Raw genomic sequence first — 57,671 nt, 5'->3', positions numbered from 1 at the left:
ACACCCAGGGTAACGAGGGCGCCAGCCAAGCCATCACCAGCCCGGCTACCAGCAAAGCCATCGCCAGCCCGGCCCGAACAGGCATTGGTAAGGAAAGGCGGTCGCGGAACCTGAGCAAAATCAGATCCCCCAGGCAAGCAATCACCACCACACCCAGCATGACCAGCACTGGCGTTATCCAGCCCTGCCCCTGCCCGGCATACAGGGGTATATCGAACAGCCCATCCAGCGCCTTCCCGAACCCGCCCCCTAATCCTGCCGCCAGCCATCGGCCCAGCCAGACCCCGGGCACAACACACACCAGCGCCAGCACAAGAATCTCCAGCACCAGCCAACGTTGAACCTGCCCCGGCGACACACCAAACCGGTGCAGCAGGGCAAAGCTGTCCCGGCGCTGTGCCAGCCCCAACAGGTATACGCTGCGCAACAACAAAGCGGTGATCAGCAGCACCAACACGCCCAGAGCCTCCAGGTTGAGCAGAAAGCTGTCTCCGAGTTCGCCGGTGTCTGGGCTGGTTGAAAAGGTTTTCAGATGGTAACCACCCGGCAGGTCAGTGGCCTGGGTAGTTTCTGGTGCCAGCAAATACAAACGACTCTCGCGAGCACTGATGCCGGCTGCGGCGTGCATATCCACAAAAGGTTTGCCATCCAGAGGCTGATCCAGCACCTGAGATGCGCCGGTTCCGGCACCGAAGCAATGGGCGGCCAGTGGATCAATCCCCACAAGGCGACTTCCGGTTTCAGGAGTAGCCTCAAGCCAAGGCATAACGCACACACCGGCAAGCCGAAGTGCCACAAAGTCTTCGATCACCAAGGTCTGGCCATCGCTCCGAACCACCTGCTGGCGCTCTGTCACCGCCCGTTCGCTCTGACCCAGGCTAGCTCTGGCCTGGCTGGTAAGATGATTCACACCCGTCCACAGCATGGTGGCAAGAACAATCATCACAGCCAGAGCCACCAACTGCAGCGGATGACGACGATAATGGCTGAGCAGAGCTCTCATAAGGCGCTCAGGTGGCCGAGATCCAGGTGCTGTTGGCAACCGGCGGCAAGTTCGGCATCGTGAGTAGCCAGGATCAGGCTGCAACCGTAACGGGCCTGAAGCTCAAACAATGCTTGGATGACCTCATCAGCGGTATGGCGATCAAGGCTTCCCGTTGGCTCGTCCGCCAGAATCAGCGCAGGCTCCATGGCAAACACCATGGCCAACGCGGCACGTTGGCGCTGGCCACCGGATACCTGGTCCGGGTAACGCCGGGCCAATTCGCCGATACCCAGGCGGGTCAGCCAGTCTTCACTGTTTGCAGCATCACGGCCGGCAAGCTGGGCACGAAATCGCACGTTCTCCAGTAACGACAAGGCAGGCATCAGATTGGCTTCCTGGAACACCACGCCAATATGCTGCCGGCGCAACGTGGCCCAAGCCGCTGCCTTTTGCCGGGTCGCTGCACCGCCAGCCTCAAAAACCTGACCATGCATTACGATGGTGCCGGCATTTGGCAGCTCCAGGCCACACAGCAAATTCAGCACAGTGCTTTTGCCAGAGCCGGAGCGGCCAGTCAGCGCCAGCGACTGGCCCTGCCCCAGCGTGAACGATAATTTGTCGATAACCGGGACGGTTTCGTTACCGCTGACGAAATGCTTGGTCAACCCGCGAACAGCCAGCAGAGATTCAGTCATTTATGTACCCCGCCATTCCCGAAACTGCTCCAGCCAAGATAGCAGGGCAGGAATAATTAGCAGCACCAGAAAGGTTGAAAGCCCCAGGCCGAAGGCGATGGAGGTGGCCATAGGAATCAGGAACTGCGCTTGCAGGGAGGTTTCAAACAGCAGAGGCAACAACCCGCCAATGGTGGTCAGCGAAGTCAGCAACACGGCCCGTACTCGCTGCACGGCCGCTTCGTTCAGCGCCTCATTAATGCCCAGCCCCTTCTCACGCTGTTGATTGTAGAAGGACACCAAAATGATCGCGTTGTTCACCACAATGCCGGCCAGACCAAACAACCCGAACAGCGATAAAACCGTGAGCTGCAGCCCCATCACCCAGTGGCCCAGCAGGGCACCCACCAAGGCAAACGGGATAATCGCCATCACGATCAGCGGCAAACTCCAGGAGGCGAACACCCAAACCAGAATCACGTACATCAAGGCGATACCAACCACCAGGCCGGTTTTCATATCCGCAATGGTTTCCCGCTGATCCGCCGAGCGGCCTTCAAAGCTGTAGCGCACGTTGTAGCGGCTGGCAATATCTGGCAAAGCACCCCCCTGCAGGCTCTCGATAATCTGGTCGGTGGTACTTACACGGGTGTTCAGGGCGGAAGTCACTTCCACAGCCAGCTTGCCGTCAGCATGGCGCAGAGCCTCAAAACCCTGGCGATGATCCAGGTTCATAACCTGCCCCAGGGGTACAAAACGGCCATCGGGAATACGTACGGTTACCCGAGACAACGTAGACAACCGCTCACGCTGATCCCGGGGCAGTTGCACCCGCACTTCCATCTCATCGCGCCCGTCCTGATAAATCTGGGCGACCCGTCCATCGAACGCGGCCCGCAACTGGCTGCCCAAATCGGTGGTGGTTAGGCCCAGCGCCTCGCCATAAGCACTGGCCTGATAAATCAGCTGTTCCCGGCCCCAGGCATGTCATCTTCCACATCCAGCACACCGGCAGTGTCGATAACGCCTGTGCAAGTTCTTCTGCAGCAAACTTCAGGCTTTCCGAGTTATCACCGGTCAGTCGCACATTCACATCACGGCCAGGAGGCCCGGCCTGGCGCTCGGAAATGGCCAGGTTATCCAGCCCGGCAGGCAGGGTCAGACGGCTGCGCCATTCGGTAATAAATTCCGGATTGCGCACCTGGCGCTTATCCGAGGGCGTCAGCTCAATCATTATAGAGCCCAGCTCATCGCCGGTTCGGGAACTGCCGCCCCCGCCCAACGTGGCGCCCTCCGTGGTAACCGCGTGCAGAATCAAGTTGCCACCCAGTGCCGATTCCGTGTCATTCAATGCCTTCTGCATATCGACCATAAATCGGTCAACGGTCTTACTGTCTGTGCCCGCAACAAAGCTGGCATTGGCATAGAGCACCGAGGGTTCCGGCGTCGGGAAAAAGTTGAACCCGAGGCGGCCGCCGGCAAGCAGCCCTACGGTAACCAATGCCAAGGCCAGAACACAGGCCATGGTAATACCCCGGTGCTCCAAACTGCGTTGGGAAAACCGGCGAAAAGAGCCTTCGCGGAAGCGATCAAACCGGCGCTCAAAACCCGCACGAAAGCGTGCAACAGGATTACGGCTGGGTTTCGCCGGTTCTGACGCACCTTTACCTGTGTGCCGGGGGCTGAAGGCATGCCGCAAATGGGCCGGCAGCACAATAAAGCACTCCAACAGCGAGGCGATAAGCACACAGATCATAACCACCGGTATATCGCCGAGAATATTGCCGATTACGCCACCCACAACCAACAGTGGCATAAAGGCCGCAACAGTGGTCAGCGACGAAGCCAGTACCGGCCACACCATGCGCTTGGCCGCGCCTTCCGAGGCATAAATGGAGGCCTCACCCATGCGGGCGTGGGCATCTGCATCTTCCCCCACCACAATGGCATCATCCACAATAACCCCCAGCGCCATGATCAGCGCAAACAGGGAGATCATATTAATGGACCCTCCAATCAGCCAAAGCACGCCGAGGGCCGCCAAAAAGGCCGTTGGTATTCCCACAGCCACCCAGAATGCCACGCGCCCGGGCAGAAACAGGTACAGCAGGCCCACCACCAGAAGCAGGCCGCTGAGGCCATTGCTGGTCAAAAGAGAAATACGGTCGTTCAGCAGTTGCCAGGTCTCATCGTAAACCTCCAACTGTACTGAAGGCGGCAGCGTAGCCCGGGTCTCGTCGAGCCATTGCTGCAGTACCTTTGCCGCTGCCAGGGAGTTACCGTTTTCCGAACGCTGAAGCTGCAGCTCTATGGCTGGAAAGCCGTTGCGGGTGAGAGAAACCTGGCTGTCCCGATCCTCCTGGCGAACCGTGGCGATATCGCCAAGCCGCAAATGGGTGCGCTCACCACTCAGCACGGGCACCGACTCGAACGCCTGCGGGCTGCGCCGCTGCTCTACTGATCGCAATTCCCGGGCCGCATCCTGCTGTGCCATGATTCCGGCGGGCAAATCCCGTGATACTGATGCAACCCGTTCGGCAATTTGTCCGAGCGTCAGCCCCAGCGCCTCCAGCGTTTCCACCGGAACATCGATGCTGATCTGCTGTTCGGGCAAGCCTCTGAACGACACCCGGTCGATGCCCTGCTGCAGGAGCTCGTCTTCATAACGGTAGGCCAAAGCGCGCAACTCGTTGCGATCAACGTCCCCGAAGACCAACATTCGGGCAACCGGCTCATAGCGCTCGATGCGGGCGACCCGGGGCTTCTCAGCGTCTGTCGGCAGGTTGTTAAACTCATCCACTTGCTGGCGCACATCATCCAGTGCAGTGATCGCGTTGGTGCCTTCCTGAAATTCCAGGGTGATAGAAGCAACGCTTTGGGCCGAGGTGGAGGTCATCTTCTTGAGGCCGTCTACGCTGCGCAGGCGCTGCTCCAGCGGGTTGGTAATACCCTGCTCCACATCTTCTGCCGAGGCGCCACTCCAGATCACTCGCACGCTGACCACGTCAAGCGCAAAGGTTGGGAAAAACTGAACGTTCATACGAGTAAGGGCCAGCGCACCGGCAAGCAACATCACCAGCATCACCAGGTTGCCCGCAACCTTATGATGTACAAAAAAACCGATGACGCCTTTTTTACGCCTCATTGTGCCGGGCTCTCATCGCCGGCTACGTCCACTTTCAAGCCAGTGAGGGCGTTGGGCAAATGGGTCACGATCAAACGCGCACCAGGCGTCAGCGCCTTGCCCGCAATCAAAAGACGCCGTTCGTCGTTGGTAGAGCGGGCTTCACCAATCCGCTCAACGGTAACGCGCCGCATGCGGCCGTCGTCTGCAATCAGGTACACGCTATCTGCGCCGTACAAGGCACTGAATGGAATGGCCACCGTTTCGCTGCGCTCTGGTCGTTCTAGGCTGACCGGCAACAGAGCACCCGGGCGCAAGCCAGCTGCGTCTCCGGCCAACGCAAGGATCGCTTCGGCTCCTGCGGGGTCGCTAGTGCCGGCAAAGCGCTCAAACCGAAAACGAATCTCTTGCTTATCGCTGTAGGCATAGAGGTTCTTGCCTTGAGCCAACGCTCCGAGAAGCTCGGACCGATACCTGTCGGGCACCCTGGCCCGGAGTTCCAGACCCTTTATGGCGTATACCGAGAGCAGCTTCTGGTTTCTTGATACCTGATCGCCCACGGCCACCTGAACATCTGTTACAACACCGTCAAACGGGGCAACAACCCGGGAGCGTTCGGCATCCCGCTGCGTTGTCGCAAGCGTTGCCTCGGCTTGGGCCAGCCTGGCCTCCAGGCTTTGCAGCCGCGCAGGGTGTTCGTCAATGGCGCGCCGCCGGATGCTTGAGGTTAGCTCGGCTCTGGCCGCGCCGTCGGTTACGCTTTCCAGGTTCTCACGGGAAGCAAGGTTGCGGTCCACCAGCGAGCGGGTGCGCTCCAGCTGCCGGCGGGCATTGGCCAGAATGGCCTGCTCGCTTTTCAGAGCGGCCTGATCATTGCGATAGCGCACCTGCTCCGAGCGAATCTGCGCCTCCAGATCGGCCACCTGAGCCTTTCCCTGAGCCAATACCGGCTCAATATCTTGAGGGTCCAGCGCTACCAGTAGATCACCAGCGCTCACCCGCTGCCCCTCAGCCACGGGCCGCTCCCCGATTCGCCCAGCCAGAGTGCCAACTACAGAAACCTGCTCCGGCGCAACCACTTCGCCGTAAAGCGGCAGTACCGGCGTATGAGCTCCCGGCTCAACGACCTGAACCTGCACCCGCCAGCTGCGCTCTGTAGCATTCACTTGCGCAGGCTCAGGCGGGTCATTTTCAGAAAAAGGAAGCCCAGAACACCAGCTGCCAGAATAATTATGGGTAGGAGTCGTTTGGTCATAGCGTGCGTGGGCCGGCTAAGGTAAGTAAAGCTCCGTCACAAGACGGGTGCTATTATCAAGGTGTCCCTGAAAGACGTCTCAGACGTACTATTCAGAAATTCTGTCTGGAGTACTATACGTTTGTTCGCAGAAGATCATGCCAGTTTGCTCAACGCAACTGCCATCAATTCCGCTTAGTCGTTGCCGCCCTTGGTGTAGGGCTCTCTTGCCAAACCGCGCAAAATATGGTCAAATCACCGCCCCATTTTTATCACCCATTATTTTCACTTTCCTGCAATAAGCAAGAACCGAAACAAGGAACACGCTATGACAGCCCGACTTGATGAAAAACTGGAACTGATTTACGAAGATGTTCTGCACCGCAACCCGGGTGAAAACGAGTTCCACCAGGCTGTGCACGAAGTTCTTGAAACGCTTGGGCCCGTTCTGGTGAAGTATCCAGAATTCGCCGAAAAGAAAATCATTCAACGAATTTGTGAGCCCGAGCGCCAGATTATTTTCCGGGTGCCCTGGCAGGACGATAGCGGCGAAATCCATATCAACCGTGCCTTCCGTGTGGAATTCAACAGCGCCCTGGGGCCCTATAAAGGCGGCATGCGTTTCCACCCGTCTGTATATCTGGGCATCATCAAATTCCTGGGCTTCGAGCAGATTTTCAAGAACGCCCTGACCGGCCTGCCCATCGGTGGCGGTAAAGGTGGCAGCGACTTTGATCCCAAAGGCCGCTCAGACGACGAAATCATGCGTTTTTGCCAGAGCCTGATGACCGAACTGTATCGCCACATCGGTGAATACACAGACGTTCCAGCCGGCGACATTGGCGTAGGCGGCCGCGAAATCGGCTACCTGTTCGGCCAGTACAAGCGCATCACCAACCGCTACGAATCCGGCGTGCTTACCGGCAAAGGCCTCGACTGGGGTGGTAGCCGTGCACGCACCGAGGCAACCGGCTACGGCACCGTGTTCTTTACCAATGAAATGCTGAAAGCTCGTGGCGACTCGATTGAAGGCAAAAAGATTGTCGTTTCCGGCTCAGGTAACGTAGCCATCTATGCCATTGCCAAGGCCCATGAGCTGGGCGCCACGGTTATTGCCTGCTCCGACTCCAGCGGATTTATCGTGGACGAAAAGGGCATCGATCTGGCCGCGATCAAGCGCATCAAGGAAGTTGAGCGCCGTCGTATCAGCGCTTACACAGAGTTCCACAAAGATGCAAAATACGTCGAAGGCGGGAGCATCTGGTCCATTCCATGTGATATTGCACTGCCATGTGCTACCCAGAATGAACTGAACGCCAACGACGCCAAGACCCTGGTTGAGAACGGCTGTATCTCCGTTGCTGAAGGCGCCAACATGCCCACAACTCCAGAAGGTATCGCCATCTTCCAGGATGCCAAGGTAATGTATGGCCCAGGCAAGGCTGCCAACGCCGGTGGCGTGGCAACCTCTGCTCTTGAAATGCAGCAAAATGCCAGCCGTGATTCCTGGACTTTCGACTACACTCAAAAGCGCCTTGAGGACATCATGATCCAGATCCACAAGAACTGTTATGAAACAGCCGCTGAGTTCGGCGCCGAAGGCAACTATGTACTGGGCGCCAACGTTACCGGCTTCATCAAGGTAGCCCGCGCCATGCAGTCTATGGGCGTTATCTGACCGCGGAGCAGTAGCTCATGACCGGGAACGGCGGAAACTCACAGGACAACAACCGGGTTTCCACCGGCCTCCCGGGGCTGGACGATGTTCTTGATGGCCTGAGAATCGGTGATAACGTCGTCTGGAGAGTTAGCGACCTGGACGATTACCGCCGATTCGTTACACCGTTTATTGAGTCTGCGGCGTCTGCTGGGCGCCGTATTATTTACCTCCGTTTTGGCCAGCACCCCCCGCTGGTAACCGCGAAAGCCAACATTCATATCGAAAACGTCGATGCTCTGGGAGGTTTTGAAGCCTTCACCGGCAGAGTTTGGCGCCTGATTGAAGAGCATGGCCGCGGCGCATTCTACGTGTGTGATTGCTTGAGCGATTTACTCAATGCCTGGGCCACCGATGTCATGGTCGGCAATTTTTTCCAGGTGGTTTGCCCCTTCCTGTTTGAACTGGATACTGTCGCCTGGTTTGCCCTCTACCCCGATAGGCACTCCCGCACTACGCTGGACCGCATCCGGCAAACAACCCAAGTGATGGTGGATGTTCACCGCCTGGGAGAAGATGTTCAGATCCAGCCGATCAAGGCCTGGCGCCGGCAGTCCCCTACCATGTTTCTCCCGCACCGGGAGCGCAATGGCCGGTTTTTCCCGGTAGACGACAGTAGTGATGCAACCCGGCTCCAGGCTGGCCTGGAACAGGCTCAGCTGCATCGCCAACCGCTACTGGACTACTGGGACCGGTTGTTTATTCAGGTTGCAGACGCCCTTGAAAGTGGTGATCAAGAGCAAATTTCAGATATTCAGGATCGCGTACTGAACGTTCTGATCAGTCGGGATCCACGCATGTTGGATTTGGCCAGAAACTATCTTGGCCTTGAGGATCTGCTTGCCATTCGCGCCAGAATGATCGGTAGCGGTTACATTGGCGGTAAAGCCGCCGGCATGCTGATAGCGCGCAGTATCCTGCTCACCAATCAGTCCGACATATGGCAGGAGGCACTAGAGCCTCACGACTCCAGCTATCTTGGCTCTGATGCCTATTACGCCTTTCTCGTTCACAACGGTCTTTGGCCGGCGATCATGCGCCAGCGCTCTGCCGACGGCTACTTCAATGAAGCTGCTGAACTGCGCAGGAACTTGCTGGCAGGTAGGTTCCCACCAGAAATCCGTTCCGAGCTGGAGCGGCTGCTGGATCATTATGGTCAATATCCAATTCTGGTGCGCTCAAGCAGTCTCCAGGAAGATGGGTTCGGCAATGCGTTCGCTGGTAAGTACGACAGCGTTTTTCTGGTAAACCAGGGGGCACCAGAGCAGCGCCTTGCGGAGCTTGAGGACGCTATTCGCCAGGTCTATGCCTCTACCATGAGTAACGATGCCCTGGTTTACCGAAAACAGCGCGGTCTGGACCAGAAAGAAGAACCCATGGCTCTGCTGATCCAGCGGGTCAATGGCCGCTTCCACGGGCGCTACTACTTGCCGGATGCCGCCGGCGTTGGCGTTTCCCGCAATACCTTTGCCTGGGATACCGACATGAACCCCGCCGCCGGCATGGTTCGCCTGGTCATGGGGCTGGGCACCCGTGCCGTTGATCGAATTGAAGGCGACCACGCCTGCGTGATGGCCCTGGACTACCCGCGCCGGCAGCCCTTCCGTAATCAGGATGAAAGCTACAGGTTCTCCCAGCACCTTTTGGATGTTCTGGACCTGAGGGAAGGAAAGCTAACCACTCGCCCATTAAGCCAACTCACACAAGAGATTGCGGACCTGCCGCTCAACCACCTTGGTGAAGTAGACCAACCCGCCAGCCGGCGGGCTAGAGAACTGAACCTGCCAACACCGGTATGGCGGCTAACGTTCAAGCCCCTGGTGCACAGTGGCCATTTCGTTGCCCGCCTCTCCAGCTTGCTGAAAACCCTCGAAGCAGGCTATAGCCACCCGGTGGATGTGGAATTTACCTTGCACCTGAACCATGCGGGTGAACCGGCTTTTAACCTGGTGCAATGCCGGCCGCTGGCGACCATCGGTGAAACCATGGCGGTAGAAATACCCGCAGACATACCCGAACAACAACTTTTGTTCCGGACACGCGGTCACTTCATGGGCGGCAATATAAACCTTGGCATTCAGCGTGTTATCCGAGTGGATGCGGGGGTTTACAGCCGGTTAACGGTGAGCCAGCGGTACGAGGTTGCCCGGCTTGTGGGCGAGCAGGTGCGCATGGATACCGGAAAAACCATGCTGATTGGCCCCGGGCGCTGGGGAACCAGCAGCCCGGAGTTGGGCGTGCCAGTTCGTTTTGCTGACATCGCCGGGGTTGCCGTGCTGGTTGAAGTGGCGGAAATGGAAGGTGACATGGTGCCGGATCTTTCTTACGGCTCGCATTTTTTTCAGGACCTGGTAGAAACAGGTATCGCTTACGTGGCACTGTTCCCCAAGGGTCGGCACTGCGTTTACCAGCCAGAACGGCTACACGGCACAAGCGCTCCCATACAGGACATCTCTCCTGAAGCGGCCGTACAAAGCTTTGACCTTCGCGCAACACCGCTACAACTGACGGGTGACGTGGTCAGCCAAAATCTGGCCTGCTATTTTCCGGATTGATACCGGCGTGTAAAGAGCGCTCACTGAAACTCGAACCCGACTGCATGATAACGGTGTTAACGGGGCTCAGAACAGGTTCACCGGTACTTTCAGGTAAACCTGGCCGTTGGCCTCTGGGGGCGGCAGCTCTCCCGCCCGCATGTTGACCTGCACCGACGGCAGAATCAGCTGGGGCATGCCGAGCGTTGCATCGCGCTCAGTGCGCATCTTTACAAATTCGTCTTCGCCGATACCATCGTGCACGTGAATATTGGCCGCGCGCTGCTCCGCCACACTTGTCTGGTGTACGTACTCGTCCCGGCCCGGGGCTTTGTAGTCGTGACACAGGAAAATACGGGTTTGCGAAGGTAGCGATAGCACCTTGCGGATTGATTGGTAAAGCACACGGGCATCACCACCCGGGAAATCACAACGTGCAGTTCCATAATCCGGCATGAACAGGGTGTCGCCCACAAACGCCGCGTCACCCGTTACGTAGGTCAGGCACGCTGGGGTGTGGCCTGGCGTGTGCATCACGTGACATTCAAGGCCGCCAATGGCAAAGGTATCGCCATCCCGGAAAAGACGATCGAACTGACTGCCATCGCGGGCAAACTCTGAACCTGCATTGAACGCCTTACCAAAAATCTCCTGAACATCTCGTATGTGTGTGCCAATTCCGGTTTTACCACCGAGTTTTTCGTGGAGATAGGGCGCAGCGGAGAGGTGATCCGCATGAACGTGAGTTTCCAGTATCCACTCCACCTGCAGATCATTGGAGCGTACATATTCGATTATCTCGTCTGCAGAGCACACACCGGTAGTACCTGATGCGTAGTCAAAATCAAGTACCGAATCGAGAATAGCGCAGGCCTGACTGACAGGGTCACGAACCACATAACTGAACGTATTGGTGGGCTCATCAAAAAAAGGTTTAACGATCGGGTTGCTCACGACATTCACCTCCGCAGGGGCGGCCTACTGAAATTTAATTCTAAAAATATACTAAAACGGAATATAAGATAAAATTCTCTTTTCTTATATGCGCGACACCCCTGATGCATCAACCAGGCAATCCCGCCCGGCCTGCTTTGCGGCATAAAGCCTGTCGTCTGCCAGCCGGATAAGCGGGTCAGGCGAGGCAGGAACAACATCCAGCTCGCCGATGTCAGCAACGCCCGCGCTGACCGTTAACGGCACAACTTGATCTTCAAAAACGAAATCATGATTGCGCACTGCACAAATAATACGGTTTACCGTGAGGCGAATATCCGCCGGGCTTACATTGCTGAACGCAACCACAAATTCCTCTCCACCAAATCGCGCCACCACATCGGCTTCTCGGGTCTGCTCCAGAAGTATCTCGGCAAACGTGCGCAGGCAGAGATCCCCTCCAAGGTGACCGATGGAATCGTTTATCCGCTTGAACCGGTCCAAATCGAACATAGCCAGTGCAAAGTGTTCCCCGTAACGGGTGGAGCGGCTCAGCATTTCGTGAAGCCTTGGCATCAGATAACGACGATTATGCAGGGCAGTTAAGGGGTCACGAATGGATTGGTTAAGGAGCTCACTCTCAAGTCGATTACGCTCAAGCGCCCCGGAGAGCAGGCCAGATACGATAATCAGAAGATCTGCCTGATCTTCGCGCCATGCGCGTTTACGCATGGAATCCACACCAAAAAAGCCGGTAACCAGGCCTCGGACGCGCACCGGCACGCAGAACATTGAACACACACCCTGTTGTTCCAGCATGGTGCGCTCGGGGCCGGCAGGTATCTGCTCAATCTCTTCAACAAAAATAACCCGGTTGCCACTAAGCATCTCATTGACCTTGCACTGCCACCACTCAAAGCCGTCAGTGGGCACATTGCGCTGACTGTCGATGAGAGCTGGCACGCCGGCAGAGCACCATTCGTGGGTGTTATCCATAACATTATAGTCCGGCGAGAACTCATACAAGTAAGCGCGGTCCACCTCAAAAAAACCACCTATAGCGCGCAGCAAATCAGTAATGCGCTGATCAATGGCGCCAAAGCCAAGATTGATAAAGTTGGTCGACAGGTTGGCAATCAGCCTCTGAAAATCAGCTTGAAAGGCAGACTCAGTCTCACGCTCCCTGAGCGTGTGCTCGAGATCTTTGTAGCGCTGTATGCTGTGGAACTGGCCATACCAGACAGTGCTTCCGTCTGCCTGGCGTTCGGGCATTGAGTTGATCTCAAACCAATCGTAGTGCCCGGCCTTCATTTTCAGTCGTACCTGGCGACGCCATGGGCTAAGAGCGAAAGCAGACTCTGCAACGCTGGCCTTCAAACCAGGTACATCCTCCGGATGCACTGCAGAAAACATAGCTTCCGCGTTTTCCCGAAGTACCTCCGGAGCAATGCCTAGAACGCTTTGCACATGCTCGCTGATAAACACAAACCGGTGAGACTCCCCATCAGCGCTTAGCCAGTAGGTACTAAGCATGTCGGGAATAGCCGAAACCAGTTTCCGAAGCAAAGAGTCAGTATCGGTGCGCCACTGTCGCTGATCAGACTGTCCTGTCATGGGCCTCTCATCTGCTAACCGCGAATCCGCGTTATTTCAAAAAGTGTAGTTCACCGGGTCATGTAGGGCTATTTCTAAACGGAAGCATTCGATCAGGAAAAAAACTCAAAGCCATGGTACCTTTCTGACTCTCCCAATCGCCGGCGGTTCACCGCCCGAGGGAACACCCTCTGCTGAACCGAGTAGCACATGCCCCCCGAAAAAAAACCAATATCACATGAATGGCAGGCCTTCTGGTTAGCCATTGGGTTTCTCACGCGAATTCCCATGCTAGTGCGCATAGATTACTCCCAGAAACTCATGAACCAGTGCAGCATGTACTTTCCACTGGTAGGCCTGTTACTGGGAGCACTGTACGCCGGATTGTTCGCACTGCTCAACCTGGCGTGGAGCCCGCTGATCTGTGTGCTGCTGGTACTGTGCTTCCACTTGTTTATTACCGGTGCCTTCCATGAAGACGGCCTTGCAGACAGCGTGGATGCCCTGGGCGGCGGCTATACCGTTGAGAAACGCCTGGAAATCATGAAAGACAGCCGCATTGGCACCTACGGCACCGTGGCACTGGTGATGGCTCTTGGCCTGAAGGCTGCGCTTCTGGTGGATACCCAAAGCATCTGGCTAGCGCTATTGGTAACGCCTGCGATAAGCAGGTTGGCGCCCTTGTTGCTGATGATCCTCCTGCCCTATGTAACCGACCCGGATAAAAGCAAAAGCAAACCGGTAGCGGAAGGTTTTTCACGCAAGCGTTTGCTGGTTAGCTGCCTGTTTACCGCCTTGGTCGCTCTCATTTTCAGCCTGTGGTTGCCAGGTCTATGGTTGGCCGCACTTACTGCAATCATTACCATCGTGTTGCTGTGGGGCGGGTATCTGCAGCGGCAGCTAGGCGGCTACACTGGCGACGCGCTCGGGGCCAGCGTGGTGTTCTGTGAGTTAGTGCTTTTATTGGGGATATAAGTCCGACACAAGTGAGGCAAAACATGACCTTTAAACGCTGGAAACTGATTATTTCGGGGCGTGTTCAGGGCGTATACTACCGCGCCTCTGCGCAGGCTCAGGCAAACGAACTCGGCATTGTGGGGTACACCCGAAACCTTGCTGATGGCAATGTAGAGATTGTTGCTGAAGGCAACGAGAACCAGCTCAAAAAGCTCGAATCCTGGTGCCGAGAAGGCCCGCCAGCGGCTTCCGTAAACTCAGTAGAGGTCGAAAAACAGGACGTGACTGGTGAGTTTGCCAGTTTCGGAATCCGACGCTGACTAGCGTTCAACCCTCCACCGAGCACGACAAAATGCGCGATAACTGGCTGTATGGCAGGCCGGTTTCGTGATGCCAGCCAGTAAAAGCCGCCTGCGCTTGTTGCAGCCCTTTTTTACTCGTTGGCGAGGCATCCAGAAGACCGGCAAGGCGCAAGCCTGCAACCACATCGTGGGACAAAACAAAGCCATCCCAGCCTACGTAGCGCAGAAAATACTGGGCACTGTTACCACCAAGGCGGGAACCGTGACGCTTGAACCACAACAATAAACCAGCTTGATCTTCTGACGGCCACTGGCTCAGAAAAGCACCAAAGCTTCCGTGCTCGTGTACCGCATCCATAATCATGCGGGCGTTTTCCGGCACGGTACGGATTTTTTGCATATTGCGCACAATGCGCTCATCCCGGGCCAGGTCCTCCAAAACGTCTGGCGGGACTTGCTGCCAGTACGCAGGCACAAACCCCTGAAAGGCCGCCTCAAAGCCCGGCCATTTGTTGTCGATTACCCGCCACACGAAACCGGCTTTAAACACACAGCGGGTGATTTCTGCAAGATAGCGATCATCCGTTCGCGCCTTCAACTCGGCGGCAGGTGGTAACTGCGGTAGTAACGCGTTCAGTTGTGCCACACCGCCTTTGCGGGCGATGGCGCGTTCGTGGATATCTGAAAAGCGCATAGTGTCTCGTCTTTGAAGTTTTGGTGAGCTTACTAATAATAAATGTCGTATTTAGATTAATAGTGACTTATATCAATTCAAGCCAGTGCCTTCTCGTCCATCCTGATAACTGACGATTCGGAAATCGTGCTCCCCTCTGGCTAAATAAAAGCAATAGCGTTCACAGCCGGGATCGGGATCGGGATCTGCCACAGTAGTCGGTGTAGATTAAGGAGAAGTGCTGTGAATGAGAATAACCACTCCCCAGAAAACTCTTCAGATACCCCTTTAGATAACTCTTCAGGAAGTCCGCCAAACGACCCAGAACAGGATTTGGCAACGCGATTCCCCACCGCCTATACCATTCTTTTCCTACTAATTATCTTGGTTGCAGCCCTGACCTGGATTATACCTGCCGGTCAATATGACCGGGCAATGAACGAGGAAGTTGGGCGTGAAGTGGCCGTGCCTGGCACCTACCAGACGGTCGATCCCAGCCCTCAGGGTTTTATGGAGGTCATGCTCGCCCCCACGGCCGGGTTTTATGATCCGGACAGTTATGTGGCCAACGCCATTGATGTTGCCCTGTTCGTTCTTTTCCTGGGCGGTTTCCTCGGCGTAATGAATGCTACGGGGGCCATTGATACCGGCATACGCAGCGCCATGCGACATCTCAAGGGCCATGAAATCTGGATGATCCCGATATTGATGACCCTGTTTGCCATTGGAGGCACAACCTATGGCATGGCCGAGGAGACCCTGGCTTTCTATGCCATTTTAATCCCAGTGATGATGGCCGCAGGATACGACGCCGTAACCGGGGTGGCTATCATCATGGTGGGTGCCGGCATCGGCGTGCTGGGCTCCACAATCAACCCATTTGCCACGGTTATCGCGGCCAACGCGGCTCAAATTCCGTTTACTGACGGCATTATCGTGCGCTTCATCCTGCTCATTGGCGGCCTGTTAATTTGCTCTGCCTACGTTATGCGTTACGCCGTTCGTGTAAAAGCAGATCCATCCCGTTCTGTAGTCTCCAAACAGTGGGATGCGCACCGCAGGCTTTTCCTGGGCAAACATGCCGATGAAGTCCAGGCTTCCACGCTCACCAGAACACAGATTGTTGCGCTTCTGATCTTCGCCGTAACCTTTGTTGTCATGATCTGGGGCGTATCGTCTCAGGGCTGGTGGATGGCCCGTATGGGTGCGCTGTTTTTTGGTTCCGCCATTGTGATCGGCATCATTGCCCGCCTTGGTGAGAAAAAACTCACTGGCAGCTTTGTTGACGGCGCGCGTGATCTTCTGGGCGTTGCTCTTGTAGTAGGACTTGCACGAGGCATCGTGGTGATCATGGATCAGGGCATGATTGCCGACACTATTCTGCACAGTGCAGAAACCTCCCTCGGCGGGCTGCCCGAACTGGCATTTATCAACCTGATGTTCTGGATTGAAGTAGGCATGAGCTTCTTTGTGCCGTCCTCGTCCGGGCTGGCGGTTCTCTCTATGCCAATTCTGGCGCCGCTTGCTGATTTCGCCAACGTGGGGCGCGACCTTGTGGTAACTGCGTTTCAGTCTGCCAACGGTCTGGTAAACCTGATCAACCCAACCTTTGCCGTAGTGGTCGGTGGTCTGGCGATTGGCCGCGTGTCCTACGACCGCTGGATCGCGTTTATCTGGCCTTTGCTTTTAATTCTTACCATTTTCATTTCGGTGGTTATCAGTGCAGCTGCACTCATTTAATGGAGGATTGAACCATGTCTGAACAGAAGCTTGGCGTACATTCGGAAACCGGAAAACTGCGGCAGGTCATTGTCTGCCGCCCAGGCCTTGCTCACCGGAGGTTAACTCCGTCCAACTGTGACGCTCTGTTGTTTGACGACGTATTCTGGGTAAAACAGGCCCAGAAAGACCACGATGTGTTTGTCAGCGTGATGCGAGATCGGGGTGTCGAAGTGCTGGATGTCAACGAGCTGTTGGCCGAAACCCTGGACATTTCGGAAGCCCGAAAATGGATTCTGGATCACCGCATTACCTGGAACCAGGTAGGCGTCGGGATGATTTCCGATTTGCGCGCTTGGATGGATGAGCTCGCGGGCAGCAAGTTGTCGGAATATCTGATTGGAGGCCTTGAGGTGGGCGATTTGCCATTTGATCCGACCGGACTTTTCGGCAACCACCTGGGGCACTACGGGTTTGTGCTGCCGCCGCTACCCAACTACCTCTTTACCCGGGACAACAGTTCCTGGGTTTACGGTGGTGTCACTCTTAACCCCATGTACTGGGCTGCACGCCAACCCGAAACACTGTTGATGGCCGGCGTGTATCGCTACCACCCAAAATTTGCCGGCAAGGTGGATGTGCTCTGGGGCGACCCAACGAAAGACCATGGCCTTGCCACACTTGAAGGCGGTGATGTGATGCCTGTGGGCAACGGCACGGTGCTTGTGGGAATGGGCGAGCGCTCATCGCCGCAGGCCGTCGGGCAGTTGGCTAACGCCCTGTTCGAAAAAGGCACCGCAGAGCGGGTAATTGCCTGTCAGATCCCGAAATCCCGCACCGCCATGCATCTGGACACCATCTTTACCTTCTGCGGCGGCAATGTTGTCACCGCGTTCAAAGAGGTTGCGGACGAAGTGGTCTGCTATGACTTGCGCCCCGGTGAAGGCGAAAAGCACCTTTCTTTCCGCCAGGATCCGCGGCCCTTGTTTGATGTGGTGGCTGACGTTCTTGGCTATAGCTCACTTGAGGTTGTCCCGACCGGCGGTGATAACCCGGCCGAGCGTGAACGGGAGCAGTGGAACGATGGCAACAACGTGCTGGCGCTGAGCCCAGGCGTAGTTGTCGGCTACGACCGCAACGATGACACCAACGCGGCACTGGAAGCAGCAGGCATTGAAGTGCTGGCCATTCCGGGCGCCGAACTGGGCCGTGGCCGCGGCGGCGGGCGTTGCATGAGCTGCCCCACAATGCGTGACCCCATTTGACCGGAGAGGATAAAGACCATGGCTTTTAATCTGAAAAATCGTCACTTCCTCACCTTGCGGGATTTTTCCCCGCAAGAGATCAGTTTTCTACTGCAACTGGCAAAAGATCTGAAGGCTGCCAAATACGCTGGCACCGAGGTTCCCCAACTTAACGGCAAGGAGCTCGCTCTTATCTTTGAAAAGAACTCCACCCGAACGCGGGTGGGGTTCGAGGTGGCCGCTTACGATCAAGGTGCCAGAGTGACCTACCTCGGACCTACTGGCACCCACATAGGCCATAAGGAATCGGTGAAAGATACCGCCCGGGTGTTAGGCCGTGTTTATGACGGCATCGAGTACCGGGGTTTTGGCCAGAAAATTGTTGAGGAGCTGGCAAAGCACGCTGGTGTGCCAGTTTTTAACGGTCTGACGGATGAGTTTCACCCAACCCAGATTCTGGCCGATTTTTTAACCATGCAGGAGCACGTTGAAAAGCCGTTGCATGAGGTGGCTTATGTCTTTATAGGCGACGCTGCTAACAACATGGGCGACAGCCTATTGATTGGCGGTGCCAAGATGGGCATGGATGTGCGTTTGTGCGCCCCGAAAGTTTGCTGGCCAGACCAGGAAATACAAGACGAAGCCCAGGCCATTGCCCTGGAAACCGGCGCCCGCATTACCATTACAGAAGACATCGACGCCGCCGTGGCCGGGGTCGACTTTGTGTACACCGATGTGTGGGTGTCCATGGGCGAACCAAAAGAGAAGTGGGGCGAACGCATCAAGCTGTTAATGCCTTACCAGGTGAACGCCGCACTGATGGAAAAAACCGGCAACCCGCGAGCCCGTTTTATGCATTGCTTGCCCGCTTTTCACAACACCGAAACAACGGTGGGCAAGGAAATAGAGGCAGAGTTCGACATTACCGCCATGGAGGTGACGGACGACGTTTTCGAAAGCCCCGCATCCATCGTGTTTGATCAGGCGGAAAACCGCATGCACACCATCAAGGCAGTGCTGGTAGCCACACTCGGGGCCTGATGCTGGCTCGAATTACTGATAAAGGATACACAGTATGCTGATTGTTGCAGCTCTGGGCGGGAACGCCCTGTTGAAACGCGGCGAGCCACTAACAGCAGAAGCCCAACGCACCAACGTGCGGACCGCCGCAAAGTCACTGGCCAAGCTGGTGCGCGCCGGGCATCAGTTGGTTATTACCCATGGCAACGGCCCTCAGGTTGGCTTGCTGGCTCTGCAAGGCGCCGCTTACAAGCCAGAGGAAGCCTATCCGCTGGATGTATTGGGCGCAGAAACCGGCGGCATGATCGGTTACATGATTGAGCAAGAGATGGAGAATGCCCTTGGCCACGACCGCCCAGTGGCAACCCTGCTCACACAGGTGGTTGTCGACCGAGCCGACCCTGCTTTTAAAAATCCGACCAAATTTATCGGCCCGGTTTACGAAAAAGCGGAAGCGGAATCCCGGGCAGCGGCCGCCGGCTGGCACATTGCAGCCGACGGCGACAAATGGCGCAGAGTAGTCCCTTCGCCGGCACCCAAAGAAATCCCTGACATGCGAGTGCTGAAGTTACTGCTGAATCAGGGCGTAGTTGTTATCTGCACCGGAGGCGGTGGCATTCCCGTGCTACGCCGTAACGACGGCAGCATGACCGGTGTAGAAGCAGTGATCGACAAAGATGCCGCCAGTGCTTTATTGGCACACGAGCTGAAAGCCGATGCTTTGCTGCTGTTAACCGACGTGGATGCGGTCTATCGTGACTTTGGCACGCCTACTGCCGCACCCGTTCGAAAAGTAACCCCAGCTCAGGCCAGAACACTGGATGTACCCGCCGGTTCCATGGGGCCGAAGGTGATGGCCGCCTGTGATTTTGCGGACTCCGGAGGCATCAGCGGCATTGGCCGGCTGGAAGATGCACTCGATATTCTGAATGGCCACGCAGGTACACTCATCACCAAAGACGCCACCAAAAACGCGTAATGACTCGGGCTCGTTATTCATGTCGAATCAGATCATTGATGTTGGGCAAATAGTGGGAATTCGCGGCGGTGTTGTCGATGTGAAGTTTCCGGGAACCTCGCCCCGTATTCAGGATCTGGTTCACGCTGGCAATCTGGCCATGGAGGTCACCTCACTCCTTGAGAATGGCGCCGTGCGCTGCATGGCGCTGGCACCGGTGCGTGGGCTGGGCTTGGGAATGCCAGTAAAGGCGACCGGGGCCCCCATTCAGGTTCCGGTGGGCGATACGGTGCTGGGACGCATGCTCAACGTATTCGGCGAGCCCATTGATGGCAAGCCTGCTCCTGCCGCCACAGTGCAACGCTCCATTCACCAACCGCCTCCGGCGCTGGAAGACCGTGTAATACACAGCGATATTCTCGAAACTGGCATCAAAGCCATCGATCTGCTCTCCCCCATTGAGCGTGGCGGCAAGACCGGACTGTTCGGCGGTGCCGGTGTGGGTAAAACCGTGCTGATCACCGAACTGATCAACAACACAGTTCAACATTATCAGGGCGTAAGCCTGTTCTGCGGTATTGGCGAACGCTCGCGGGAAGCGGAAGAGCTCTACCGCGAGATGGGTGACGCCGGTGTGCGGGACAAAACCGTGATGCTGTTCGGGCAAATGAACGAAGCTCCCGGTGTAAGGTTTCTGGTGGGCAAAACCGCACTCACTATGGCGGAGTATTTCCGTGACGTGCAGAAGCAAGATGTGTTGCTGCTCATCGACAATATTTTCCGCTTTGTGCAGGCGGGCTCGGAAGTCTCCGGGCTGATGGGCCGTATGCCGTCCCGGGTTGGTTACCAGCCAACGCTGGCCACCGAACTGGCCACATTACAGGAGCGCATCACCTCTACCCGCAACGGAGCCATCACCTCCATTCAGGCGGTGTACGTGCCGGCAGATGATTTCACCGACCCGGCGGCGGCGCACATTTTCTCGCACCTTTCTGCCTCTGTGGTGCTGTCGCGCAAGCGTGCCAGTGAGGGCCTGTACCCGGCCGTTGACCCCCTTGGCTCTGCCTCCGTAATGCTAACGCCCGCCATTGTTGGCCAGCGCCATTACGACATTGCCCGGGCCGTAAGGCGTACCCTTGCCGAGTACGAAGACCTGCGCGACATTATTGCCATGTTGGGTATGGAAGAACTCTCAGCCGCAGACCGGGCCACCGTGGCGCGGGCGCGACGGCTTGAACGCTTTCTCACGCAACCTTTTTTCACCGTCGGCGCGCTGACCGGCGACAGCGGCAGGCGCGTGTCCATCAAGGACACGTTGGACGGCTGCGAAACCATCCTGAGCCAGACCGAATTTCACGATAACGAAACTGACTACTACATGATTGGCTCCCTGAAGGATCTGGAGAAAAAATCATGAACCTTGCCGAATCCATGCAGGTAACGCTGCGCCTGCCAACCCGAACACTGTTCGAAGGCAGTGTGCAGCGGCTATTCGCTACCGCGCAAAACGGTGCTTTCGGCATGCTTCCGAACCATACGGATTTTGTTACGGCGCTGGTGCCTCAGTACTGATTCTCACCTCGGCCGACGGTACCGAAGCCTTCTTTGGCGTGGACGAAGGCGTGCTGATGAAAAAAGGCCATCAGGTGGACATCGCCATACGCCGTGGCGTTCAAGGCAAGGATCTCGAATCCCTGAACGAAACCATACAAGCCGCGTTTATCGAAGTGGATGAAGAAGAACGGGTGGCACGCTCAGCCCTGTCCCGGCTGGAAGCAGGCATAGTGCGGCGTTTCGGCGACTTACGGAAACCCACGGTATGAGCACAAAAAACGATCGCTCTGCAGAAGACATACGGCGCAGTGCTGAGCGCATGAAACGCGCACGGGATGAGCCGGGGTCAGCCCTCTGCGCGGGCTGGGGGCGTTCGGAATCATCGGCTGGTCAATCGCGGTGCCCACCGTGGGCGGCGCTTTTCTGGGATTGTGGCTGAACAAAGTGGCGCCACAGAACTTTTCCTGGCCCATTGCCCTGATTCTCGGCGGCGTGGTTGTCGGAGGCATAATTGCCTGGGGCTGGATCGAACGGGAAGGGCCGGATCAGAAGGGAGGCAAACGGTGATAACAGTAGACTGGCCAGCAGTACTGCTGGGCTTTTCATTGGGTTTACCCGTCAGCGCATTATTCTTCGCAGGGCTGGCATGGGGTATGCGACGTGCCTTGGGCTCTGACCGACCCGGACTCTGGCTTATGGCCAGCTCGTTCTGCCGCATTGCGGTGCTGCTTGGCGTTGGTTTTCTGGTAACCGCTTACGGTGGCAGCAACTGGGCCATCGCCGGTTACGGTCTTGCGTTTTTCCTGGCGCGGCTGGTTGCCGTGCTCTGGGCCAGAATCAGCAAGGCACCCATCACAGCCACACAGGAGGGCGCGTAATGCAGCTTACCCCCGATGACGTTGTTGTTTTTACCTTGGCCGGCTGGGAAGTTAACGCCACCATCGTCAACACCTGGATTGTCATGGCCTTATTGGTGGGTATTTCGATGCTGATTACCCGCAATCTTCGGCCGGATGTACCGCCCAATCGCTGGCGTACGTCGCTGGAAGTGATCGTAAAGCTGATTCAGGGACAGATCGAAGAAGTTACTCGGAACTCGGCGCGCCACGTGATGTACTTTGCCGGCACTCTGTTCCTGTTCATCGCCTTATCCAATCTGATGCTGGTAATACCGGGGTTTTCGCCGCCTACGTCTTCATTATCAACCACAGCGGCACTGGCCTTGTCTGTGCTGGCGGCTGTCCCGGTATTCGGCATTGCCAGTGGAGGTGTCGGGCATTACCTCAAAACGTTTATTGAGCCCTCGGTCATCATGTTGCCGTTCAATATTATCGGTGAGTTCTCCAAGGGCATATCTCTGGCCATTCGTCTTTACGGCAACGTGATGAGCGGCGCGGTTATTGCGGCCATCCTGCTGACCGTCGCGCCATTTTTCTTCCCGGTAGTTATGGACATGCTCGGATTATTAACCGGCATCATTCAAGCCTATATTTTCGCCATTCTCGCCACTGTTTACATCTCATCGGCCACGGCCGAGCCAGACTCTTCAGCTGTTCAGACACAGAGTTCACCCCCTGAATCAAAACGATCGACCCACCAGGAAGAAAAATCATGACGGATCTCGCAATTATTGCAGTCATCTCGATATTTACGGCTGGCATGACAGTGTCTTTTGGCGCCTTGGGCCCGGCACTTGGAGAAGGGCGGGCAGCCGCCGCCGCGATTGCCGCCATCGCACAGCAACCCGATGCAGCCCCCACTCTGTCACGAACCCTGTTTGTGAGCCTGGCGATGATTGAATCCACCGCCATTTACTGTTTTGTGGTGGCCATGATTCTGATTTTTGCCAACCCGTTCTGGGATGCCATGCAGGTTGCCGCAGGGGCTAGAGCCGATCATGTCCATTGACTGGATTACCGTTATCGCGCAGATCGCCAACTTTCTGGTGTTGGTCTGGTTGCTGAAGCGCTTTCTCTATCGCCCGATTCTTGACGGCATTGACGCCCGTGAGGCCGAAATAACCCGCCGCATGGCTGAAGCAGGAGAAGCCGAGAAAAAAGCACAGGCAGCCGAAGCGACATTTCGCCAGCAGCAAAAACAGCTGTTGTCTGACCAGGATGCCGTGGTCAAACAGGCCTTGCGGGAATCGGAAAATCAGCGCGATAGCCTCTTGGCTGAGGCCCACGCCAAGCTTGAACAGGAACAGACAGACTGGCACAAGCACCTTGAGCGTGAACGCCAGAAGTTCACCGCACAACTGCAGCGGGCCGGAGAAGAAACCCTGCTGGAGCTCACCCGCAAAGCACTGCGGGATCTTGCGGATGAATCCCTGGAAGAGGCCATCGTTCGCCACGTCAGCGCGCGGTTACGGCCGATTGCCAGTGAACTCGCGGACGCTGCGGGCGACCGCAAGGAAGCGGTCGCAACCACTCGCGACACCTTGCCCGAGGCGGCACAGGCGCTGCTGCAGACTGATGTGAAAAGCCTGCTTCCGGGCATCAACCTGCGCTTTGAAACGGCTCCACAACAGGCGCCAGGATTGGTTCTGAGGGTTGGCGGTGCCAGATTGCCTGGACGGTCGACAGCTACACCGAAGAATTCGACGCGCTGCTAAACGAGCGCATGGCAGCTGATGCTTCCGGACGGGATCAGCCCACGGGTGCATAAACCCGGTTATGCATAATGAGGATAGACACAACGCTATGGCCGACATAGATCACAGTGCTCCGGAAACCCGTTCCGAACTTCACTCACCTGAGAAGTTCGATGCGTGGCGGGAATCCCTGTTGGCAACACCTGCGCCAGCTCCGGTCATAACCGAAGTCGGCAAGGTAACCGAGGTGGGCGATGGTGTTGCGATCGTTACCGGCCTTGCCCGTGCGTTGGCCGATGAATTACTGGTGTTTGAATGCGGTGTGCGCGGCATAGTGCTGGATCTGGAACCAGGCCGGCTCGGTGTGATTCTGTTGGGGCCTTCCGAGCTCATCACCATGGGCGAGGATGTACGACGCACACGCAAGGTGGTGAGCGTGCCAGTTGGTTCCGCATTGCTGGGGCGCGTGGTTGACGCCATGGGCCGCCCCAAAGACGGGCTGGGCGCCATCGCGGCAGTGGCCGAGCATCCGATTGAAGCGGAAGCACCGGGCATTCTCAGCCGCTCGGCTATTTCCCGACCTCTGGCAACCGGCATCAAAGCCATCGATGCGGCGGTACCTGTGGGCCTGGGCCAGCGCGAGCTGATCATCGGTGATCGCCAAACTGGCAAAACCTCCATCGCCATAGACACCATACTCAATCAGGCGCGCTCAGACGTTACCTGTATATATTGCGCCATTGGCCAGCGCGGTGATGCCGTATCAAGGGTTATAGCTGCCCTGAAAAAAGGCAACATGTTGCGCCGCAGTGTGGTCATGTCCGCCGGTGATGAAGAAGCACCGGGACTGTCTTATATTGCGCCCTATGCCGCTATGGCTATGGCCGAGTACTTTTCCGATCAAGGCCGGGATGTGCTGGTTATTTTTGATGACCTGACTCACCACGCCCGCTCCTACCGTGAACTGTCGCTGCTGTTGCGCCGGCCACCGGGGCGTGAAGCCTTCCCCGGGGATATTTTCTACGTTCATGCCCGCCTTCTGGAACGGGCCGGCCAGTTTACCCAGGACGCGGGCGGCGGCTCGATTACCGCCTTGCCGGTGGTGGAGACCCAGGCGGAGAATCTGTCGGCTTACATTCCCACCAACCTGATCTCCATAACCGACGGGCAGATCTACCTGTCGCCACGGCTGGTGCGCAAAAACCAGTTTCCTGCCGTGGATCTGGGCCTGTCGGTTTCCCGCGTGGGTGGTAAAGCACAAAGCCGTGCCCTGCGCGAAGTGGCTGGCAACTTGCGGGTTACCCTGTCGCAGTTCGAAGAACTGGAAGACTTCGCCCGCTTTGGCACCCGGCTGGACGACACCACTCGCGCCCGCCTCACACGTGGCGCAGCGGTTCGCACGGCGTTGCGTCAGGCCGAGCGTGATCCCATGCCCGCAGCCGAGCAACTGGCGGTTTTGATTGCAGCAATGGAAGGGCTTTTCGATGCCTTACCTGAAGAACAACTAAGCGATGCCATGGGCCGCATCCGTGCCGCTGCCCGGAAACACTTCCAGTTCATCGACGAACGCATCAGCGAAAACAAAGGGTTGAGCGAAGAAGACCGCGAACGAATTATCACAACCGCTCGCGCCGCACTGTCTGTAAACCGCAGCGATCAGACGCCAAGCGCAGACGAGGTCAGCCATGGCCCAGACGCTTGAGACGCTGACCCGGCACAGCGACACCCTGACCAGCATTCGCGGCATCGTTCACACCATGAAAACCCTGTCTGCGATTAACGCGGCACCCTATGAGCACGCGGCCCGTTCAATTGAGGCCTATCACCAGACCATACTGCAGGGCTTTGCGGCCTTCGCTCATCGAACTGGCGGTATCAACCTGCGACAGGAAGATGCAGTGGAGCATCTGGTCATCGTGTTCGGCTCCGACCACGGCCTCTGCGGCAACTACAATGAGGTACTCGCAGGCGTGGTGCAGGTGCATTGCCAAAGCCAAACGATCGGCAAGCAACACCTGCTCTGCATTGGCGCGCAAATGAACGATGCCCTGGATGATCAGGGCCTACTGCCAGAGGCTGTTTTGCTGCCACCGGCTTCTGCTGATGGCATAGGTCGCCTCGCCGGCGATATTGTTACCCGCATAGACCGCTTTAACCGGGGCCAGCCGCTACATCATCTGGCCGTCACTCTAGCGTTTACCCAGCGCGGTGAGCACGGCACGCGGGAGCCGACAATACAGAACCTTCTTCCGCTGGCGCCCTCACTGCTACAGTGTGAAAAACGCTGGGATTCACGCTCGCTTCCGGATTACACCATGGAGGCGGATGCACTGCTGTCTTCCCTGATTCGCAGCCACATCTTCGCCAGCGTTTTCCGCGCCTCCGCAGAAGCCATGGTAACCGAAAACTCCGCGCGGCTGGCTCTTATGCAACAGGCGGAGCAGTCAGTGGATGAGCGTATTGAGGTGGTGGAGGGGGAGTTGCGATCAGTTCGGCAAACGGAAATCACCAACGAGCTGATGGATGTGATTATTGGTTTTGAGGCGTTGAAGAAGCCGAAGAAGCGGGTGATTTCTGACAACGCCATAACCACCCTCGGCAAAGCCCACATTGGGCCCTAAGATCCCCAAGTTGAGACCTTTAAGGTGAGGCCGGCTTTGCCAGGAAGCTAGCACCAATCACGCGCCTGAAGCTCAGGTCTTCGCCTCCTTTAACTGCTCCGTCAAGCCAACCTGCTCTATCGGCTTCCCCCAGCCATTTCCGTGCACCAACTCCTCCAACGGCAAGCGTTTCCGCCAGCCTTTCGCCTGCAATTCCGGCTGATCCAAAAACTCGCTAACATAGCCCAGACACAAATACGCCAAGGGGTAGACATGGTCAGGTAATTCAAGAATATCCGACAACCGATCCTGATCCAAAATACTGACCCACCCCACACCAATGCCTTCCGCCCGCGCCGCCAGCCACAAATTCTGCACGGCCAGGCAGGTACTGAACAGGTCCATTTCAACAACCGAATTACGGCCCAATACGTGGCTGCCACCCCGGGTACGGTTGCAGGTGATGCACAGGTTCATCGGGCTTTCGGTAATGGCCTGCAGTTTAAGGTTGCGATAGGCTTGCTGGCGCTCACCTGAGTAGTTCTCCGCGGCTTTGGCGTTTTCTTCATTAAAACTTGCCAATACCTGCTCGCGAACTTCCACGCTGTCGATCAGTATAAAATCCCAGGGCTGCATAAACCCTACCGAAGGCGCGTGATGTGCTGCTTTCAGAAGGCGAGCCAGGACTGGCTGGGGGATTGGGTCTGGCAGGAACTGTGAGCGCACATCGCGGCGCTCGTATATAGCGCGGTAGAGGCCCGCGCGCTCGTCTTCACTGAACGCATGATCAGAGTCACTCATTGTGCTAGATGCCCCCAGGTTAGCCGCAGATGGTTTCAGGTTCAGCAGTTCACGCAGCCAGTCGGTATCCAGACACTTCTCAACCTGATCTGCCAGCCGGTCAAGCTGTTCAAGCCGGTGCTGCTGGTAATCCACCGCAGCACCACTCACGCCAAGGCCGGCCCACTGTAACAGGGCATCGCAAGCGGCTGGTTGATCAAAAACACCATGCACATAAGTGCCGGCAACCAGGTCATCAGCGCTGACAGCCCCTTCATTATGGCCGTTGATCCGGGCCAGTGGCGTTAGCAGTGCTGCCCCCTCACTCACACCATTGTGCATTTCGTAACCACTGAAGGCGGCACCTTCTGCCTGGTCACCGGCAGGCAGATTCAGGGTTCCGTGCACCTCTTTCAGCTGTTTACCCGCAACCATGGTGGTGGTCATTTCCAGCAAGCCCAAGCCGTTTGTAGTGCCAGCACTGCCTTCCAGCCCGCTTGGGTCATTCACTTGTTCGCCCAGCATCTGAAAGCCGCCACAAATACCGAATACCTTGCCGCCGTACCGCAAGTGCTTGCGGATCGCTTGCGCCCAGCCCTGGGATTGCAGCCAGGCCAGATCGGTGCGGGTGCTTTTGCTGCCGGGAAGGATAATCAAATCTGCCGGCGGGATGGCCTGATCCGGGCCGATAAATTGAAGGTTTACTCCAGGGTGCAGGCGCAATGGGTCAAAATCATTGTGGTTACTGATGCGCGGCAAGACGGGCACGATCACATTAAGAGCCCCAGCCTCACTGGTGCCTGACGTGCCTATGCTGTCTTCAGAATCCACAATCAGGCCGTGAAGATACGGTAGCACCCCAATGACTGGTTTGCCCGTGCGGTCGACCAGCCAGTCCAGGCCAGGTTCCAGCAAACTGATATCGCCACGAAAGCGGTTGATGATGAAGCCTTTCGTGCGCTGCTGCTCGCTGCTGGAGATCAGCTCCAGAGTGCCTACAAGTTGGGCAAACACGCCGCCGCGATCGATATCGCCCACCAACAACACCGGGCAATCTGCCGCTTCTGCAAAGCCCATGTTGGCAATGTCGTTCGCCCGTAAATTGACCTCCGCCGGGCTGCCGGCACCCTCTGCAATAATCACGTCATAACGATCGCTGAGCGAGCGCCAAGCGTCCATCACCGCCTCCATGGCTTCGGCTTTGTAGGCGTGATAATCCAGCGCGTCCATATTGCCGTGCACCTGCCCACGCAGAATCACCTGAGCGCCGCAATCGCTTTGCGGCTTAAGCAATACCGGGTTCATGTCGCTGTGGGGCTCCACCCCACAGGCCAACGCCTGCAGCGCCGTGGAGCGGCCGATTTCACCGCCATCAACGGTTACCGCACTGTTCAGAGCCATATTCTGCGGCTTGAACGGTGCCACTGACACGCCTTGGCGAGCCAACCAGCGGCAAAGAGCAGCGACAACGGTGGTTTTGCCGGCGTCGGAGGTGGTGCCCTGGATCATGAGGGTAGTCATATTTTAAAGCTCAACGCCCTTCTGAGCCTTGATGCCCTGATCCTTAAAGGCGTGTTTCACCACGCCCATTTCTGTAACCGTATCCGCGATATCAATCAGTTCCTGCGGCGCATTACGACCAGTGACAACCACGTGCTGCATCTCTGGCCGGGCCTGCAGATCATCCAGAACACGATCCAGGTCAATGTAGTCATACTTCAATGCGATGTTGAGCTCATCCAGCAAAATCAGGTCATAACTGCCATCTTGCAACATGCCCGCGACGATATCCCAGGCGGAATTCGCCGCCTCAACATCCTGCTCCCGATTTTGGGTCTCCCAGGTGTAGCCCTGGCCCATCACGTGGTAATCCACATTCGGCAGGTCCCGAAAGAACGCCTCTTCACCGGTACTGAATGCACCTTTAATAAACTGCACGATGCCGACTTTCATACCATGGCCAAGGGCCCGGGCGACCATGCCAAAACCGGAGCTGCTTTTGCCTTTGCCTGGGCCGGTTAGCACCAGCAATATGCCCTGTTCTTTCTGGGCGTTAGCAATCCGTTCGTGCATGATTCTCTGTTTGGCCGCCATGCGCTTGGCGTGGCGTTCCGGGTCTGTTGCGCGTTCACGCATGGGTATTCTCCTTGTCATTGCAGTAGGTCAGCGGCTGGCCCTTGAAGATTGCTGCGATAACTTCAGGCGCTGATGGGAAGTAGCTGTAAAACAAGCTGGCGATCAAGCCTTTATGGCTGAACACAGCCTCGCTACCTGTGCCTGCTTGTTTTTCGGTGTGCGCTAAAGGCTGCCAAGAGGTGTTCAGTGTGAAGCGATGAAACGTATGCCCACGTAGTTCGCCTTGTTTCGTATTCAAACTGTGCATACCTAAGCCTTGAAGGCGCTTGGCAATGGCAGCCTGGCCTGGCACAAATCCCAACAGTGAGTGCACACCGCCCTCTTTATCTGAAAACTCTTCCATGCAGGCTACCAAACCGCCGCATTCCGCAAGTATCGGCTTGCCGGCATGATAGAAAGCGCTGATGGCCTGGCGCATAGGCAGGTTGTTTTCCAGGGTGCTGCCATGAAGGTCGGGGTAGCCGCCTGGAAGCCAAAGGGCATCAACTGGCGGCAGCTCGGAGTCCGCCAGCGGCGAGAAATAATGCAGCTCGGCACCCATAGCGACCAGTAACTCTGTGTTTGCACGGTAAATAAAACTGAAGGCAATATCCTGGGCAATCGCAATGCGCACCCCAGCCAGCAAAGCTTTCGGCTTGACCGGCTCAGCCGCTGCGATAGGCACCGCCTTTGGTAACTCATCAAGGCCCGCCGCCTTGAGCACTTCGGCAGCCTGATCCAGCTGCTGATCGAGGTTGTCCAGCTCTGTTGGCTGCACAAGGCCCAAATGCCGATCTGGAATATGCATGGCCTCATTGCGGGGAATGGCGCCCAGCAGGCTGATGCCTTTGGGCAACCCTTCCCGCAGCATATCGCCATGGCGCGGGCTGCCAATTTTATTCGCAATAACCTGATATACGGAGAGTTCGGGATCAAAACTGGCCAGGCCCAGGGCAATGGCTCCAAAGGTTTGCGCCATGCCCCCGGCATCAATCACCGGCAACGCCGGAATGCCCATTAGTTTGGCCAGGTCAGCACTTGATGGGTCGCCATCGAACAGCCCCATAGCACCTTCAATCAGGATAAGGTCAGCTGTTTTCGCGGCTTCCGCCAATCGCCACCGGCATTCATCTTCGCCGGTCATCCAGGGGTGAAGTTGATAAACAGGGTTTCCTGACGCAACTTCCAGCACCATCGGGTCCAGATAGTCCGGGCCGTGTTTGAACACCCGCACCTCGCGCCCGGCATTGCGGTGCAGGCGTGCCAGCGCAGCTGTCACCATAGATTTACCCTGCCCGGAGGCGGGAGCGGTAATCATCACTGCCGGTACGGCTTTACTCATTGGCTTACCATTTCAATAAAGTGAGTTAAGAGGACACTGGCACGAACACGGGGGCGCCATCAGCTTCTACCGTGATCAATTTCTGGTTATACAGTTTCTCAAGTGCCGATGATTTAAGCATGGAATCAGCGGGGCCCCAGCACGCGTCGCCGTTGGTATATAACAACAAAACATGGCTACACCAACGTGCCGCCAGATTTAGATCGTGCAGGCACATAAAAATGGTTTTGCCATTGTTCGCTTGCTTTCGAAGCAAGCGCATTACTCTGACTTGATGGTGCAGATCCAAATGATTGGTGGGCTCATCGAGCAGCCAGGCACTGGGGTTTTGAGTCATCAGTGTGGCGATAGCAACCCGCTGACGCTCACCGCCAGACAGCGTGTTCAGCAAGCGGTTAGATAAGTGGTCAACATCCAACAAGGCCAGTGCTTGCTGCGCGCGCCCCTGATCGTCAGCTTGCTCACTTTCCCAAGGCGACAACCAGGGGTGCCGGCCTATCAGAGCGGTTTCCATAACCGTCGCCGGAAAACTGTCCTGCCGCTCCTGAAACACCAGGCCAACCTGGCGGGCAATATCACGGCGCTTTAGTTGTGCTAGCGGCGTGTCATTCAGCATTACCCGGCCACTGCGGGCAGGAAGTAAGCCTGCGAGTGTGTGAAGCAAAGTGGTTTTACCCGCACCGTTAGGGCCAAGCACACCCCAAGTCTGGCCGGGCTCGATATCCATGTTCAAAGCATAGCCATCAGGCCTTCCCGGTACATTGATGACCAAATCACGAGTGCGCAGCTTACTCATCAGCGACTCCGGTGTAGCAGGTACAAGAAGGTAGGCACCCCCAGCAAGGCGGTAATCACGCCGACGGGTAACTGTTCGGGCGCAATCACCGTCCGTGCCAACGTGTCCGCCAGCACTAACAAGGTGCCGCCCGCCAGGGCACAGGCTGGCAGAATAATGCGCTGATCATTGCCCAGTACCAGCCGGAGCATGTGAGGCACAATCAGGCCGACAAAGCCGATACTGCCAGCCGTTGTAACTGCAGTCGCTGTCAGCAGGCTTGCGAGAATATAAATTGTCCACTCCAGCGGCCGTACAGATACACCAAGCGCTGCTGCCTGCATGGGGCCTCGCGCCAGCACATTCAAATTACGGGCAAGGGGTAGAACCAGCACAATGGATAAAGCCAGTACGATCAACGGTGGCCAAGGTGTGCGGGCATAGGAAACATCACCCATCAACCAATACAGCATGCCGGGAAGCTTGTAAGAAGGGGTAATGGCCAACATAAGAGTAATCACAGCACCCCAGCCTGCTGCAACCACTACGCCTGTTAGCAAAAGACGTGAGGGAGTCCAGCTGCCGGTGCCGTGGGCAAGACCGAACACCAACACTGTGGCCAGCATAGCGCCCGCGAAGGCCGAACCCGATATCAACAGCGTGCCCATGCCTGCCAGCATAGCCAGCAACGCCCCTACTGCAGCACCACCCGACAACCCCAGTACATACGGGTCAGCCAGTGGGTTACGGAGTAATACCTGCATAAGAGCCCCTGCCACGGCAAGCAGACCACCGGTCGCAAATGCAGCAAGCGTGCGTGGCAAACGCAGATCCCACAACAGCGTCCGATGCAGCGCTGTGCCTTCGCCCTGAATGACGTCCAAAAGACCAAGGGGAGGGATAGTCACACTACCCAAAGCCAGGGCCAGCAACACGGCCGCCAAAGCCGCCACACCAAGGCAAAGCAGAGAGCGGATCATCGATTGCGAACCCGCAAGTTCTCATTCATATCATCAACGTTCACGGGCAATATCCAGCTTTTGACAAATTAACTGGCTGGCTTCAAGAAGCCTGGGAGTAGGCCTCGAAATGGGGGAGGCAGGGACAAAGAACAAGTTGCCCCGAGCCACTGCGCTCATTCCGGAATAGTCTTTCCAGTGATCGAGCTCGTCATCACTGGCGCCCTCTACACTTCCGGTCAGGATGACATGAGGGTCGGCCTGCAACACGACTTCTGCGCTGATTCTGGGAACCAGGCGTGGCATATCACCAAACACATTAACACCACCACACAACTGCAACACTTTGCCAATCAAGTGATCGTTACTGATTGTCATCAAAGGCGTTTCCCATACCTGATAAAAAACAGGTATGGGTTCAGCGCTAAGATATTTCTCAGAAACCTCTGCAATACCTTTGCGGAAGCGTTCAGCTTCCGCAAACCCTTCTTTTTCCGTTCCGGCCAATACAGAGAGCCGTTCAATAACGCTGGAGACCTCCTCAAAGGTGCGCGGTTCAATGGCAAATGTGGGTAGGCCGAGCTCCTTCAACATTTCCATCTGTGCGGGCGGATTGCCCGTGACCCAAGTAATCACCAAATCTGGCTCTAGTGCCAACAGCGCTTCAAGGTCTATTCGGGTGTGGTTGCCAACCAGCGGTATCTTCAGCGCTGCTGGTGGGTAGTCACTATGATTTACAACGGCAACCACTTTTTCGCCAGCACCCGCTGCAAACATAAGCTCAGTTGCCCCTGGCGACAGCGTGGCTATGCGCTTGGCCGGTTCAGGCAAGCACACTTGTGTTTCCTGCCCATCTTCAGCGCACACCTCTGCCCATGCCGTTGGCGAGAGAACCAAAAGTATGCAAAGCAATGCTCTAACCGGCCAGTAACTCATTGTTTAGCTCTCACTCAGCGGAATTCGTACCGCACGGTAAGCATGCCTGTGCGACCCGCAGCAATGTATTTTACACCGTCAAAGCGCTCTGCCGTTGAGTACTCTTTGTCCAGGGCGTTTACCAGAGTCAGGCGGGTGTTCCAGTCCGGCGCAAAGTTCCAGCCTGCGCGCAAATCCAGGGTCGCAAAGCCGGCCAGGCGATTGTTATTCGCCGCGTCGTCGTAACGATCACCTTCTGCAACCACGGAGCCACCAAATGTAAAGTCACTGACAGTCTTGTCCAGGTCAATTCGGGCTGTGCGACGGGTGATGCGCCTTAGCTGGTTGCCGGTTTCCCGATCCTCCGGGATCAGGTAGGTCAGGGCAACAGCGGTACGCCAGCCGTTGTACTCATAACCGGCGGAGGCTTCTGCACCCTGAATTCGCGCTTTATCAACGTTGACGCGCGTATCGACACCGCCAATCTGGCCAGAGCCAATCAGGTTATCAACATCCATCTGATATACAGCCAAATCCCAGAACCATCTCGCGTAGGCACCGCTGGCACCCACTTCATAGTTTTTTGACGTCTCGGGGTCCAGGTTCGGGTTACCTTGGTAGTTAAATGCCAGTGGCCAGTAAAGGTCATTAAATGTGGGGGCCCTGAAAGCGGTGCCATAGCTGGCACGAACACGATGAGAGCGATCAAAGCTGTAGCCCAGCGCCACGCCGCCAGTTTCCTTGGTTCCGTAGGCTTCGTTGTCATCACTACGCAGGCTTAGCTGCGCATCAACCGGGCCAAAATTCAGCCGCAGCTGGCTGAACACGGCGGTATTGGTGCGGCTGGTTTCGGTATAATCCTGGGTGCTGCTGACCTCATCCTGTTGCAACTCCGCGCCAACTACCAGTTCGTGGACACTGTAGGTAAAGGTGTTTTCCCATCTGGCCTGTCGCAGTCGCGAGTTATATGTGGAGTCACCAAAGCTGGCAAACGTATCTGATTCATCCCTGGATTCTGAAAACTGAATCGCCGTTTTCCAGTTATCATTCAAGGGTGTCATAAGGCCAAGGCCCAAGGTACGGATCATATAATCAATATTACCGCCCTCGTACTCAGTGTTCCCTTCGGATTGCATCAGCATAACGCTGGCTTCACCGCCGTTATCCAGAGCGTGCACAACCCGGCCAAGCCCTGCGGTATTGCGGAAGCCTTTGTCATCGCCGTTTTCAATTATGGCCGTACCATCGGTTTCCTTGTGCAGGCCACTTAAACTGAACCGTGTATTACCCGCTGAACCTGAGACGCCTGCGCTAACCTTTTGAGTGTCAAAATTACCTGCTCCGGCCTCGACCCAGCCTTTCTGGCCGTACTTCGGGTCAAGCGTAAAGGCCTGCACTACACCTCCCATGGCATCGGCACCATAAAGCGAGCTACGAGGCCCCCTCACTATTTCAACACGCTCAATGAGATCTGTCGGAAAGTACTGCCAGGAAGCGCCACCGCTCGTTGCTGAGCGCAGCTTTACACCGTCAACTAGAAATACGGTTCCCGCATTCTGGACACCACGAGTATACACGCTCGTTGCTTTGCCAAATGAGCCGTTTCCAGTCACGTTAATTCCTGGCTGACCGCGCAAAAGATCAGAGAAATCAGTCGGTGCCTTGGAGCGAATTTCTTCTTCATCAATAACAGTAACGGACGCAAGACTCTCACCGACAGTTTTTGGGCCCAGTGTTGCGGTGACAACAATCGGGTCTAGTTGCGAGGTTTCGGCCTCCTGAGCGACGGCAATTGAGAGGGGACTAAATGCAAAAGGCAGTACCAGGCACCGGTAATAGATCGGGAAACGTTCATTTAATACACTCGCAGACACACCACGCGCACCCGCATGGCTGATTATTAAGTGCTGCAAAGGGAAGCGAAGCCTGTTAAAAAAAGGCTGGAGTATTGCAATGGGTGGGGAAATTCCGTGAGACAGGCCGGTGTTTACCCACCGCAACTGCCCTCCGCAGCGTTCGGTGTGTTTGCAGGCCGGTCTCCGGACTTGTGAGTTGTAATACTGACCAGCGTAAGCCTTCCCATGCTTGTGCACAGTGGCATCTCTCTTCGCCAATCACTCACTTACCGTTGCGGGGGCAGTGCCGGACTTTAACCGGCTTCCCGTTTCACTGTTGTAACGACGATGATTGCGTCACAACAGCACCTACAAACGCGGGGCAAGGCTAACAATGCGTTAATATTTGGTCAATGACTAATCACAAGTCTTTCCGGCCAGAGCCATCTCCAGCCTACGCCATTGCCCCTCGTTTGCCGCCAAACCAAACCTCAGCATTCCCGGATGCTCAAAGGCTCTGACCAACACCCCTTGCGCAGCCAGCTGATCCGCCAGCGACTGTGGGCTATCACTAGGAACTGTCTGAAATAGCGCGCTGCCACCTGCCACAGCATGCCCGGCTGACTGCAATACCTTCCGCAACCTACCAGCACTGTGGTGCAGGCGAGTGCGAGCTTGTCGCTGCCAAGCCGTATCGCTCAGCGCCTGAGCCATCACAAAACGAGCCGGCCCACCAAGCGGCCAAGGGCCGAGCGTTCTCTTTAAAGCATCAGCAACTGCAGCGTCCGCCAGCACAGCACCAGCGCGCACCCCCGCCAACCCAAAAAACTTTCCCACCGAACGAAGCACAATCAACCCCGGCAGCCCGGCGTGAGAACACAGGCTGAATACTGGTGTAGCATCCATAAATGCCTCATCCACAACCAGCCAGCCACCGCGTTCTTGCAGGCGCTGGTGCCAACGCAACAACGTCGAGGGCGGGATTATTTCTCCGGTGGGGTTATTGGGGTTAATCCAAACCAGTACATCCAGCTGATCTAACCAGCGATCATCGCAACCTGAAGCGCCACAACGGGTTTGCTCCGGCCCTATGGGGATAACTGTGTGGCCAGCGTTTCGCCAACTATGCCCATGTTCACGATAACCAGGCACAGGTATGCCAACGCAGCAAGGTTTGCGCAATCTCGGCAGCGCCATAATCGCCGCCTGGCTGCCGGGCACAGGCACACAGTCCGCCGTCAAGGGCGCTCCTGTCCATTGCCGAATAACCTCTTCCAGCCCATCATCGGCTTCTGGCAATCTTTGCCATAGTTCAGCCGGTATGTCTGGTACCGGCCAGCCAATTGGGTTAATACCGGTGGATAAATCCAGCCATTCTGAGCGGGGAATGCCCCAGCGCTCTGCCGCTTTATTCAACCGCCCACCGTGTTCCAGCATCATGATTAACGAACCACCAAAAATATAACCGCTGTAACCACCAGAACAACTCCAAGCCAGAGCCAGGCGCCGTGTCGCACCAAGGTAATTGCCGCTTCCACACTGACTGCGTTTGCATCCTGAGTGCCTCCTAGAGCCGGTCGGTGTTTAACACCGGAAGGATAAGGCGATGGCCCACCAAGTCGCACATTCAGTGCACCTGCCCCCGCCGCCATAACTGGCCCTGCATTTGGGCTATCCCATTGTGGCGCCTGAGTTCGCCAGCACCACCAAGCCAGTGTGCGCTCGCCCAGCAGCATATAGGTGAGTGCAGTCAACCGAGCGGGCACCCAACCCATCAAGTCGTCTAGCCGTGCCGCCACTCGGCCAAAATACAGAAACCGTGGGTTGCGATAACCCCACATGGCATCCAGGGTGTTCACCATTCGATGCATGACTACCCCCGGAATACCGGCAACCAGAAACCAGAACAAACTGGCAAACACGGCATCGGCTCCGTTCTCCAACATGGACTCAGTCGCCGCAGCAGCCACGCCCTGTTCGTTCAATGCGCTGGCCTTACGGCTTACAATGCGGCTGACCTGATCACGAGCTTTTTCAAGGTCACCCTCCCGTAATGGCTCCGCTACAGCTTTACCATGCTCAGCCAGCCCACGAAGAGAAAGCGCCAGCCATAGGGTTACCACCTGAGCCAACACCAAGAGCAACCCATCGACGGCCAGTGAAACCCAAATGGCCAGGCCCAGCATGGGAGCAGTCAGCAAAATCACCGAAAATAGTCCAGCCAAAAGACTTCGCCATGGATTACCCGGGGCGGTGTTGAGCCGCTTTTCCACACCGGTGGCCAAGCGTCCGAAGCCGACAACCGGATGCAGGTGGCGCGGCTCACCCATCAAGTGATCAAAGGCAAGGGCAAGCACACAGACAATCAACGGAGCAAATAACAACACAGGTGTTCCCGGGCTGGTCAGAAGGTTAAGCCGCCAAGCCTACCTGATTCCACTCAGTCGGAGTATGATCCCGCTCCATACTGTATTGAACCCAAGCCCTGGTCACCGTAACAACACCCTACGCTGTTACGACCTATTGATGTCTGAAGGTATGTGAAATGTCGTTTCCCAGCAGTTGGATCACCCCTCCCCAGCAACCCGAAGTCCGTTTTTTTGAGCAGGCCGCGCGGCGCCAAAGTGTGCTGACCAAGCCCGTAGGCTCTTTGGGCAAGCTGGAAAACGTGGCTGTTCAGCTGGCCGGGCTTCAGGGCACAGATAAGCCCACACTTGATCGCATCCAGATCAGTGTATTTGTGGGGGATCACGGTATTTGTGAGGAAGGGATTTCCGCCTACCCACAAGCGGTGACCGCCCAGATGATCGCCAACTTTGCCAATGGCGGCGCTGCCATCAGTGTGCTGGCTAAATCTCTGGGTGCGCAGCTGGAAGTTGTAAACCTTGGCACTGTATCCGACGTTGCTCCCGGTTTACCCGGCGTCATCGACGCACACATTGCTCCGTGCACCCGCAATTTTGCGGAAATCGATGCCATGACTACCGAGCAAGTGTGCGCCGCCCTGAACCACGGCGATGCAACGGCTCAGCGCGCCGCAGATAAAGACTGCCAATTGTTCATTGGCGGCGAAATGGGCATAGGCAACACCACCTCTGCCACCGCGATTGCCTGCGCGCTGATGAGCAAGAACCCCATGAAGCTGGCCGGCCCAGGTACAGGTTTGAACCTAGCCGGTGTGCGCCATAAAGCCGAAGTTATTATCAGCGCCCTTCAACGCCACGATATTGATGATGATGGTGAAGATGCCATGGCGGTGCTCAAAGCTTTCGGCGGGTTTGAGATTGCCGCGCTGGCGGGCGCCATTGCTGGCTGTGCAGCACGATCCATCCCGGTGCTGATTGATGGTTATATAGTCTCTGTTGCCGCGCTAATTGCCGTAAGCCAACAGCCAGAGATCCGCCCCTGGCTAATGTTCGCGCACCGCTCTGCAGAGCCAGGTCACCAAGCCATTCTGACTGCATTAAATGCAGAGCCACTGCTTGATCTTGGCATGCGTCTTGGTGAGGGTAGCGGTGCTGCCGCGGCCATTCCGCTGTTTAGAATCGCCTGTGATCTGCACAACAATATGGCCAGTTTTGAAGACGCTGGCGTTAGTAATAAAGAGCAGAAATAAAGAACAGCAATAGGGAGGTTCTATCAATGGCTGACTGCACAACCGTATTTGATCTTATTCGCCACGGAGAGCCCGAAGGTGGCCCCATGTATCGTGGCAGTAAAGACGACCCACTAAGCGAAGCCGGCTGGCAGCAGATGCGACGCGCTATTGCCAAAACCGACCATTGGGATGCCATCGTTACGTCACCCATGCTGCGCTGCGTTCGCTTTGCTCAAGAGCTGGCAGATAACTACGGGATTCCGCTACACAAGGATGAACGTTTGCGGGAGATCAACTTCGGGGAATGGGAGGGGCGCACGGCAGATGAGGTGATGGCCAGCGATGGCGACAGGCTCAGCCAGTTCTGGGCCAACCCCGTGGTCTGCACGCCGCCAGGTGGTGAGCCGGCCAAGGATTTCAACCATCGTGTGGTTGAGAGCTGGCACCATTGGCAACAAGAGCTTGCAGGCCAGAATGTACTGGTGGTTTGTCATGGCGGCGTGATCAGGATGATTGTTGCAGATGCGATGAACATAGCCCTGGAGCACTCGTTCTCCAGCCTGGCCACGCCTTACGCCTGCCGAAGCAGAATACAGGTAGACACTTCAGGCCACGGGCGGTTTCAGAGCCTTATAGCGCACGGGGTAATCAAGGCTTTAACACCATAGACAGCCCGGCGATACTCATCACCACTCTGTCGCTCACCGCTGCCAGTGATTGATTCAGCCAGCCCAGCTCATCCGCAAAGCGGCGGGTGAGCGGGTCCATTGCTACCGTAGCCAACCCAACTTCGTTGCTTACGATCACCAGCTTGCCCGGATAATGACTTACCTGTTCTAAAAACGCCTCCCGCTCCCGGGCAAAGGTTTCCTCGCCTGCGTGCAGAAGATTACTCAACCACAGGCTCATGCAGTCCACCAGAAGACACGGCGGGTTTTGACTTAGTGCATGGCGGGCAAGCACCGCAGCCAGGGCAAGAGGCTCTTCTTCAAGGCCCCACTCTGCCGGGCGCTGCTGCTGGTGGCGCTGAATACGCACCCGCATTTCGTCGTCCCCAGCTGTCGCCGTTGCCAGGTAAACCACTGAGTTGTGTGTGCCAGAAGCCAACCGCTCCGCAAGCGCGGTTTTACCCGAGCGGATGCCGCCAAGAACGAAGGTATGCATGATGTTTGGTTATTTCTCCCAGGGCCAAGCGGCTATGCTAACCGGCCAATACACTGCAACGCAAAAAGCTCCGCAAACAGGATCGCACCAATAGGGGCTTTCGACAAAGGCCGCACCGCCCAACCGGCGGTTTCTGCTATAGTTTTGCCTAAGCGTTATTTAATTCCATTCGGGAGACAGCATGCAGGCTGAACTGATCGACATCCGTAACCATCTTATTCAGCATGCCCCGTTTGATGACATGCCGGAGGAGCTGATAAATGAGCTCACCGCCAGCATTGAAATCAGCTATGTGCGCGCGGGAACCCAAATAACAGAAACCGGGCAAATCAGCACCCACCTGTACTACGTGCGCAGCGGTGCCGTGGAAATTTTCCGCCGCTCCGGCGAGCTCTATAACCGCATAGGTGAAGGCGCGATTTTCGGCCAGTTTGGCCTGCTGATGCGGGGCCAGGTAAGGTTTCCAGCCCGGGCACTGGAAGACAGCCTGCTTTACCGCGTGTCAGCCGACGTTTTCCTTAACCTGTTTGAAAACGACGAAAACTTTGCGGATTTTGTGGAGATAGAGGACCGTAGCCGTTTGCGTTCAGCCGTCTCCCGCCGGGAAAAATCCAACACGCTGATGACATCCCGCGTTAGCCGCCTGATTTCCCGGAAAACCGTCTCGGCACCCACCACCGTGCGGCTGCAAGAGGCCGCACGCATCATGACAGATAACAGCGTGTCCGCTTTGTTGCTGATGGACGGCGAAGGCGACAATGAGCGCCTTAGAGGCATCATCACCGACCGTGACCTGCGCATACGGGCTGTCACCGAAGCTCTGCCCTCCGAAACGCCTATCAAAGACATCATGACCGAAGGCCTGATAACCATTCGTGCCAGCAGCTATATTTTTGAGGCCATGCTCACCATGCTGCATAACAACGTGCACCACCTTCCTGTAATGGACGGTCATGAAGTCCGAGGCATGATCGCGCTTGCAGACATTGTGAGGTATGAAAGCCAGAGCAGCCTGTATCTGGTTAGCAATATCTACCACCAGCAGAATGTAAAAGGCCTGAAGAAGATCAGCAACGATGTCCGCGACAGCTTTGTGCGCATGGTCAATGAAGACGCCAACTCACACATGATAGGCAGTGCCATGGCCGGCATTGGCCGCAGCTTCACCCAACGCTTGCTGGAGCTGGGAGAGGAAGAGCTGGGACCGCCTCCGGTACCCTACTGCTTCATGGCCCTGGGTTCCATGGCACGGGACGAGCAACTGGTGGTGACAGACCAGGACAACGCCATGATTCTGAGCGACAACTTTGTGCCGGAAGAGCACGATGCGTATTTTCTGGCGCTGGCGAAGTTTGTGTCCGACGGCTTGGCAGAGTGCGGTTACACGTATTGTACCGGGGACATCATGGCCACAAATCCAAAATGGCGCCAGCCATTGAAGGTTTGGCGAAATTACTTTACCGACTGGATTGAAAACCCCAAGGCGGAAGCCTGCTAAACAGCAATATTTTCTTTGATCTTGATGGCATTTACGGCCGCACGGAGTTTGCCGAAGAGCTCAAGGCTCTGGTTGCAGACAAAGCCAGTAACAGCCAGCTGTTCCTCACTTTGATGGCGCGAAACGCGCTCAACCGAACGCCCCCTCTGGGTTTCTTTCGCACCTTTGTGCTTGAGGAGGACGGCAAGCATCAAAAAACCTTCAACCTGAAGCGCCGGGGTACAGCCCCGCTGTCCGACCTGCTTCGGATCCACGCGCTGGCCTGTGGCTCGCAGGCACAGAACTCCTTCGAGCGTTTGAAAAGCATCGGCAAAACCAAACTGATTATGGAGGACGACCTGAGCAACCTGAGAGATGCTCTGGAATTCATTTCTATTGTGCGTATCCGCCACCAGGCGCTGACTCTCGAGGCGGGAGGAGAACCAGATAACAACGTGCGGCCAGAAGACCTGTCACCGTTTGAGCGCAGCCATCTCAAAGATGCGTTCCAGGTTGTCAGCAACGCCCAGAAGTTTCTGAGGTTCCGTTACAACTCCCAGGCGACCCGGCATGTCTGATACCCAATCCATGCCCGACACCATTAAGCGCCTGCCGTGGCCAGAGCAATATGAGGCTCTGGCAAAGAGTGCCAAATCGCCTGTGCTAAAAGCCTTTTATGAGGCCGGCTGTGTCGACCCGGATACACCGGTATCCGAGGTTTCCATGGTGGCACTGGACTTTGAGACGACCGGCCTGGAAGCAGATGAGCACTCTATTGTAAGCATTGGGCTGGTGCCCTTTACTCTCGAGGCCATTGCGCTTGGTCAGGCAAAGCACTGGGTGGTGCGCCCAAAGCTGCCGCTGCATCAGATGTCGGTAACCTTTCACGGCATCACCCACGCAGACATCAGCGAAGCTCCAGACCTGTCAGAAATACTTGAGGAGGTTTTTGCCAGCCTGAACGGCCGCATTCCGGTGGTGCACTACAGGCATATCGAACGGCCTTTCCTGGATGTGGCGCTGCAGTATCGCCTTGATGAGGGTATCCGCTTTCCTGTTGTCGATACCATGGCCATTGAGGCGCACCTGCACCCGGATCGACAGCCTTCGTTTTTGAAACGCCTGGTGGGGGAGAAACCGGTATCTATCCGCCTCGCAGACAGCAGAAAACGCTATGGGCTGCCTCACTACGCCGCCCATAACGCTCTGATCGATGCCATTGCCACTGCGGAACTGCTGCAGGCCGAGATACTTCATCACTTCAGCCCGCAGACACCTATTGGCGATTTGTGGCTTTGAGGCTCTCCTGGTCCGCTCACGCTCTACTGCGTTGCATTCACTTGGGCAATCAAGCTGCCATAGCCAGCCTCAGCCATATCTTCCAGCGGGATGAACTTCATTGCGGCTGAGTTCATGCAGTAGCGCAGGCCTGTGGGCGCTGGACCATCGTTAAATACATGCCCAACGTGTGAGTCGGCAAAGCGGCTGCGAATTTCGGTGCGCTTCATGAAGAACCCGTTGTCTTCCTTTTCTACAACCATGTCCGAACTCAGCGGGCGGGTGAAGCTCGGCCAGCCGGTACCGGATTTGAACTTGTCGCGGGAGGAAAACAGCGGCTCACCCGACACAACGTCTACATAGATCCCCGGGCGCTTGTTATCCCAGTACGGATTGCTGAATGCACGCTCAGTGCCGTCGTTCTGTGTGATTTCATACTGAGTGCTGGTTAGGCGCTGCTTCAGCACTTCGTTGCTTGGCTTAACGAACGACTCTGGATCAAAGCCCTTCATCTCAGCTGAACTGGTGTCTTTGGCAGCCTTGTTAGCACCGTTTTCCATGTTGCTATCTGGCTTGAACTGGCTGAAGTCCAGCTCATAATCATCACCGTAGACACCCTCGATAAACTGATAACGGCCCGAGTTGAAGGTGTAAAAATTGTAGCGCACCGGATTCTTTTTGTAATAATCCTGATGGTACTTCTCGGCTGCATAAAAGGTTTTCAGCGGCGTAATCTCGATTACCACCGGCTTGTCGTATATGCCCGAGGCCTGCAGTTCTTTTTTAGCAGCCTCAGCTAAACGCTTCTCCTCAGCGTTCTGGTAGAAAATCGCCGGGCGATATTGCTTGCCGCGATCAACAAACTGGCCGTTGGCATCCGTTGGTCCATCATCCGCCACAGGCCTTGCAGCAAACCCTCGTAAGTAATTTCTTTCGGGTCGTAGTAAACCTGTACCGCTTCTGTGTGCCCGGTACTGCCAGAGGAAACTTGCTGATAGGTAGGATTGAGTTCATCCCCACCTGCGTAACCTGAAACGGCCTCCACTACGCCGGGAATCTTTTCATAGCCCGACTCCACACACCAGAAGCAGCCACCTGCAAAGGTCGCAACCTTCAGGCCTGGATCTGATGGCGCATATTCATTCGTGTTGGCCGTACTTTTCTCTGCCGTGGCAACGGCGGCATAGAAGGCACCAGTAGCCGCAATAAGCAGCGCGGCGACCATTGCGAGTGTTTTTCGGTTCATAACAACTCTCCTGAGAGTAGTGTTCAGAGGCATCTTCAGTAGCCATACTATCGCCGTGGTTTCACCAAAACGTTCCCTAAGTCTTACGAATCTATAACGCTGTGGATTCTTTTGCCTGTGAATCAACCAGTGGCAACCAGAAACGGAACGTTGCACCCGCCCCTGGACGGCTTTCTACAGAAACTCGCCCATGCTGTAATTCCGCCATTCGGCGTGCAATCGCAAGGCCCAACCCGGCGTGGCCGGCACGGCTGGCGCCAGGCGCCTGGTAAAACGGATCAAAAACATGGTCGATATCCGCTGGGGCGATGCCATCGCCGGCATCCGCCACACAGATTTCAACGCCGCCGATGCTCGCTGTCACGCTCAACTTTACTTCTGCTCCCCTCGATGAGTGATCTACAGCGTTACCTATCAAGTTATCCAGTACGCGCTCAGTCATCGCAATATCTGCAAGCGCCATCGCAGGTTGCACGGTGCTAATACTCAGTGCAACGCCCGCCTGTTCTGCCTTCGGCCTGTGTTTTTGCACCACATCGTGCAGCAGCTCCGCGGGCATGAATGGCTCTGCAAAAGGCTGCCGTTCACGAGCATCCAGTGCCGCCAACTCAAACAGTTCGTCTACAAGTTTGCTGAGGCGAAGGGTCTCTGCCAGTGCCACACTCAGAAAACGCCGGCGTTCGTCTGGATTCAGTTCCTGCTGCTTCATCCCCAGCGTTTCCAGATAGCCTTGAATGGACGCCAACGGTGTACGCAAATCGTGTGACACTTGAGCCACCAGCTGGCGGCGCTGATGATCTTTGTCTTTTAGCAGCTCCAACTGGCCGGCAATACGCTCTGCCATCTGATCGAACCGGGTTGCCAGGTAATCCACATCGTCCCCGGGAACACCGGATCCTTCTGTATCATCAGCCCTTGAGATGTCTTTTGCCTCAGCCTCAAAAGCTTCTACGCGGGCGGTCAGCCGGGACAGGCGCCGCGTTAGCAGCCGGAAAAACAAAAGGCCCGCCAGCAACCCTACAAAGAGGCTAATGGCCAAGGCACCGCCGCCCATCCGCAATAAACGATCGCTGTGTACCATGCTCTCCGCAAAATCGTATTCTTCACCCCGAAGCACAACATACAGGTAGCCCGTGGGATGTTCGGCGCTGGGCACCGGGGTGACCGAAAACACTTTGTGCCGATCATGGCTGCGCGGGTCATCGCCTTGTATCGGGTAGGCATCCGGGTTGCTCAACAATCTTTGAATTGGCGCCAGCGCCACATGTTTGCGTTTAATCTTCGCAGGGTCGGCGGAGTACGAAAGAATGAGCCCCTCCTGATCCAGCAGGTAGATCTCGATGCTGGGGTTTATGCTCATGTAAAGATCAAACAGGCGCTTAAGCTCGCTATGGTTAATCTTGCCATCGGTAACCAGGTTACGATCGGAGACCAGATGACTTGCCAGATCACGGTTGAGCGCTTGATTTACCGCCGCGTTGTACTCGCGCACGGAGTACAGACTCAGCACGGTAAACAGGCCGCCAACAATCACCAGCAATAGAAATAAGCCAAGGGCCAGGCGGGCGTAGAGGGTTTGAAACAAAGGGCGGGGCATAAATTAGTCCAAAAACCGGTAACCGACACCCCAAACCGTCTGGACATAGACGGGTTCGGCGGCGTTGGTTTCAATCTTGTTGCGCAAACGATTGATATGAGTGTTCACGGTGTGTTCATAGCCTTCATGGTTATACCCCCACACCGCATCTAGCAACTGCGCCCGGCTGAACACGCGCCCACGGTGGCAAGCGAAATGCCAGAGCAGGTCGAACTCCCGGGCCGTCAGCTCCGCTTCGCTGCCATGCACAAACACTCGGCGTCGCACAGGGTCGATTCTGAGCCTTCCACTTCCAACTCTTCAGCCTTCTCTTGATCAGTCGCACGCTCGGCAAGTGCGTCTACCCGTCGAAACAGGGCTTTTATGCGAGCCGCAAGCTCCGCCACGCTGAAAGGCTTGGTCAGATAATCGTCCGCGCCCATCTCCAAGCCAAGAACCCGATCCAGCTCGGTGCTTTTTGCGGTCAGCATGAGCACCGGAACATACCCCGGGATCGCACGGATTTCCCGGCATACAGAAAGCCCATCCAGGCCGGGCAGCATAAGGTCGAGAACAACCAGGTCGATGCCACCCTTTTGAAACCGCTCAAGGCCGCTATCCCCACGATCCATAAGAACCGGCTGCATATCCAGATCCTTAACCTGCATACTCACCAGTTCGCCGATCCCGGGGTTATCTTCAATAATCAGTACCGTGCGTGTCATGTCGCTCCGACCCTTTGGCCTGTGCTGTCAACCAGCCCATTATGCTGAGGTTTATTCGTGCAGTTTAGCGTGAAAACTTCACAAATCTGTCACGCCGAGTAACTCTCTGCCAACCCTCTACTAACTCTCAGCACAAAACAGAGGCTTGGCAGTTTGTTCATTTTGAGCCTACGCTAAAGAGGCCTCTGGATGGATGGAACCCTATACACACCACTGATAAGGAGAGCCTTATGAACCCGTTTAATCCACAGCACGGTGCATTTCACTTCCGCCAGCTGATGGTAGTGTTGGCGCTAATGTTGTCTCTGGCTTCGTTCAACGCCCAGGCAGAGGATTTGTCTGATTCAACAATACGTGCGTTTATTGCAACCATGCAGGACGCACAGGCGCTACAGGGCAAATACGAAGATACAGAAGGGTGGCCGGACCCTGCTGGCGACGGCGTGACTTCAATGCCAGATATGACCCGGATTTTTTCCGACGGTGTCGAAAAAATGGAAGGCACTCCCGCCTTTAACGAGTTCGAAAACGTGGTTGAGAAGCATGGTTTCGATAGTCTTGAAGCTTGGGCGTCTGTTGGGGATCGGGTTTTCGGCGCAATGATGGCTATCGAGATGAAAGGCCAGGACCCCGGTGCGAGACAAGAGATGGCCGAGGCCATGGCAGAAATCGAGAACAACCCTAACATGAGTGCTCAGCAAAAAGCCCAAATGCGGGCGATGATGGGAGCGGCAATGGGCATGACAAAAATGGCTGACAACGTACCTGCCGCTGACATTGAAGCCGTCAAGCCCCACTTGAAGGCTTTGGAAGCCTCAATGAATACCAGCGAAGACTAGTTTCTGCCCACAAAAAAGCCCGGAGAGCACCACTGCCTTCCGGGCTTTGTGTTTCTTGTGCTGTTACACCAGCAAGTTGTAAGCAAATACGATCACAACGGCCACTGGCGTCACATAGCGCAACAAGTTTAGCCAGAGAGCGAATGTACCTTCGCCCAGCTCCAGATCCGCTTTCAGTGATTCCTTGGCAACAAACCAGCCCACAAAGATAGCCGTCAGCAAGCCCGACAGTGGCAACAGAATGTTGGCCGTAAAGAAATCCAGCAAGTCGAAGATCGTTTTGCCTTCAAAGCGTGCAAACATATCAAGGGGCGCAACATCTGCCCACACGTTCAGCGACAAGATAGAGGCAATGCCCAGCAGCCAGCACAGCAAGCCAACGAAAATGGCACTGCCCGAACGCTCCATGTTGGTGTTTTCCTCAACCCACTCAACCACTGGCTCCAATAGGGAAATGCCCGATGTCCAAGCTGCAAACAGCAGTAATATGAAGAACAACGTGCCAAACAGGCCGCCCATGGGCATGTTTCCGAACGCCAATGGAAGGGTCTGGAATATCAGGCCAGGGCCCGCACTAGCCTCAAGGCCGTTGGCAAACACCACCGGGAAAATCGCAAGGCCGGCAAGCAACGCAACAACGGTATCCATCAGCGCTATGGTAACGGCGGTACGCCCGACAGCCACATCACGACCAAGGTATGAGCCATAAGCCATCATAATGGCCATGCCCAGGCTTAGGGTGAAAAACGCATGCCCCAGAGCAATCAGCACACCATTAATGGTTAGCGCCTTAAAATTGGGCGTAAACAGAAAGCTGACGGCCTCACCAAAGTGGCCTGTGGTCGTGGCGTAGCCAACCGCTATAAGCAGCAACACAAACAGTGCCGGCATCAAAATGGTAACAGCACGCTCAAGGCCACCCTTCAGGCCTCGAGAAACCACCAGAATAACCAACGCCATAAATAACGTATGCCAAGCAAGCAATTGCTTTGGGCTTGCCAGCAGATCGCTGAACAGGTTGCCGACGGATTCTGCGGTACCTCCGGCAAAATCCCCCATGGCAGCATGGCCAATGTAAGATGCCGCCCAGCCACCGATAACCGAGTAAAAGGAAAGAATAACAAACGCGGCAATCATGCCGATAACCGCAGAAATGCGCCACGCGGGTGAACTGAGGTTGCGTTCAGCAACCAGGCGCATACTGCCAATCGGGTTATGGCGACCACTGCGGCCTATGTGTATTTCGGCCATCATGATGGGCACACCGATAACAGCAATACACAGCAGGTAGACCAGTACGAAGGCCCCGCCTCCATTCTCACCGGTTATATAGGGAAATTTCCAAACGTTGCCAAGGCCAACAGCAGAGCCAGTTGCGGCAAGAATAAAGGCAAAACGGGAAGACCAGAGGCCGCGAGAGACTCCGGAATCGTTACCCGAGGCCGGGTTTGACTGAGACATGTTAAGTTCCTGTGCTTTCGGCTAAGGAATCGCAAATAAACAAATAATGAGAGTACCGCGGGCAGCTCCCGGGGCGATTGGGGGAGGATTCTGCCAGCACTGGCCCGGTGATGCCAGAGCCGGGCACCTAATTTTACACATCAACCTCCGCCCCGTAACTGCGGCGAATTGTCCTACCTCATGTCGCATCTGCAAGGCGAGCGCGGGGGTGGAGTCGGCCGTTCACCCAGAGCGAAATCGCAATAATAGCGCCACCTATGGCGAGCTTAAACAGATCAGCGTCGCGGTTCCAGATCAACAGGTTTACCAGCAGCCCGGCGGGCACCAGTACGTTATTCATGATAGCCAACGTGCCTGCATCCACTTTACAGGCACCACGGTTCCACAGGAACAGGCCAAACCCGGAAGCCGCCAGCCCCAGCCACGTTAAAACGCCCCATTGCAGAGCCGTTGTGGGCAAGCGCTCTGCATTGCCGAATATCATAAAAGATGGCAACGCGATAATCAGCGCACCTATAAAAAAGTAACCAAAGGTGCGGTATGCAGGAATATCCACCGGATAGCGCTGCATAACGTGTTTGTAGCCCACCTGGCCAGCCGCAAAGGTGAAATTGGCAACCTGCAGCAACAGGAAGCCGGTGATGAAATCTTCGCTCAACCCGTCATAGCGGATGATGCCGGCTCCCAAGGTTGCGATTGCGGCCGCCACAAGGGCTACAGGGGAGAAGCGTCGGAACAGCGCATCGTCTATCAGTGTTACGTAAAGCGGCGTAAATATAGTGAATAGCAGTACTTCAGGTACTGTCAGGTAACTGAAAGAGCGATACAGGCACAGGTAGGTGATGCCAAACTGCAGCATGCCGGTTACCAGAACACCTAGCCGAAGCCCCCCAGGCACCCCGCGCCAGCGGGTAAAGGGCAAAAAAATCAGCGTTGCCAGCAACACTCGGCTAAGTACCGCAAAATCACTGTCTACCTGGCCGGCGAGAAACTCACCAATTAGGCTGAAGGAAAAGGCCCAGAGTACCGTTACGAAAACCAGGAGTCCCATATTGACTGCCATCTGTATGAATTGGACGAGTACTTTAACGGGTTTTACGATGGGTTTCAGTGCCTTTCCGCGGCAATTCCCTATGACCCATAGCCTTACAATCGGGTAGGATATTTCGCCCGCAAATCAGCTACCAATGCCAGATGGCTCCAGCCCTTCGGATCAGCACCCTATGGATGAAATCGACCAGCCACTACCGGAAGCTCGCAAGCCCCTCGTCTCGCGAACACTGACCGAATGGAAAACTCTGGCGATACTTGGTGGGCCAATCCTGATTGCCCAGGTTGCACAAATGGCCAACGGCGTTATCGACACGGTAATGGCAGGCCATGCCAGCGCAGAGGATTTGGCGGGTGTAGGCATAGGCAGCAGCCTCTGGATGCCACTGTTCCTGTTTTTCATGGGCATGCTCGGCGCTCTGCAGCCAATTATTTCTGGCTACAACGGCGCCCGCACGCCGGCAAAAATAATGCCGGCTACCTGGCAGGGTTTATACATTGCCGGTGTGGGCGCAATTATCATGATATTACTGCTCACCAACGTGCACCCGGTTCTGGAAGGCTGAACCTCGAGGCCAACACCGCACGCATCACCCAAGGCTACCTGAGCGCCTTTGCCTGGGGCATTCCTGCCCTCCTGCTGATGGCCGCACTTCGTGGGCTAACGGACGGCCTGGGGCATACCCGGGTGATTATGGCGTTCTCGGTTCTGAGCACACTGATCAACCTGCCGCTCAATTACATATTCATTTACGGCAAGCTCGGGCTGCCTGCCATGGGCGGCATTGGCTGTGGCTGGGCCACCTCGCTTTCCAACGGTTTCGCTGCAGTCGCGCTACTGATCTACCTGAACCGAAGTAAGCTCTACAAGCAGTTTCACCTGATTGGCAGCTGGACAAAGCCCAACATTCTCTTGATTCGCTACATTCTGGGTGTGGGCATACCCATCGGCTTCACGATCTTTGTGGAAGCCAGCATGTTCTCGGTGATCGCACTGTTTCTTGCGCCCCTAGGGCCCGTGGTGGTGGGCGGGCATCAGATTGCCCTGAACGTGGTCTCACTGCTATTTATGTTGCCATTGAGCATTGGTATGGCGCTCACATTGAGAATCAGTTTTCTTATTGGTGCCGGGGCGCCCGATACCGCCCGCCTAATCGCCCGAAGTTCGCTGATTTTGGCCGCGGCCACGGCTCTGATGTTCGCTATTCTTTTGTTTGTTTTCTCACAGGGCATCGCTGAGCTCTACACCAGTGACACAAACGTTCAGGCGGTTACTGTGCGGCTGTTGATGTTCGCGGCCATTTTTCAGGTGGCGGATGTTCTTCAGGTTGCCTGCATCAGCGCCCTCAGAGGCTATAAGGATACGGGCGTCCCCATGCTGATCATGCTGTTCTCATTCTGGGGCGTGGGATTGCCGCTGGGCTATGTTCTGGCATTTACGGATATGCTGGCGCCGGCAATGGGAGCAGCAGGGTTCTGGGTAGGGTTAACCGGAGGGCTGGCATCGGCCAGTGTATTACTTGGATGGAGACTGTTTCGCTATCGCCCGAAAATCGATGGGCAACTAGCCAGCTAACCCGGAATCACCCACAGGCGAACTTGTATCGGTCGCATACACCGTGTCGGAATAAACGACTCGGTCGCGGCCCGCTTCCTTGGCCGCATAAAGAGCGGAGTCTGCCCGCTCTAGCCAACTCCCCACCTGTTCGCCTTGCTTGAGCAAGGCCACCCCGAACGATGCGCTGATTGCACCCCCGGGGTGTTTCACCTTTTTCCGCAAAATATGTTGGAGGTTGCCCATTACCGCCTCCAAGCCAGTACCATCAACCCCGGGCAACAGAAGCACGAACTCCTCACCACCGTAGCGGAAAAGCTGATCTGATTTACGCGTGCTTTGTTGTATCAACGTCACCAGGTCAATAAGAACCAAATCCCCAACTCCGTGACCAAACTCATCATTCACTTTCTTGAAATGATCTATATCCAGCATAACCAGTGCATAAGGTAAGCCGGTACGTTCAGCGTGGGATGCTGCCAGGTTAAGCTCCTCGTCCATGGCGCGTCGGTTTTTGACCCCGGTCAGTGGATCAATAGTCGCCAGCTGCTCAAGACGCTCACGCTGGCTGTGGGTACGCTGGGCGAACGCAAGAGCCGTGGCGCTAACCACTATGGCTGTTGCTATAAACGTCCACATTTGTATATCGGACTGAAAAACATCGCTTTGAGCCACCATGGCAGCAATGGAGGTAAGGTTAAGAAGTGTGGCGATTCGCGGGCTAACCAGGAAAAAGGTTGTGACAAGGCAAGGATAAAGCCAGAACAAACCGACCTCCCCAACCGTTGCAGCAACTGCAACAGCGCCTGCGCAAGCAAAAACGGCAAGCACCATGCCACTGCGACGCGTATCCCCGGTTATCCAGGCATAAGCCATACCGCTGCAGATCGTTAACAGGATAGACGTGTCTATTAGCCCAGCCACGACATTGCCCTGCAAAAAACGCATGGCGGCAAACGGGGTAATCCCCAGCAACGCGCTGGCACCCAATATGGTAATAATCGACAACCGAAAATCGGTTTTGAGGCGGTTCAGCATGCCTGCTATCTTCCTGCCAAGCAGTGTTTATTTCTCAAGCATAGTCCAGCGCAAAGCAGTAAGCGCCGGATCCTACGTTTTATAACAAAATGACTAGAAACTGTACTTAAAATATACATATTTTCTCTGATCCGCACTATGGAGGCCTAGCTCTGGCGAATCAATTACCCTTACTATAACCGTAACACTAATAATGGCAGGCACGCTCCAAAGGAATCAGTGGGATTTTGAATGAATTCGTACGAATCGCCCCAGGCGCACTAATCATCGGCCGCCCTTTGCCGTGGGATGTACACGATATCGACGGCAATGTGCTGTTATGCCAAGGCTATGTGATCCAAACGGACTCGCAGCTCGAACAGCTGTTTGAGCGCGGCTACTTCAAGCCACGGATTATTGAGGCGCCCCACGAGGACAGCGAGGCCTCCAGTGATGAGGCCGGCGGCAACCCGTTTGCCCACTACCCGGATTACCTTCATGCCCTTGAAAAGACGCTGGCTGCGATAGCCGCTGGCGAACCCGACGCCCGCAAACAGCTACAAGACCTGGCTCACGCTCTGGAGCAAGCCTGTATACACGCGCCCGACGCCAGCTTGGCGCTTATACATCTGTACTCGGTTGGGCCAACCATCCACGAACAAATTATTTTTTACGCCATTCTTTGCCAGCTCATCGCCCGTCAGTTTGGGCTCAATGAACAGCGCATTCCGATATTAACGGAGGCCGCTCTGAGCGCAAATCTTGCGCTGGTGCCGGTTGCCGACAAGCTTAACGCCTTTAACAAGATACTCAGCCGTGAACAGAGAAGCGTTATTCGCAAGCACCCACAAAGAAGCATCCGCGCCCTCAAAGCCGTGGGGGTTAATAACGACCTGTTATTTACCATCATTGCGCAACACCACGAACAAGCCGACGGCAGCGGTTATCCCGAAGGCTTGAGCGGTGCAGACATAAGGCCCGAGGCGGAGATCCTCGCCCTGGCCGAACGCTACGTTGCCATGATTACAAAGCGCGCCTACCGCAAGCGGATGAACGTAACTGCCGCCCGCAAGTTAATAACCAATCTGGCGGATGGCAGTTTCCGGCCTGCCATTCCCAAAGCTTTACTTAAGGTATTGGGGGAATACCCGCCAGGAACCCTGGTGCGGCTGGAAAATAATGAGGTGGGCGTGATAACAGGTAGGCCTGTGCGAGCCGCGGGCCTTTCGTGCAAGTGGTCTTCGATTCTTCGGGCAGCAACGACAGCACCTGCCAAGAGCGCGATACCAGCGCCCCAGGACTCAACATCCAGGCACTGGAAGAGCCAGACATCATGCCATCCATGAATTTCAGTCAAATCTGGGGTTTTACAGACTGATGGGCCAGCCCCATATCTGGCAAATCGCTCAGCTCAGACCCAACGCCTTGGCATGATGGCTTAGGTGATCGTCAATAAATGATGCAATAAAGAAATAGCTGTGATCATAGCCATTGCGCATGCGCAAGTTAATCGGATGGCTGTGTTGCTCGCAAGCCCCCACCAATGCCTCAGGATTGAGCTGGTTTTCAAGGAAGCCGTCCGCCGTGCCCTGATCTATCAAAAGAGGTAATCGCTCAACCGCTTCGGGGATCAGCAGTGTGGCATCCCATTCTTTCCAGCTTTCTGTATTGTCGCCAAGATAACCCTTGAACGCCTTCTCCCCCCACGGGCATGTGGTGGGGTGAGCAATGGGCGCAAACGCCGAAACGGACGCATAGCGGCCCGGATTGCGGAGTGCGCATATCAGTGCGCCATGACCACCCATCGAGTGCCCGCTGATACTGCGTTTATCTGTTAATGGCAGTTCACTTTCAACCAGCTGCGGAAGCTCCTTCAACACGTAATCGTACATGCGGTAATGGGGCGCCCAGGGCTGCTGTGTCGCATTGATGTAAAACCCGGCACCACTTCCAAAATCATAGCTGTCGCCTTCCCCTGGCAGGTTAACCCCGCGAGGCTGGTGTCCGGGCAGATAATCGCCATGCCCAGCTCTGCAGCCTTTTTCTGAGCCCCGGCCTTTTGCATAAAGTTCTGGTCGTCGCAGGTCAGGCCGGACAGCCACCAAAGTGCCGGCACTTTTTGCGCCTTGGGGCCCAACGCGGCCGGCGGCAGGTACACGGCAAATTCCATGGTGCACTCAAGCGTGGCAGATGTGTGGCGGTAGCGGCGATGCTCTCCGTCAAAACAAACGTTGGTGGATAAGAGCTCCATAGTGTCCTCTTTAGAATACGGCGTAATCAGTCGTCGGCCCTTGTGTGCTTCGAAAGCTCGAGCCCGCAACCCATGCGTGCAAGCTCAGCAAGCACAGCCGTGCGCGTTACAATGCCAATGAGCTTTTCGTGCTCCATAACAGGATACACTTTCGGCTTGCCAGAACCGAGCTGCTGGGCAAGGTCGACAATCGCCATGTTTGGGGAAATCGACAAGGGCTCACGGAACATAACATCGTCCACAATGGGATCACCCTCACAGTGATAGTTACTCACCAGCAGCGCATGGATGCAATCCTGTTCAGAAACAAAACCCAGCAAATGCCGATTTGCATCGACCACTGGCAGTCCAGAGATATGATTCTCCAGCAGCGCCTTAACCACTTCCGTCAGCGGCGTTCCGCAGCGGATGGGCGCAATATGGTTAGACATAACATTGGAAACTCTAAGCGCACACATGGTTTGCTCCTCGCATTGTGGGGTGATCCAGCCGTATCGGCCAACCCCTCCCTCTTACTGTACTTTAAACATAGACAATAGGCGCCTAATCCTCAATTTTACTCGCCTGTCAGTTTACACTCGCCAATATCTGACTAAACTCAATCAGTTATAGCCCTTGCGGGTGACATCACGATACCAAACCATGGCATACATAAGGGGATCCCCATGGAAGCCTTTGAAAACATTATTAATGCCATCAACGGGCTGGTCTGGGGACCGCCCATGTTGGTGCTTATTCTTGGTGTGGGTCTGTTTTTAAGTCTCGGCCTGAAGCTGATGCCTATATTCAAGCTAGGCGCAGGTTTCCGCCAAATGTGGAAAGGCCGCAGCGCTGCAGGCGCCGAGTCGGACGGTGACATACCGCCCTTCCAGGCCCTCATGACCGCACTCTCGGCAACTGTTGGAACAGGCAATATCGCCGGTGTAGCGACGGCGGTGTTTCTGGGTGGGCCAGGCGCGCTGTTCTGGATGTGGCTGACGGCCCTTGTGGGCATGGCCACCAAATACTCCGAAGCCGTACTTGCCGTGCGCTTCCGCGAGGTGGATGAGCGTGGCTCCTATGTCGGCGGGCCCATGTATTACATTCGCAACGGCCTTGGCAAAAAATGGGCCTGGCTGGGCGTATTATTTGCCATTTTCGCAGCCATCGCCGGGTTTGGCATCGGCAATACTGTCCAGGCCAACTCGGTTGCAGACGTAATGGAAACGACATTTGGCCTGCCGCACTGGATCACCGGTGTTATTCTGATGATTCTGGTGGGCTTGGTGTTGATTGGTGGCATTCGCAGAATCGGACAGGTGGCAAGCGCGCTCGTTCCCCTCATGGCACTGTCGTATCTGCTTGCCGGCCTGGTTGTTCTGTCTATTAATTTTGCCGAAATCCCTGCCGCATTCTCCCTGATCTTCGAACATGCCTTCAGCCCCATTGCAGCAGAAGGCGGTTTTGCCGGTGCCGCGGTTTGGGCGGCCATACGCTTCGGTGTTGCCCGAGGTGTCTTTTCGAACGAGGCGGGCCTGGGTTCTGCACCTATTGCACATGCTGCAGCGCAAACCAAAAACCCGATCAATCAGGGCATGGTTGCATGCTGGGCACCTTTATCGACACTATCATCATTTGTACAATCACCGGCCTGGTCATCATCACCTCGGGTGTCTGGACATCCGGTGAATCTGGCGCGGCACTCACATCTATGGCGTTCTCTCAGGCGCTTCCGGGCGTTGGCGGTTATGTGGTTGCCATTGCTCTGGCGGTTTTTGCCTTTACTACCTTGCTTGGGTGGTCGTTCTATGGTGAGCGCAGCGTCGAATTTCTGTTCGGGGTGAAAGCATCGTGCCTTACCGAGTAGCCTGGATCATTGCCATCCCCCTAGGTGCGACCGTAAATCTTGGCCTGATATGGCTGGTGGCAGACACACTGAACGCTATGATGGCACTACCCAACCTGATCGCCCTTCTGCTGCTCAGCCCTGTAGTGTTCAAGCTGACCAAAGAGCATTTTGAAAAGGAAAAAACAGCTGGGCTGTAATACAGGAACCATTATAGCCAATGACCGGCTATGACCATTGCCGGATGAGATGGGTCAACTGACCCTTGCAATCCCATCATCCGGCACCAATGATTCTCGTATACACTCAGTAAATGAGCCCCGGCAGGGCGTCTGTCGGGATTTCAAAGGGCGTCAAGAGAAGTCGCATCAAAGGAGAGCGAGTATGAGCTTACGTTTAGGAGATACCGCACCGGATTTCGAACAGGATTCCAGTGAAGGCAAGATTTCGTTCCACGAATGGCTAGGTAATGGCTGGGGCGTGCTGTTTTCTCACCCTGCAGACTTTACACCGGTGTGCACAACGGAACTTGGCCTGACAGCGAAACTTAAAGACGAATTTGCACAGCGCAACGTCAAGGCCATCGCACTGAGCGTTGATCCCGTTGATTCCCACCATGAGTGGATCAAAGACATCAACGAAACCCAGGGCTGCGCGGTGAACTTCCCGATTATTGCAGACCATGACGGTAAAGTTGCCGAGCTATACGACATGATTCACCCCAATGCCGACAGCACACTTACCGTGCGCTCGCTGTTTGTGATCGATCCGAACAAAAAAGTTCGTCTGATCATCACCTATCCAGCCAGCACCGGCCGTAACTTCAACGAAGTTCTTCGGGTAATTGACTCTCTGCAGCTGACTGACGACCACAAGGTCGCCACCCCAGGCAACTGGGAACGCGGCGGCGATGTAGTCATTGTGCCATCGCTTCAGGATGAAGATGAGATCAAGAAGCGGTTCCCGAAAGGCTATAAAGCGGTGAAGTCCTACCTACGGATGACACCGGATCCGACAGCTAACTGGAGTGGCGACTGATTCTCGGCGCCAGTTCCTGAACGAAAAAGGCCGAGCAGCGTAAGCTGCCCGGCCTTTTTTTGCTTTCGCTCTAATCAGAATGCCGGAACAACAGCACCTTTATACTTTTCCTTGATGAATTCACGAACGTCATCAGACTTCAGCGCATTCGCCAGCTTCTGCATAGCTTCGCTGTCTTTGTTATCAGGGCGAGCCACCAGGATGTTCACATAAGGAGACTCAGAGCCTTCGATGATCAAAGCATCTTCCGATGGGTTCAGGCCTGCTTCCAGAGCGTAGTTGGTGTTGATCAGAGCAACGTCTACCTGGCCAAGAATCCGTGGCAGTGTTGCGGCTTCCAACTCTTTGAAATCAAGATCTTTCGGGTTATCAGCAATATCACGCGGCGTTGCGGTGATCTTGCTGCCTTCCTTTAATGTGATCAGCCCGGCTTTTT

Annotated in this window: 46 protein-coding genes, 8 pseudogenes and 1 riboswitch (1 of these 55 running past the window's edge); of the genes and pseudogenes, 27 read left to right on the top strand and 27 right to left on the bottom strand. The window is 55.8% G+C overall.

What is annotated here, in order from left to right; translation table 11 throughout:
* The 4 genes and pseudogenes from BCA33_RS04925 to BCA33_RS04910 all read right to left on the bottom strand — a co-directional run.
* Positions 1 to 1,003: the 5' portion of a hypothetical protein gene (locus tag BCA33_RS04925; RefSeq protein ID WP_368087215.1), read on the bottom strand. The gene continues 509 nt to the left of window position 1, outside the view; 1,003 of the gene's 1,512 nt are visible here — the first part of the coding sequence; it begins with the start codon at positions 1,001 to 1,003; its stop codon lies beyond the left edge, outside the window.
* A complete protein-coding gene (locus BCA33_RS04920) occupies positions 1,000 to 1,680 on the bottom strand; it encodes an ABC transporter ATP-binding protein (protein ID WP_071263861.1) in 681 nt (226 codons plus the stop codon). The genes BCA33_RS04925 and BCA33_RS04920 overlap by 4 nt, the downstream gene beginning before the upstream one ends.
* Positions 1,681 to 4,804: pseudogene (locus BCA33_RS04915) on the bottom strand (efflux RND transporter permease subunit).
* Entirely contained in the window at positions 4,801 to 5,949 is a 1,149-nt protein-coding gene (locus BCA33_RS04910) for an efflux RND transporter periplasmic adaptor subunit (RefSeq protein ID WP_254774193.1), read from the bottom strand. The pseudogene BCA33_RS04915 and the gene BCA33_RS04910 overlap by 4 nt, the downstream one beginning before the upstream one ends.
* A gap of 396 nt (positions 5,950 to 6,345) precedes the next feature.
* Between BCA33_RS04910 and gdhA the strand changes: the two genes are divergently transcribed.
* Together gdhA and BCA33_RS04900 are read left to right on the top strand one after the other, a co-directional pair.
* Positions 6,346 to 7,695 (top strand): NADP-specific glutamate dehydrogenase, encoded by a 1,350-nt coding sequence (gene gdhA / locus BCA33_RS04905; RefSeq protein ID WP_071263860.1) that lies wholly within the window; start codon positions 6,346 to 6,348, stop codon positions 7,693 to 7,695.
* 17 nt (positions 7,696 to 7,712) lie between these two features.
* Positions 7,713 to 10,289 carry a PEP/pyruvate-binding domain-containing protein gene (locus BCA33_RS04900; protein ID WP_071263858.1) on the top strand — a complete coding sequence of 859 codons (2,577 nt, stop codon included), beginning with the start codon at positions 7,713 to 7,715 and terminating at the stop codon, positions 10,287 to 10,289.
* 66 nt (positions 10,290 to 10,355) lie between these two features.
* On the opposite strand, the gene BCA33_RS04895 is transcribed toward BCA33_RS04900, so the two are convergent.
* Complete coding sequence (locus tag BCA33_RS04895; protein ID WP_071263856.1) at positions 10,356 to 11,222, bottom strand: MBL fold metallo-hydrolase; 867 nt, start codon at positions 11,220 to 11,222, stop codon at positions 10,356 to 10,358.
* A gap of 84 nt (positions 11,223 to 11,306) precedes the next feature.
* Positions 11,307 to 12,815, bottom strand: a complete 1,509-nt coding sequence (locus BCA33_RS04890) for a diguanylate cyclase (RefSeq protein ID WP_071263854.1) — start codon at positions 12,813 to 12,815, stop codon at positions 11,307 to 11,309.
* A gap of 189 nt (positions 12,816 to 13,004) precedes the next feature.
* Between BCA33_RS04890 and cobS the strand changes: the two genes are divergently transcribed.
* Together cobS and BCA33_RS04880 are read left to right on the top strand one after the other, a co-directional pair.
* The gene (cobS, locus tag BCA33_RS04885) at positions 13,005 to 13,769 is read left to right on the top strand and encodes an adenosylcobinamide-GDP ribazoletransferase (RefSeq protein ID WP_071263852.1); all 765 of its coding nucleotides are present in this window, start codon (positions 13,005 to 13,007) and stop codon (positions 13,767 to 13,769) included.
* A gap of 23 nt (positions 13,770 to 13,792) precedes the next feature.
* Complete coding sequence (locus tag BCA33_RS04880; RefSeq protein ID WP_071263850.1) at positions 13,793 to 14,071, top strand: acylphosphatase; 279 nt, start codon at positions 13,793 to 13,795, stop codon at positions 14,069 to 14,071.
* A 7-nt stretch (positions 14,072 to 14,078) separates the two neighbouring features.
* Here BCA33_RS04880 and BCA33_RS04875 read toward each other — a convergent pair whose 3' ends face one another.
* Positions 14,079 to 14,747, bottom strand: a complete 669-nt coding sequence (locus BCA33_RS04875; protein ID WP_071263848.1) for a DNA-3-methyladenine glycosylase I — start codon at positions 14,745 to 14,747, stop codon at positions 14,079 to 14,081.
* Between the two features lie 222 nt (positions 14,748 to 14,969).
* Here BCA33_RS04875 and BCA33_RS04870 point away from each other — a divergent pair, with 222 nt between their 5' ends.
* The 14 genes from BCA33_RS04870 (at position 14,970) to BCA33_RS04810 (ending at position 26,435) form a co-directional block, all read left to right on the top strand.
* A complete protein-coding gene (locus BCA33_RS04870) occupies positions 14,970 to 16,466 on the top strand; it encodes a YfcC family protein (RefSeq protein WP_083394634.1) in 1,497 nt (498 codons plus the stop codon).
* Between the two features lie 14 nt (positions 16,467 to 16,480).
* Positions 16,481 to 17,710, top strand: coding sequence for an arginine deiminase (locus tag BCA33_RS04865; RefSeq protein ID WP_071263846.1), 1,230 nt, complete (start codon positions 16,481 to 16,483; stop codon positions 17,708 to 17,710).
* A gap of 18 nt (positions 17,711 to 17,728) precedes the next feature.
* Positions 17,729 to 18,730, top strand: coding sequence for an ornithine carbamoyltransferase (locus BCA33_RS04860; RefSeq protein ID WP_071263844.1), 1,002 nt, complete (start codon positions 17,729 to 17,731; stop codon positions 18,728 to 18,730).
* 34 nt (positions 18,731 to 18,764) lie between these two features.
* Positions 18,765 to 19,688: a carbamate kinase gene (arcC, locus tag BCA33_RS04855; RefSeq protein WP_071263842.1), complete on the top strand. Its 924-nt coding sequence runs from the start codon at positions 18,765 to 18,767 to the stop codon at positions 19,686 to 19,688.
* Between the two features lie 19 nt (positions 19,689 to 19,707).
* Positions 19,708 to 21,084, top strand: coding sequence for a F0F1 ATP synthase subunit beta (atpD, locus tag BCA33_RS04850; protein WP_071263841.1), 1,377 nt, complete (start codon positions 19,708 to 19,710; stop codon positions 21,082 to 21,084).
* The gene (locus BCA33_RS21360; RefSeq protein ID WP_254774192.1) at positions 21,081 to 21,239 is read left to right on the top strand and encodes a hypothetical protein; all 159 of its coding nucleotides are present in this window, start codon (positions 21,081 to 21,083) and stop codon (positions 21,237 to 21,239) included. The genes atpD and BCA33_RS21360 overlap by 4 nt, the downstream gene beginning before the upstream one ends.
* 56 nt (positions 21,240 to 21,295) lie before the next feature.
* Positions 21,296 to 21,490, top strand: a complete 195-nt coding sequence (locus BCA33_RS21355) for a hypothetical protein (RefSeq protein ID WP_254774191.1) — start codon at positions 21,296 to 21,298, stop codon at positions 21,488 to 21,490.
* A 139-nt stretch (positions 21,491 to 21,629) separates the two neighbouring features.
* On the top strand, positions 21,630 to 21,788 hold the full coding sequence (locus tag BCA33_RS21350; protein ID WP_254774190.1) for a hypothetical protein: 159 nt from the start codon (positions 21,630 to 21,632) through the stop codon (positions 21,786 to 21,788).
* Positions 21,785 to 22,099, top strand: coding sequence for an ATP synthase subunit I (locus tag BCA33_RS04835; RefSeq protein ID WP_254774189.1), 315 nt, complete (start codon positions 21,785 to 21,787; stop codon positions 22,097 to 22,099). Before BCA33_RS21350 ends, BCA33_RS04835 begins: the two co-directional genes overlap by 4 nt.
* Positions 22,099 to 22,836 carry a F0F1 ATP synthase subunit A gene (locus tag BCA33_RS04830; protein ID WP_071263839.1) on the top strand — a complete coding sequence of 246 codons (738 nt, stop codon included), beginning with the start codon at positions 22,099 to 22,101 and terminating at the stop codon, positions 22,834 to 22,836. The genes BCA33_RS04835 and BCA33_RS04830 overlap by 1 nt, the downstream gene beginning before the upstream one ends.
* Positions 22,833 to 23,129: a F0F1 ATP synthase subunit C gene (locus tag BCA33_RS04825; RefSeq protein ID WP_071263837.1), complete on the top strand. Its 297-nt coding sequence runs from the start codon at positions 22,833 to 22,835 to the stop codon at positions 23,127 to 23,129. The genes BCA33_RS04830 and BCA33_RS04825 overlap by 4 nt, the downstream gene beginning before the upstream one ends.
* Positions 23,119 to 23,835, top strand: coding sequence for a F0F1 ATP synthase subunit B (locus BCA33_RS04820; RefSeq protein WP_254774188.1), 717 nt, complete (start codon positions 23,119 to 23,121; stop codon positions 23,833 to 23,835). The genes BCA33_RS04825 and BCA33_RS04820 overlap by 11 nt, the downstream gene beginning before the upstream one ends.
* Before the next feature lie 88 nt (positions 23,836 to 23,923).
* Positions 23,924 to 25,516: a F0F1 ATP synthase subunit alpha gene (locus tag BCA33_RS04815; RefSeq protein WP_083394632.1), complete on the top strand. Its 1,593-nt coding sequence runs from the start codon at positions 23,924 to 23,926 to the stop codon at positions 25,514 to 25,516.
* The gene (locus tag BCA33_RS04810) at positions 25,500 to 26,435 is read left to right on the top strand and encodes a F0F1 ATP synthase subunit gamma (RefSeq protein WP_071263835.1); all 936 of its coding nucleotides are present in this window, start codon (positions 25,500 to 25,502) and stop codon (positions 26,433 to 26,435) included. Before BCA33_RS04815 ends, BCA33_RS04810 begins: the two co-directional genes overlap by 17 nt.
* Positions 26,436 to 26,507: 72 nt before the next feature.
* Here BCA33_RS04810 and bluB read toward each other — a convergent pair whose 3' ends face one another.
* The 10 genes and pseudogenes from bluB to cbiB form a co-directional block, all read right to left on the bottom strand.
* The gene (gene bluB / locus BCA33_RS21345) at positions 26,508 to 27,215 is read right to left on the bottom strand and encodes a 5,6-dimethylbenzimidazole synthase (protein WP_175469710.1); all 708 of its coding nucleotides are present in this window, start codon (positions 27,213 to 27,215) and stop codon (positions 26,508 to 26,510) included.
* 27 nt (positions 27,216 to 27,242) lie between these two features.
* Positions 27,243 to 28,715: pseudogene (locus BCA33_RS04805) on the bottom strand (cobyric acid synthase); the annotation flags it as partial.
* Positions 28,716 to 28,718: 3 nt separating this feature from the next.
* The gene (gene cobO / locus BCA33_RS04800) at positions 28,719 to 29,330 is read right to left on the bottom strand and encodes a cob(I)yrinic acid a,c-diamide adenosyltransferase (protein WP_071263834.1); all 612 of its coding nucleotides are present in this window, start codon (positions 29,328 to 29,330) and stop codon (positions 28,719 to 28,721) included.
* The gene (locus BCA33_RS04795; protein WP_071263832.1) at positions 29,323 to 30,651 is read right to left on the bottom strand and encodes a cobyrinate a,c-diamide synthase; all 1,329 of its coding nucleotides are present in this window, start codon (positions 30,649 to 30,651) and stop codon (positions 29,323 to 29,325) included. The genes cobO and BCA33_RS04795 overlap by 8 nt, the downstream gene beginning before the upstream one ends.
* Positions 30,652 to 30,676: 25 nt before the next feature.
* The gene (locus BCA33_RS04790) at positions 30,677 to 31,447 is read right to left on the bottom strand and encodes an ABC transporter ATP-binding protein (RefSeq protein ID WP_071263830.1); all 771 of its coding nucleotides are present in this window, start codon (positions 31,445 to 31,447) and stop codon (positions 30,677 to 30,679) included.
* Entirely contained in the window at positions 31,447 to 32,406 is a 960-nt protein-coding gene (locus BCA33_RS04785) for an iron ABC transporter permease (protein ID WP_071263828.1), read from the bottom strand. Before BCA33_RS04785 ends, BCA33_RS04790 begins: the two co-directional genes overlap by 1 nt.
* Before the next feature lie 33 nt (positions 32,407 to 32,439).
* Positions 32,440 to 33,321 (bottom strand): cobalamin-binding protein, encoded by an 882-nt coding sequence (locus tag BCA33_RS04780; protein ID WP_071263826.1) that lies wholly within the window; start codon positions 33,319 to 33,321, stop codon positions 32,440 to 32,442.
* Between the two features lie 14 nt (positions 33,322 to 33,335).
* Entirely contained in the window at positions 33,336 to 35,120 is a 1,785-nt protein-coding gene (locus tag BCA33_RS04775; RefSeq protein ID WP_071263940.1) for a TonB-dependent receptor, read from the bottom strand.
* Positions 35,121 to 35,312: 192 nt separating this feature from the next.
* A riboswitch (cobalamin riboswitch) is annotated at positions 35,313 to 35,523 on the bottom strand.
* Between the two features lie 29 nt (positions 35,524 to 35,552).
* On the bottom strand, positions 35,553 to 36,572 hold the full coding sequence (gene cobD / locus BCA33_RS04770; protein ID WP_071263938.1) for a threonine-phosphate decarboxylase CobD: 1,020 nt from the start codon (positions 36,570 to 36,572) through the stop codon (positions 35,553 to 35,555).
* Between the two features lie 5 nt (positions 36,573 to 36,577).
* Positions 36,578 to 37,522: an adenosylcobinamide-phosphate synthase CbiB gene (gene cbiB, locus BCA33_RS04765; RefSeq protein ID WP_071263824.1), complete on the bottom strand. Its 945-nt coding sequence runs from the start codon at positions 37,520 to 37,522 to the stop codon at positions 36,578 to 36,580.
* Between the two features lie 158 nt (positions 37,523 to 37,680).
* Here cbiB and cobT point away from each other — a divergent pair, with 158 nt between their 5' ends.
* Positions 37,681 to 38,751: a nicotinate-nucleotide--dimethylbenzimidazole phosphoribosyltransferase gene (gene cobT / locus BCA33_RS04760; protein WP_071263822.1), complete on the top strand. Its 1,071-nt coding sequence runs from the start codon at positions 37,681 to 37,683 to the stop codon at positions 38,749 to 38,751.
* A gap of 26 nt (positions 38,752 to 38,777) precedes the next feature.
* Positions 38,778 to 39,401, top strand: a complete 624-nt coding sequence (locus BCA33_RS04755) for a histidine phosphatase family protein (protein ID WP_071263820.1) — start codon at positions 38,778 to 38,780, stop codon at positions 39,399 to 39,401.
* On the opposite strand, the gene cobU is transcribed toward BCA33_RS04755, so the two are convergent.
* Positions 39,382 to 39,897: a bifunctional adenosylcobinamide kinase/adenosylcobinamide-phosphate guanylyltransferase gene (cobU, locus tag BCA33_RS04750; RefSeq protein ID WP_071263818.1), complete on the bottom strand. Its 516-nt coding sequence runs from the start codon at positions 39,895 to 39,897 to the stop codon at positions 39,382 to 39,384. The two genes, BCA33_RS04755 and cobU, sit on opposite strands and share 20 nt — an antisense overlap.
* Positions 39,898 to 40,078: 181 nt before the next feature.
* Between cobU and BCA33_RS04745 the strand changes: the two are divergent.
* Both BCA33_RS04745 and BCA33_RS04740 read left to right on the top strand, forming a co-directional pair.
* Positions 40,079 to 41,952 (top strand): annotated as a pseudogene (locus tag BCA33_RS04745) (DUF294 nucleotidyltransferase-like domain-containing protein).
* Positions 41,945 to 42,673, top strand: coding sequence for a 3'-5' exonuclease (locus tag BCA33_RS04740; RefSeq protein WP_071263816.1), 729 nt, complete (start codon positions 41,945 to 41,947; stop codon positions 42,671 to 42,673). Before BCA33_RS04745 ends, BCA33_RS04740 begins: the two are co-directional and overlap by 8 nt.
* A 23-nt stretch (positions 42,674 to 42,696) precedes the next feature.
* Here the strand turns inward: BCA33_RS04740 and msrB are convergent.
* From msrB to BCA33_RS04725, 3 genes and pseudogenes are all read right to left on the bottom strand, one after another.
* Positions 42,697 to 43,898, bottom strand: a pseudogene (msrB, locus tag BCA33_RS22680) (peptide-methionine (R)-S-oxide reductase MsrB).
* 91 nt (positions 43,899 to 43,989) lie between these two features.
* Positions 43,990 to 45,495 carry a sensor histidine kinase KdpD gene (locus tag BCA33_RS04730; protein WP_071263814.1) on the bottom strand — a complete coding sequence of 502 codons (1,506 nt, stop codon included), beginning with the start codon at positions 45,493 to 45,495 and terminating at the stop codon, positions 43,990 to 43,992.
* A 3-nt stretch (positions 45,496 to 45,498) separates the two neighbouring features.
* Positions 45,499 to 46,199, bottom strand: a pseudogene (locus tag BCA33_RS04725) (response regulator transcription factor).
* Positions 46,200 to 46,429: 230 nt separating this feature from the next.
* Between BCA33_RS04725 and BCA33_RS04720 the strand changes: the two are divergent.
* Complete coding sequence (locus tag BCA33_RS04720; RefSeq protein WP_071263812.1) at positions 46,430 to 47,038, top strand: hypothetical protein; 609 nt, start codon at positions 46,430 to 46,432, stop codon at positions 47,036 to 47,038.
* A 63-nt stretch (positions 47,039 to 47,101) separates the two neighbouring features.
* Here the strand turns inward: BCA33_RS04720 and BCA33_RS04715 are convergent, their stop codons facing one another.
* Complete coding sequence (locus BCA33_RS04715) at positions 47,102 to 48,499, bottom strand: sodium-dependent transporter (protein ID WP_071263810.1); 1,398 nt, start codon at positions 48,497 to 48,499, stop codon at positions 47,102 to 47,104.
* Between the two features lie 178 nt (positions 48,500 to 48,677).
* Positions 48,678 to 49,550 (bottom strand): carboxylate/amino acid/amine transporter, encoded by an 873-nt coding sequence (locus BCA33_RS04710; protein WP_071263808.1) that lies wholly within the window; start codon positions 49,548 to 49,550, stop codon positions 48,678 to 48,680.
* A 172-nt stretch (positions 49,551 to 49,722) separates the two neighbouring features.
* Between BCA33_RS04710 and BCA33_RS04705 the strand changes: the two are divergent.
* Positions 49,723 to 51,125: pseudogene (locus BCA33_RS04705) on the top strand (MATE family efflux transporter).
* Here the strand turns inward: BCA33_RS04705 and BCA33_RS04700 are convergent.
* The gene (locus BCA33_RS04700) at positions 51,114 to 52,142 is read right to left on the bottom strand and encodes a GGDEF domain-containing protein (RefSeq protein ID WP_071263806.1); all 1,029 of its coding nucleotides are present in this window, start codon (positions 52,140 to 52,142) and stop codon (positions 51,114 to 51,116) included. The pseudogene BCA33_RS04705 and the gene BCA33_RS04700 overlap by 12 nt on opposite strands.
* Before the next feature lie 227 nt (positions 52,143 to 52,369).
* On the opposite strand from BCA33_RS04700, the gene BCA33_RS04695 reads away from it, so the two are divergent.
* The gene (locus BCA33_RS04695) at positions 52,370 to 53,467 is read left to right on the top strand and encodes an HD-GYP domain-containing protein (RefSeq protein ID WP_254774187.1); all 1,098 of its coding nucleotides are present in this window, start codon (positions 52,370 to 52,372) and stop codon (positions 53,465 to 53,467) included.
* Positions 53,468 to 53,527: 60 nt separating this feature from the next.
* Here the strand turns inward: BCA33_RS04695 and fghA are convergent.
* Positions 53,528 to 54,372, bottom strand: a pseudogene (fghA, locus tag BCA33_RS04690) (S-formylglutathione hydrolase).
* Positions 54,373 to 54,398: 26 nt separating this feature from the next.
* Positions 54,399 to 54,830 (bottom strand): CBS domain-containing protein, encoded by a 432-nt coding sequence (locus tag BCA33_RS04685; protein ID WP_071263804.1) that lies wholly within the window; start codon positions 54,828 to 54,830, stop codon positions 54,399 to 54,401.
* A 207-nt stretch (positions 54,831 to 55,037) separates the two neighbouring features.
* On the opposite strand from BCA33_RS04685, the pseudogene BCA33_RS22675 reads away from it, so the two are divergent.
* A pseudogene (locus BCA33_RS22675) lies at positions 55,038 to 56,397 on the top strand (alanine/glycine:cation symporter family protein).
* A gap of 184 nt (positions 56,398 to 56,581) precedes the next feature.
* Entirely contained in the window at positions 56,582 to 57,235 is a 654-nt protein-coding gene (locus tag BCA33_RS04675) for a peroxiredoxin (protein ID WP_071263802.1), read from the top strand.
* Positions 57,236 to 57,309: 74 nt separating this feature from the next.
* On the opposite strand, the gene BCA33_RS04670 is transcribed toward BCA33_RS04675, so the two are convergent.
* The coding region (locus BCA33_RS04670) for a MetQ/NlpA family ABC transporter substrate-binding protein (RefSeq protein ID WP_254774186.1) at positions 57,310 to 57,671 on the bottom strand (362 nt) is incomplete at its 5' end.

Origin of the sequence: Marinobacter sp. AC-23 (assembly GCF_001858325.1) — a bacterium.
Classification (GTDB): Bacteria; Pseudomonadota; Gammaproteobacteria; order Pseudomonadales; family Oleiphilaceae; genus Marinobacter.
This window is presented reverse-complemented; position numbering and strand designations above follow the sequence as displayed.

Bases quoted from the DNA above. Each gene is read 5' to 3' on its own strand.
- BCA33_RS04675 (WP_071263802.1), top strand. From the start codon at position 56,582: ATGAGCTTACGTTTAGGAGATACCGCACCGGATTTCGAACAGGATTCC.
- BCA33_RS04790 (WP_071263830.1), bottom strand. From the start codon at position 31,447: ATGAGTAAGCTGCGCACTCGTGATTTGGTCATCAATGTACCGGGAAGG.
- cobO (WP_071263834.1), bottom strand. From the start codon at position 29,330: ATGCGTGAACGCGCAACAGACCCGGAACGCCACGCCAAGCGCATGGCG.
- atpD (WP_071263841.1), top strand. From the start codon at position 19,708: ATGTCGAATCAGATCATTGATGTTGGGCAAATAGTGGGAATTCGCGGC.
- BCA33_RS04920 (WP_071263861.1), bottom strand. From the start codon at position 1,680: ATGACTGAATCTCTGCTGGCTGTTCGCGGGTTGACCAAGCATTTCGTC.
- BCA33_RS04685 (WP_071263804.1), bottom strand. From the start codon at position 54,830: ATGTGTGCGCTTAGAGTTTCCAATGTTATGTCTAACCATATTGCGCCC.
- BCA33_RS04720 (WP_071263812.1), top strand. From the start codon at position 46,430: ATGAACCCGTTTAATCCACAGCACGGTGCATTTCACTTCCGCCAGCTG.
- BCA33_RS04820 (WP_254774188.1), top strand. From the start codon at position 23,119: ATGTCCATTGACTGGATTACCGTTATCGCGCAGATCGCCAACTTTCTG.
- BCA33_RS04710 (WP_071263808.1), bottom strand. From the start codon at position 49,550: ATGGGACTCCTGGTTTTCGTAACGGTACTCTGGGCCTTTTCCTTCAGC.
- BCA33_RS04865 (WP_071263846.1), top strand. From the start codon at position 16,481: ATGTCTGAACAGAAGCTTGGCGTACATTCGGAAACCGGAAAACTGCGG.
- BCA33_RS04825 (WP_071263837.1), top strand. From the start codon at position 22,833: ATGACGGATCTCGCAATTATTGCAGTCATCTCGATATTTACGGCTGGC.
- cobS (WP_071263852.1), top strand. From the start codon at position 13,005: ATGCCCCCCGAAAAAAAACCAATATCACATGAATGGCAGGCCTTCTGG.
- BCA33_RS21360 (WP_254774192.1), top strand. From the start codon at position 21,081: ATGAACCTTGCCGAATCCATGCAGGTAACGCTGCGCCTGCCAACCCGA.
- BCA33_RS04730 (WP_071263814.1), bottom strand. From the start codon at position 45,495: ATGCCCCGCCCTTTGTTTCAAACCCTCTACGCCCGCCTGGCCCTTGGC.
- BCA33_RS04815 (WP_083394632.1), top strand. From the start codon at position 23,924: ATGGCCGACATAGATCACAGTGCTCCGGAAACCCGTTCCGAACTTCAC.
- BCA33_RS04900 (WP_071263858.1), top strand. From the start codon at position 7,713: ATGACCGGGAACGGCGGAAACTCACAGGACAACAACCGGGTTTCCACC.
- cobU (WP_071263818.1), bottom strand. From the start codon at position 39,897: ATGCATACCTTCGTTCTTGGCGGCATCCGCTCGGGTAAAACCGCGCTT.
- bluB (WP_175469710.1), bottom strand. From the start codon at position 27,215: ATGAGTGACTCTGATCATGCGTTCAGTGAAGACGAGCGCGCGGGCCTC.
- cobT (WP_071263822.1), top strand. From the start codon at position 37,681: ATGTCGTTTCCCAGCAGTTGGATCACCCCTCCCCAGCAACCCGAAGTC.
- cobD (WP_071263938.1), bottom strand. From the start codon at position 36,572: ATGCTGGAACACGGTGGGCGGTTGAATAAAGCGGCAGAGCGCTGGGGC.
- gdhA (WP_071263860.1), top strand. From the start codon at position 6,346: ATGACAGCCCGACTTGATGAAAAACTGGAACTGATTTACGAAGATGTT.
- BCA33_RS04715 (WP_071263810.1), bottom strand. From the start codon at position 48,499: ATGTCTCAGTCAAACCCGGCCTCGGGTAACGATTCCGGAGTCTCTCGC.
- BCA33_RS04755 (WP_071263820.1), top strand. From the start codon at position 38,778: ATGGCTGACTGCACAACCGTATTTGATCTTATTCGCCACGGAGAGCCC.
- BCA33_RS04880 (WP_071263850.1), top strand. From the start codon at position 13,793: ATGACCTTTAAACGCTGGAAACTGATTATTTCGGGGCGTGTTCAGGGC.
- BCA33_RS04860 (WP_071263844.1), top strand. From the start codon at position 17,729: ATGGCTTTTAATCTGAAAAATCGTCACTTCCTCACCTTGCGGGATTTT.
- BCA33_RS04810 (WP_071263835.1), top strand. From the start codon at position 25,500: ATGGCCCAGACGCTTGAGACGCTGACCCGGCACAGCGACACCCTGACC.
- arcC (WP_071263842.1), top strand. From the start codon at position 18,765: ATGCTGATTGTTGCAGCTCTGGGCGGGAACGCCCTGTTGAAACGCGGC.
- BCA33_RS04830 (WP_071263839.1), top strand. From the start codon at position 22,099: ATGCAGCTTACCCCCGATGACGTTGTTGTTTTTACCTTGGCCGGCTGG.
- BCA33_RS04780 (WP_071263826.1), bottom strand. From the start codon at position 33,321: ATGAGTTACTGGCCGGTTAGAGCATTGCTTTGCATACTTTTGGTTCTC.
- BCA33_RS21355 (WP_254774191.1), top strand. From the start codon at position 21,296: ATGAAAAAAGGCCATCAGGTGGACATCGCCATACGCCGTGGCGTTCAA.
- BCA33_RS04890 (WP_071263854.1), bottom strand. From the start codon at position 12,815: ATGACAGGACAGTCTGATCAGCGACAGTGGCGCACCGATACTGACTCT.
- BCA33_RS04875 (WP_071263848.1), bottom strand. From the start codon at position 14,747: ATGCGCTTTTCAGATATCCACGAACGCGCCATCGCCCGCAAAGGCGGT.
- BCA33_RS04785 (WP_071263828.1), bottom strand. From the start codon at position 32,406: ATGATCCGCTCTCTGCTTTGCCTTGGTGTGGCGGCTTTGGCGGCCGTG.
- BCA33_RS04740 (WP_071263816.1), top strand. From the start codon at position 41,945: ATGTCTGATACCCAATCCATGCCCGACACCATTAAGCGCCTGCCGTGG.
- BCA33_RS04700 (WP_071263806.1), bottom strand. From the start codon at position 52,142: ATGCTGAACCGCCTCAAAACCGATTTTCGGTTGTCGATTATTACCATA.
- BCA33_RS04795 (WP_071263832.1), bottom strand. From the start codon at position 30,651: ATGAGTAAAGCCGTACCGGCAGTGATGATTACCGCTCCCGCCTCCGGG.